Here is a 57671-nt window from a genome sequence, read left to right as displayed (position 1 = left end):
GGGTGAGACCGGGGTCGACGGTGGGGGCGGGGGTCGCGGCCGAGTTGGTCGTGGTGTTCGTGATTTCCGCGCTGTCCGACGTGGTCGGGCCCGGCGTGGCGGTCTCGTCCACCGTGGCGCTGTTCATGCCGACCGGGCCCGGCGCAGGAACACCCGTCGTGCCGGTCGTACCCGGCCTGACGCCCTCGTCGACCGCGGCATCGTTCCCGCCAGTCGTACCCGGCGTAGTGATCCCGTCCGCCGTAGCACTGTCCGCGCCGACCGGGCCCGGCGCAGGAACACCCGTCGTGCCGGTCGTACCCGGCGTGACGCCCTCGTCGACCGTGGCATCGTTCCCGCCAGTCGTACCCGGCGTGGTGATCCCGTCCGCCGTGGCGATGTTCGCGCCGACCGGGCCCGGCGCAGGAACACCCGTCGTGATGCCGGAGGCGGCCGCGCGGGTGGTGAGTTCCGCGAGGTGGCGGCGGGACTCCTTGGTGCGGGCGCTGAGGTCTATCTCCCGGCGCTCGCCTTCGGAGATCGCGTCGGTGAGCGGGCCGAGCGTGCGGCGGGACTCCGAGATGTCGGCGATCAGGGTGTTGACGCGGTCGGTGAGGGCGCGGAGGTTTTCGTCGGCCTGGTCCGCCTCGGTCTCGGCGGTGGTGGCGGCCGTGTCGGTGCGTTCGGCCTCGGCTGCCGCGTCCGTCAGGGCGATCGCCGCCCGGTCCAGGGCGTCCTGGGCGTCGGGCCGTAGGTCCCGCAGCCCGTGTTCGTCGATGAGTGCCCCGGTGTGGTCGGCCTCGGCGCGGTCGAACTCGGCGGCGGTGGTCTCGAAGTCCGCCCAGGCCTGGTCCAGGGTCGGATCGCCGGTGCTGCCGTCCGGGTCCGGGGGCGAGGTGAGCGTGCCGTCCGGGTCGAACGACCAGACCCGCAGCCCCTCCGGGCCCCGCGTGACCAGTTCCACCGGGTGCCCCTGTGCGCGGGCGGTCCGCGAGGCGCCGTAGAGGGCGAGGGAGAGGCGGGAGCCGTCCGGGTCGGGGCCGGTGGCCACCCAGAACTGGTGTCCGTCGTCGTCGGGGTCGACGCCCGCGGTGAGGGCTGCCGGTACGTCCCGCAGCGGTGTCGTCGCCCAGTCCCTCGGGGCGGCGCCGGTCTGGGAGGCGAGCAGTGCCGGGAGGTCGTAGACGCGGGGCACGGGGTGGGGGTCGGTGATGCCGTGGCCGAGCGCGTCGCGCTCCTCGATGCGGACCGTGGCGGTGCCGGTGACATGGCGGACGCCCTCGGGGCCGGAGACCGTGATGTGCACATCGGTCCGGACCTCGTAACTGCGGGTGCCGCGGCCCTCGGCGGGCAGGCTGGTGCTGCCGGTCTTGAGCCAGTCGCGGCGCCCGCCGGAGACACCGCTGCCGAAGTTGCTCGCGTCCACCGGCCGTTGGAGCACCGGCGGGGTCAGGCCGAGCAGGTTGCGGTCGGGATCGTCGGCGCTCAGGACGAACGGCAGCGACAGTCCCGTGGTGGTGTCGCCGCCGGAGACCGTACTGCTGCTGTCGGTGGTGATCCGCAGCCGGTCGATGGCCACGTCGCCGCCGTCGGTGACCGCCCTGGGCCGGTACAACGACACGGTCAGGGTGGGCCGTTGGCCGGGTGCGCCCTGCATCGGGTACGCGCCCGGCATCGCCGGCAGCATGCCGCCGAACTGCCGGGGCGTGTCCAGGGACACCGTGCCGGCCTGGATGAGTTCGCCGAGCCGTACCGAGGCGTGCTCGTCGGAGGTCGAGGCCGGCTGCGAACGCCATCCGCTGCCGGTGGCCGGGGCGACCTGGTCGAGGGCCGTGTAGAGCTGGTCCCAGGCGTCGAAGCCGTAGACCGGGGCGTTGCCGGTCGGGTGGAACAGTTCCGTGTCGCGCAGCGCGGACTGTCCGTTGTACGGCAGCCGGGGGTCCGTCCGGGACAACGAGGGTGGGACCGGGGGCAGTTCGGCGGGGGGCGGGTCCGTCTCGCTGCCGGTGAAGCGCAGGCTGACGAGGGCGGGTACCCGTGCCTGGCCGCCGAGTTCACCGGCGAGGGTGCGGCTCAGCCAGGAGCGGGTGGGGGCGTCGGCGTCGTTCCAGGCGATGACCCCGCGCTGCACCATGGCGCCCACCACGTTCGGCGGCCAGTCCGCGACCGGGGTGGAGCGGACCGTGGCGACCAACTCGTAGTCCAGGCCGTCGAAGTCGGCGGCGCTGTCGGTGCGCAGCCAGAACCGGTCCTCGGCCGTGCGCCCCCGCCGGTCGGCCTTGCTGGACGCGGAGACGAGGTTGACGGAGGGGCCGGTGCGGTCGGTGCGGTCGTCGGTGTGGGGGCGGCTGAAGCGGGCCACCGGGTTGAGGGTGAGACGGTGCTGCCGGCCCGTCGCGTTGGTGGTCGAACTGCCCGCCGCCGTGTGTGAACCCCATTGCTCGATACCGGACTTGTCGCTCGGCACCGCGGTGCCCCGCACCGCGCCCCGGCTCGCAGGGGTGGTCGTGGGGCGGGCCGAGAACGTCACCTCGACCAGGGCCGCCCCGCCGAAGCGGTGGTGGCGGAAACTGAACCGGTTCTGTCCCCCGCCGCGCCCGATCAGCGCCCGCCTGCCGGCGACGCCCGTGTTGTCGGCGACGAGCGCGGCGACACCGGGCAGATAGGAGGCGTGGCCCGGGGTGGTGACACCGGGGGCGTACCGGTCCAGCAACTGCCGTACCTCGGCGTGGAATCGACCGCGGGTCTCGATCTGCTGCGTACCGGAGCCGGTGTCGGAGTGAGTGTCGGAACCGGTGGTGAGGCCCGTCCGGGAGCCGGTTCCGAGGCCGGTGAGTTCGGTGACCGAGTTGACCGCGGCCAGGCCGAGGGTGCCGTCCCGGACATACCGGCTGGGCAGCGGCGGGCTCTCCAGGCCGGTCGTCGACGGGTCGTCGGGCCGGTTGGTCACGGCACCCATCCACCGTCCCTCACGCCGGAGTTGACTCTCCGTCATCAGGAACTGGAGCCCGCGCGGTACGTCCACGGCGAGCGTGACGGTCTCGGCGGGACCGAGCCCGAGGGAGTTGGCGAGCACGTTGCGGCGGCCGGACCGTACGGTGATCAGGTAGGTGACGTCGGCCGTGATCCGGTGCTGGAGACCCGACTGGGTGGGCACCCGGTTGGTGGCGGTGATGGCGGTGAGGGTGTCGGACTTGTCGCTCTTGCGGTCGTGCTGGTAGCGCCCGGACGGGTTGAAGCGGGACGGCGTGGGTGCCGGGGTGGCGGCGGGCTCGTCCGGGGTCGTCGAAGCCGGGGGGTTGTTCTGGACCGCCGAGCCGCCCAGGCCGAACTGGTGTGTCTTGCCCAGGCCCTTGAGCTGTTGCGCCGAGTCGGCGACGGAGATGCCGGTCTCCAGGTACTGGTTCACGCTGTGGGTCAGTTCGGGCGAGTGGGCGACGGCCTGGATCTCGATCGCGAGGTGCTGGTCGGCGCCGAGGCCGGGCAGCGTCAGTCCCTCGATCACGTGGGTACCGCCGAAGATCTGGTGCCCGCGCCCGACCAGCGAACCGGGCGAGAGCGCGGTGGTACGGGCCTCGGCGCTCACGGTGGTGGTGTCGGCGGCCGGGCTGCCGACCAGCGAGCTGCTGAGGAACCCGGTTACTCCGCCCACCAGTTGAGAGATCCGCCCGGGAGGGGCGGTCGTGGCGTCGTCGGCGGTGTCGGTCGCGGTGTCGGCATCCGTGTCCGTGTCCGCTTCGGTGTTGGTGTCGGTGTTGGTGTCGGCCCCGACACCCGTGACGATCCGGCGGAAGGCGTCCTGGAGGGCGGCCGAACCGCGCACCACATCGATCAGGGCGTCGTCCGGGACACGGACTACGTCCGGGTGCGGCTCGCCGGTCGCCGGGTCCGTCATGGCCAGCCGTTCCGTGTCCAGCGGCGCGACCTGCCGCACGGTGTACGGCTCGCCGGCGGGCGCGGGCTCCTCGTCGGCCAGGGTCCGTTCGTGCGGAACGGCGAGCCGGACCGTGCCCGGCACACCCCTCGGGCCGATGTCCGGCGGACCGGCCTCCAGGTCGCCCTCGGCGCGGTGCACGGGCTCCGGCTCGCCGAACCGGACCCGCGGCTCCTGGCCCGCGCCCTCGTACAGGTCGAGGGTGAGGCGGACCGGCACCCCGAACTCCTCGGTGGACTGGCCGGTGCCGATGAAGAACTGGTCGTGGCCGATCGTGGTGGCGGTGGTGTTGCCGAGCGTGGCCTGGCCGACGTACTGGTAGTCACCGGTGCCGGTCAGGGTCCACGCGCCGTGCGTTACGGGCCCGTTGACCCCGCCGCCGAACCCGGCGCCCAGGCCGTAGGTGTTGCCGAGCCGACCGGTGCCGCCGCCCGCCGCCTGTGCCAGGCCCATGACCTGGATGTCGGGCAGCACCCTGAGGTGCTCGACCGGCCGGTCCGAGTCCCGTTGCGCACCAAGTTCCAGCCGCACCCGGCGCCGCCCGGTCACCGCGGGGACCTCCAGGAACAGCGAGTGACCGCCGTCCGCCATGGAGTCGGTCGCGGCCCGCAGCCCGAGCTGTGAGCGCAGCTCGTGCAGTCGCCGCAGATTGTTCAACTGGGCCTGCACCAGCGTCTCGTCGGGCAGCCGACCCCGGTGCGGGGCGTCCGCGGGTGGGGGCAGGAAGCCGTGGTCCCGCAGCCAGTTCTCGGCCTCCGTGAAGAGCGGGTCGGCGCCGTCCACCCCGAGCGGTGCGGTGGACTGGCCGATGGTCTCCAGCGTCGCCAACTCGTGGGGCAGCGCCCGGACTTCGTCCTCGGCCGGTGCGTGGCCGCGCGCGTCCCCGGCGCTGAGCACCCGCAGGTCGAGCCCGTGCTCCCAGGTCCCCGGGGCGTAGGTCTCGGTGCTGCCGTCGGGCCGGGTCAGGGTGAGGGTGTAGGTGACGTCCGCCTCGGTCAGCAGATGGCTGCGGTTGGTGCGGACCGCGTGCATGGTGCCCGCGGTGGAACTGGTGCCAAACACGTTCTGCGCCGCGAGGGACGCGCTCCCCCGGCCGGCGACCGTGCCACCGACGGTGTCGGAGGCGTCCGGGTGCCCCTGCCGCCAGTCGTGGGTGAGGACCGGCCCGGCACTGCCGGTGAGGGTCACCCCGCTGTTGAACGCGGTGTTCTGGTCGTTCTTCACCGAGTTGACGAGATGGCTCTCCAGATTGATCTTCTTGTCGATGCTCTTGGCCACCGGGGTGGTCGGGGTCACGGCTGCGTCCAACCGCATGATGCCGACCGCCCGGCCGTGCGCGTCGGTGAGCACCGGCGAGTACAGCCCGCCGTCCCGCTGCATCGGCAGCGTGCCGCGCAGCACCGGCTCGGCGAGGAAGTCGGCGAGTTGGGCCGACGCGGTGGCGTCCAGATCGGCGTGGAAGTGCCGCGCGGCACCCTCGTAGAGCCGGCGCGGGTTCAGCACCGAGTCCACCCCGTAGACCGGCAGGTCGTCGAGATCGGCGGGGTCGGGCAGTCCCTGGCCGGGCTCGGCGTCGGCGTCCACGAGATGCTGCGGGAACCAGACGGTGACCGGCCCGTGCTGCTGAGTGGGCTGCCAGTCGTGCGCCGGATCTGGGGTGGCGGTGACAACTGCCGTGTCGCCTACGTCCGTTGGCTCGACGACGTCTACGTCCGTGCCGGCGGCCGGTGTGACCGCCCGGTCCGGGTCCGGTGCGTCCAGGCGTATCTGCCAGTCGCCGGTGAAGTCGTAGGCGCGGGAGGGCTCGTTGCTGCGCTGGGCGCTCGTGGTCTGCACGACCTGGGTGACGGTGGTCGAGCCGTCCGCCTGGTTGTGGACGAGGGTCGCGCCCAGCGCGAAGTCCACCCCGCGGAACGGGCCCGCCGCCGCGATCGGCATCGAAAACGTCCACGGCACCGGAAGCGTCGAGAACGTGCCGGACGGCTGCGCGGAGACGATCTCCCGGGTGCCCTGCCCGCGCCGCTCCACATGCTTGTCGGGGTCGCTCGTGTCGAGCCCGCCCTGCCGTGCGGAGGGCCTTGCGTGGTCGAGCGTCAGTCGTACGTCCACCTGCCGGTCGGCGCCGTCGACGTGCAGGGTGATCCGGTGACCGCCGCGGCTGCGCAGATACGGCAGATTCAGCGCCATCTGCTCCGCGGAGAGCACGTCCCGCAGTTGCGCGTGCACCGGGTCGCCCGGGCGCGGGGCGGGGCGGCCCAGCGCGGCGAGCACCTGCCGGTGGACGCCCTCGACCACGTCCGCCGGGAACGGCTCGACGTGCACCAGACCGACCTGGCCGTCGTGCCGCCGCCCGTAGCCGCCGAGGTAGGAGGTACGGGGTCCGCCGTCGTGCTCCGACTCGGGCGGCGGAGAGGTGTGGCCCTCCAGGGAGGCCGGGTCGGTGTGTGGAAGGGGCGTGGGCGGGGCGGGCGGGTCCGCGCCGGGTCCCGCCGGGCCGGCACCCCGGTGGGCGACCGCCGGAGTGTCGGCGATGGCACCGATCAGGTCGAGATGATGGGGCCTCAGACCGCCGGGGACGTACGGCGGGTCGGTCGACTCCGTCGGGGGCGCGGACCGCGTGGGGTCGCCCATCAGACTGGCGGTGCCGCTCCGGTGCGGGGCGGCCGGGTCGAGGCCGCTCTCGTCCCGCAGACCGAGTTGGTGGCCGACCTCGTGGGCCAGGTCGGAGTCGGAGATGTCGGTCGGCCATGAGTGATGGGTGGTGCGGATTCCGTCCGCCGGGTCAGTGAGGGTGACGTCGAGGTGGGGCGTCTCGCCGGGGGCGGCGGGCACGACGGTGACGTGCAGCAGGCTTCCGTCCCGCAGCCGGTGCCCCGGGGTGTTGAAGACCCGCCGCACACCGTCGGCCAGACGCTGGTGCACTCCGTCGGCCTGCGGTCCGAGGTGCGGGCTGCCGGTGAGCCGGTAGGTGACGGTGAGATCGGTGACCGGCACCCCGTCATGCGTGAACCGCCGCACGGCGAACCCGGCCCGCACGACGTACTGCGTAGGCCTGCCGTCCACCCCGACCGGCCGGGACACCGGGTCCACCCAGGTCGTACTGCGCTCCGAGGGCGCGGCCCCATCCCGTGCGTCCTGGTAACTGCCGGGTTCTGGGGTGGGGTTGGGGGTGAGGGAGGGGGTGAGTACGACGGGTTCCGGTGCAGGAGTGGGGATGCCGGCGTTCGTGTCCGGTGCCGAACTGGTCGTAGGAGGCGCGCTGTTGCTGGTGGTGGTGAGCGGGGTCGGGAGATCGGTGTCCGTACTGCCGGAGCTGTCCGGCGTGGCCACGCGGGCGGGCTCGGGGTGGGAGGTGGCGTTGCGCTCCGTGCCCGTGGTGTCGGTGTCACTGTTGTCGGACGCCGTGTCCTCCGGGCGCCCGTGTGTCGTCGTGGTGGTACGCGGGTTCCCGCTGGTGGTCGACGGTGTGCCAGATGCCGGATTGCCCGAGGTCGTCCCGTTCGGGGTGGGGGTGCCGGAGACGGTGGTGTCGGGGCCGCTCGTCACCGGAACGTTCGGCGCAGGCGCCGGAGCGGCTGCCTCCGGCGTGCTGTTCGACTGGTCACTCCCCTGCGGCGATTCCTCCGTGCCCTGCGGGCTGTCAGCCTCGGAATTGTGCGACTGCTGCTGAACCGTACGGACCGGCGCCGGCGTGCTGTTCTGGCTCCCACCGGCATTCGAAGGCGAGCCGGAACCCGGCGCCGAGTTCACCGTGGTCGTCCCGCTCGGAGTCGGAGTACCGGAGACCGTGGTACCAGGCCCGCTCGACACCGGAACGTTCGGCGAAGGCGCCGGAGCCGCAGCGTCCGGCGTGCTGTTCGACTGTTCGCTCCCCTGCGCCGATTCCTCCGTGTCCTGCGGGCCGCCGGAATCGGCGCTGTGCGACTGCTGCTGAACCGTACGGACCGGCGCCGACGTGCTGTTCGGGCTCCCACCGGCATTCGAGGGCGAGCTAGAACCCGGCGCCGGGCTCCCCGTCGTCGTCCCGCTCGGAGTGGGGGTACCGGAGACCGTAGTGTCCGGCCCGCTCGACACCGGAACATTCGGCGAAGGCGCCGGAGCCGCCGCGTCCGGGGTGTCGCTCCACTGGTCGCTCCCCTGTCCCGACTCCTCCTGGCCGGTACGGGTCGTGTCCGAGGGCGTGCCGGAACCCCGCGTCGGGCTGCCCGTCGTAGTCCCGGTACCGGTGTTGCTCTGGAGGTCTCCCCCGTCGATCTTCACCGGGTCGACGTGGGTGTCGGTGAGGTCCGTGTCGAGGTCGGTCGACTGGGTCGGTGGTGTGTTGGTGTTCGTGGACGTGCGGTTGGGGGTGGGCGTTGTTGAGGAACTGCCGTTGTTCGGAGCCGTGTTGACGGATTGAGGACCCGAAGAGGGCGTATCCGACGGGTCGTTCGCCCCGGACCCGTGCTCCTCCGGGATGTCCGACGTGCCCAGGGTGTTCACCGGCGGCGGGGTGTTGAAGTTGAACTTGTTGCCCAACGCGCCCGCGCCCTGGCCCAGATGACGTTCGCTCACCGAGCTGAGGCCGCTGCCGAGGAAGGTGTTCAGGGGGTCGATGGGGAAGCCGAAGATGGACGCCGTGGCGATTTCGCCGAGGGTCTCCGCGCCGCCCTCGGTAATGAAGTGCTCGAAGTCCTCGCCGAGTTCGTGCTTCACCTTGTCGCCCAGGCTCGTCGTCTTCGGCGTGGGCGTGGGCGTCGGAGTGGGGGTGGTCTTCGGCGTCGGCGTTGGGGTCGGCTTCGGGTTCGGCTTGTTGTGGAGGTCCGGGGTGTCGAACTTGTTGTTGAACTTCGTGCTGTTGCCGCTGATGTCCTTGAACGGGTTGTGCGTGTCGAAGATGTTCTTGAACTTGTTCTTCAGGCCCTTGCCGAGGTCGGACAGCAGACCGTGGAACAGGCCGGTGAACGCGCCGAAGACACCGTCCTGGACGATCTGCGACCAGTCGAACCCGTTCGGACGGCGGCCCTTGGGCGCGCCCAGCATCATGGCCAGCCGTACCGCGAAGGTGGTGAACGCCTCCTCGATCGCCTCGGTGAGGCTGGGCATCAGGTGCGTCTTCTTCATCAGCCATTCGAGCAGCGTGAGAATGGCGACCCGGCTGCGGGCCTTCGCCACCGCGGCCTGGCTGGAGGCGGAACCCCCGGTGAAGGCGGACAGCACCGCGATGATCATCAGCTCGATGAGCAGCCGGATCAGCTCGGCGATGATCTGCCACTTGGACTCCATGATGTCCATGGAGGACTTGGTGCGGGACTGTCCGATGCTGTCGAGCTGGTCGGCGAAGTCCTTCAGGTAGTTGACCCCGCCGCTGTCGAGGAACATGTGCATCGCCCGCACATAGTTGTTCCCGACCTGCGGCGGCAGCGCACGCCCCACCCCACCGGCGGTCTGCTCGATCAGGTCCGAGAGATCGCGGACACGCCGACCGAGCCGCTCGTACGGCTTGCCGTTGGCGTAGGCCATGTCCTCGTCGGCCTGGAGCAGTTTCTCGCCGATGAGCACGAACAACAGGTTGTTCAGCTGGGGCGACGCTTGGATGGTCATCAGGGGTGGTCCGGTACGTCAGTGCTTTCCGCCGTGCGAACCACCGTCGGTGTCGCCCGTGTTGACGCTGGAGTCGTGGATGGCGTCGAGTACACCGCTCTGGGTGCCGAGCACGCTCTTGAGGTTGGCGAGCGTGCCGTCGCCGACACCGACGATCGCCTCGGAGAGGGATGTGCCGGTCTTCACCGAGCCCTCCCGCTGCTGCTTCTCCTGCGGCAGCATCTGTTTGGCGTAACTGTCGTCGTGCCCGGGCCACTTGGAGGTGGCCGACACATCGGTGATGAACTCGTTGATCATGTCCGTGGCCAGCCGGCTGATCTGGTCGATCTGCCGGGTGCCGGCGATGAGCGCCGGGGGGCTCGCGAAGTAGGCGTTCTCCGACATCGTGTCCTCAGTCCTCCGGGTCTTCGTTGATCTCGTCGCGGAGCCGGCCGGCTCCGCGCCGTCGGCCGCCCTTGGGGCCTTCCAGCACACCGGGCCCGAAGATCTTGTTCCAGTCCACGTCGAAGCCGGTGATCTCGGGTGCCTCGGGGTTCGCCCTGGTGAAGGGCTCGAAGGTCGCCATGACGTGCCGGGCCATCCGGGCCCGTGCCTCCTGTACCGCCTCCAGCACGCTCGCGGAGAGCTGACCCGCGGGCATCGTGCGGTACTTGTCGTCCAGGAAGGTCAGCGCGGTCAGGTCGCCCTGCGCGGTCACGGTCACCTCGACCGCGCGGTCCGCCGAGCGTACGGTGCTCTCCGCGTGGGCGAGTTCGCTCTCCGCGCGGGCCACCGCGGCCTCGGTGGCCTCCAGTTCGGCCATCGCCTTGGCGAGCCGCTGCTCGATCGACTCGCTGCTCATCGGCCGATCACCGCCGGCGAACCGCCCTCGTCCGTGCCCCAGACGTCCTCGTCCTCGGTGAGCCATGCGTCCCGGGCCCGGTCGCCGCTCTCCGTGGAACGGCCGTTCTGGCCTGCGCCGTTGCCGTTGCCGGGCCCGCCCACCGGGTACGGGGCGCTGGACGTGGTGGGCCGGGTGTAGACGACGTCCTCGTCCTCGTCCACGGACGACGTCCGGCCCGTACGGCCGCGCCGCGTGGCGCCGTTAGCCGGATCGGTGAGTACGGCGCGGGTGCGCTCGCTGTTGCCGCCCTGTCCGCCGCCGGCGCCGCCCATTCCGCCGCCCATGCCTCCCATGCCGCCCATCCCCATGGGGTTGAGCGGGGTGCCGCTGGACGCGCTCTGGGTGTCGGCGGAGGCGGCGAGGGTGCTTCCGTCGAGGGCGTCGGAGCGCAGCGCACCGCCGGTGTAGGGGGTGCTGTCGTAGTCGTCGTAGCCGCTGTCGAGGCCGGAGTCCAGGCCGCCCGAGGTGTTCAGTCCACCGGTGCCGCTCAGCCCGTCGCTGTTGAGCCCGCTCGTGTTCAGGCCACTCGTGTCAACGCCGTTGCCGTTGAGTCCACTTGTGTCGATGCCGCTCGTGTCGATGCCGTTGCCGTTGAGGCCGCTGGTGTCGATCGAGGACGAGGGCAGGTCGGTGCCGTTGATGTCGGTGGTGGTCGTGTGGCCCGACGGGTCGGTGGTGCTGAGCTGTCCCGTGTCCGGGTTGAGGTTCTGCGTGGAACCGTCCGGGAAGTGCGTGGTGAGGGTGCCGTCGCTGTTGAGCGTGGTGGTCGAGCCGTCCGGGTTGGTGAAGGTGTCACCCGGGTTGAGGTGTGAGGTGGTGACGTTGCCGGAAGGGTCGGTGACCGAGATCTGACCGGTGTCCGGGTTGAGGGTCTCGGTGGAGCCGTCCGCGAAGTGGGTGGTCACCGAGCCGTCGGGGTTGATCTGGCCGGTCGAGCCGTCCGGGGTGGTGAAGGAGCCGTCAGTCGGGTTGAGCGTCGACGTGCTCACCGTGCCGTCCGGGTTGACGGTGCTGACCTGCCCGGTGGTGGGGTCGAGGGTCTGGCTCGTGCCGTCGGGGAACTTCGTGGTGAGGGTGCCGTCGTCGTTGAGGGTGGTGGTCGAGCCGTCCGGGTTGGTGATGGTGCTGCCCGGGTTGAGCTGGGAGACCGAGGTGGTGCCGTCCGGGTTGGTGGTGGTGACCAGGCCGGTCGACGGGTCGATGGTCTGCTGGGAGCCGTCCGGGAAGGTCGTGGTGAGGCTGCCGTCGCCGTTGAGCTGAGTGCTGCTCCCGGTCGGGGAGTTGAGCGAGGTCGAGCTGTTCTCGTCGGTGTTGTTGGGGTTCAGGAGCGACGGGGTGAGGGCGCCGTTCAGCGCGGAGTTGACGAGGCTGCTGGGGTCGTTGGACGAGCCGTCGCCGTTCAACAGGCTGTCGCTGTTGAGGTTGTTGAGGTCGTCGAGCCCGCTGCCGACGTTGTTCAGGCTGTTGCCGAGGTCGTCGTTGAGGTTGTTGAGGCTCGAATTCAGGTCGTTGCCGATGTTGTCGAGGTTGTTCCCGAGGCCGTCGTTCAGGTTGTTCAGGCTGTCGTTGAGACCGTCGTTCAGGTTGTTGAAGTTGTTGCCCAGGTTGTTGAGGTTGTCGTTCAGGTTGTTGCCGAGGTTATTGAGGTTGTCGTTCAGGTTGTCGTTGAGATTGTTGAAGTTGTTGCCGAGGTCGTTCAGGTTGTTGTTGAGGTTGTTCAGGTCGTTGTTGAGGTTCTCGTTGTTCTTGTTCGCCTCGTCCTCGGCGATCTCGGCGTCCTCCTTCTGGAGGACCTCGGCGAGCGTCTCGGAGTTCTTGTTCTTGACCTCGTCGTCGAAGGCGTCCTGCACGTCCGCCCAGGCGTTCTTCACCGCGCTGAGCGCGTCGATGGACGGCTGCTTGAGCTTGCTGTCCGCGTGGTCCGACCAGCTCTTGACGGCGGCGTCGGCGACCTTCTGCCAGGTGGTGTGCTGGGTGAGGTCGCCGTAGTCGGGGACGTTCTGCTTGAAGTTGGCGTCCGTGGAGTAGGAGGTGTAGGTGCCACCGCCGTACTCGCTGTAGGTGGACTGCGTCGACGACAGCACGTGGTTGATGTTGTTGTTGATGACCCACTGACTGATGTCGTCGAGGATCTTCTTCACGTGGTAGTGCGGGTCGTGCTGGCCGTCCGAGGCCCAGTCGGTCCACGCGGTCTGGAGGGCGGTGACCGCGTCCTTCAGGGCCAGTTGGGCCGCGGCCAGCGCGTCGCTCAGCTTCGACTTCGGGACGTAGCCGCCCAGCGTGCTGTTGGTCGCCGTGTAGTCGCTGCCGCCCAACTGGGAGACGTATCCGTTGTAGTTGGTCTTCAGCTCGTCCAGCAGATGCCAGAACAGGCTGGCCGCCTTGCCCTTCCAGGCCGCCTGGTCCTCGCCGAGCGAGGTCATCCACTGGTTCACGATGTCCGAGTGGTCCTTGAAGAACTGCACCACCCGGTCGAAGGACTGCCCGGTGTTCTCGAAGGAGAGCATGTCGACGGCGTTGTCGTCGATGACCGACAGCCCGCTGTAGGAGAAGCCCTGTGTGGAGTAGGGCGACGACAGCAGGTGGTCGAGGACCAGCTTGCTGCCCGAGATGTACTGCGCCATCGGCCCCGAGTCCCACTGGACGTGCGAGTACGAGCCCTCGAACGCGCCGCCGCCCGTGACCTCCCCGCCGCTCCACAGCGTGGCCCGGCCGTTCCCGTCGACGGTGACGCCGATCATCACGATCCGGGCCTTCTTCATGCTCACGCTGTCGTGCGCGCCGTCCCCGCCGGCGTCGTAGAAGGCCAGGTCGTAGTCCTCGCCCTTGTTGACCTGCCAGCCGCCGATCGCCGAGTAGTCGGCCGCGGTCACCGACCGCATGTCGATGCCCTGGATGTCCATCCGGAACAGCTTGAGGTCGGAGAAGTCGTCGCTGTTCGAGCTGCTGAGCTTGTCGAACAGGGTGGACCGGGGCGGGATCGTGTAGCCGGTGAAGTCGGTGACGGCCTGGGCGAAGTAGTCGTCCGGGTCGTAGCTGGGGGTTCCGGAGGTGCTGGTGCTGTCGGCCATGGGGCGGAACTCCGCTGCGGAGGAGGAGGGGGCGGGGGCTCGGCAGGGGCCGGCGGGAGCGGATGGGCCGCGCGCCGGGCCGGCCTCAGGAGCCTTGGGAGTCGGAGCCGCTCATGTCGCCGTCGACGGTGTCGAAGATGTCCATCAGCTTCTCGCCGTCGATCGACGCGAGACTGTCGCCCTGGGTCTTGAGCAGGGTGGTGATGGTCTCGTCCAGGGCATCGTCGATGTCGTCGAAGAGGGTCTTCTGACCGGTGAGGATCTTGTCCAGCGCGCTCGCCTGGGTCTTGAGCGCCTCCACGAGCGTCGAGCCGCCGACCGGGTCCTTGCTGTCGCCGCCGTTCATCAGACCGATCCGCAGGATCTTGGCAAGGCCCGCGGCCGAGCCGTCGCCGGTCTCCGCGACCAGGTTCTTCAGGGAGCGGACGCCCGCGTTGTCCTTGCGGATGGCCAGCAGATCGCTGATGAAGTCGGCGACGTCGGTGTTCTTGAAGTTCTTCAGCGCGGTCGAGTCGAGATGGGTCAGGTCTGCCATGGGTGCCTCCGCGGGCGGGACGCGCCGGCTCCGGCGTACGGCGCGGCGACGGAACGGGAAGGTGCCTCGACCGCACCGACCTCGACAAGGGCGGTCGGTGCGGTGGGGCCGGCCGGGTCAGCGGCCGATGGTGACCTCGGACCACATCTGGCTGAGGGAGTTCTCGCTGTACTTGTAGCTGTTGGAGATCTCGTTCAGGAGCTGGGAGTGCGAGGTGAGCAGCAGCTCCATGTTCTGCACCGCGCCGTCCCAGGCCGCCTGCTTCTGGCGGTAGGTGTCGGCGTCGTTTCCGTACCAGGTCTTGGACAGCTCGCCGAGTTCCTGCTCAAGGCTGGAGAGCGTCTGCGCGATCGCCTTGGTCTGCGCGACCATGTCGTCCGCGGCGTTCGACATGTGGTTGTAGCTGACGTAGATGACACCGTCGGACAGGTTGTCTGCCACAGCTTGCCTCTCTTACGCGATGGGGGGATCGAGCGGGACCGCGAGGTCAGCCGGCGAGCTGGTCGAAGGCCGACTGCGCCGCGTTGTACGCCTGGTTGATGGAGTCGTTCGAGGAACCCTGGGTCTTGTTGTGTTCCACGAGGCTCTGGTTCAGCCGGTCGATGACGTCTTCGAGGTTCTTGAGGATGACGTTGCACTGGCCGTCCCACTGCGCGAGGAGCTGGCCGTACTGGCCGCCGTCGCTGCCCTGGTAGCCGCTGCCCAGGGTGGAACGGGTGCTGTCGACATCCTGACGGATCTTCACAATGCCGCTGAAAGCGCTCTCCAGGGCCTGGATTCCGTTCCGGGTCGAACCTTCGCTTGACTGCTGGCCATCTCCAGCCATCGTCCCACCTTTCGTAAGTCGATCTGTCGTACGGATACAACTGAGCCTAGATTGAGGGAAGTTGCGCTGGCAACGAACTGAGGAAGATATGAGGTTGCCATCAGGTTCCGATCAACGCCTTTTACTGGTAAGCAACTTGACCGGAACACGAGCCTCCGTGGATTCCGGTTCTGGACCTGTTGCTGATTGGCGTGAACACGATCTCCAACGGCGTGAATCAGTCAGTTCCCCCCGGCTGACACCGAGTTCGAGACCGACCCCGCCCCCGCGGCCGACGCGCCCGCCGGAACCTGTCCGGCGATGGCGGGCAGGCCCGCGCCGGGCCCTCCGCCCGTGCCACCGGCGCTCGTGCCGCCGCACTGTGTCGACGTGCCCGGGGTGCCCCCGGCTGTCGAGTCGGAGGCCGCGGCCTGGGGGCTCAGGGTCGGGCCGGTGGGGAGCATGGAGAGGAGGGTGGAGGGGACGCGTACCGGTGTCGTGTCGTCGTAGCCGAGGGCGGCGAGGGCGTTCGCGTCCGGGATGCGGTACTTCACTCCGTCGTCGCCGACCAGGAACGTGGTGTCGCCGACTGTGCCCCCGGCCGCGCCCAAGGCACGGACCAGTGTGCCGTGGCCAGGTCGTGTCACCACCCGGTCCACCGCCACGCACGCGGCGGTCAGCGCGGTCGTGTCGGGCTGTGCGGCCGGGGACAGCTCGGAGTCCGCCACCCGTACCGAGGTCACCCGCACCTGCCCGTCGGCCGGGTCGACCTGGGCGCACACCGACTCGCCCGACCCGGGAGCGAACGCGCTCGGCGGGCTGTCCGGCAGCCCGGCCACCGACGGGTCCGTCCCGGCCGTGCCCGGCGCCTGGTGGGCCCGCAGGTCGGAGACGTCGATCGTGAGGACCGACGGAGATCCCCCGTCGTAGGCCTCCTTGCGGGTGTCCGGGTCGCCGAGGAGCAGCGCCGACTGAGTGTCCGTCACGGGGTGCAGGCCATCCTTCTGGAGGACGTACTCCTGGTTCCCGGAGCCCGCCACCACGCGGAACACCTGCCCGATCCGGGTGGCCCTGCCGCCCAGTTCCGGACCCGCCGTCCCCCGCCCCTCGACCTTCGGGGTGGCCAGCTCGGGGCCGGTCACCAGGGCGTCCAGGAAGGCCGCCGACACCGGGCGGGGCGTCACCGGCGCGTAGCCGAGGGACTCCGCCGCGCCCGAGACCTTGTCCAGTTCCAGCCGGCTGCCCTGCCACACCAGATACGTGCGCTTGTCGGGGCCCCGCACCACCAGCGCCGACTTCACGCCGACCGCGTCCGTCGCCACCGGTGCGCCCGGCACCAGGGTCGTCTCCCGGCCGGAGCCGGTCGAGCACACCTGCCACGGCGAGGTCTCCAACTCACCCGGCGCCGGTACGGAGTCGGGGGCCCCGGTGATCCCGACCGGCTTGCCGACCGGGGTACCGGCCAGGGACTTCGAGCCGACCGAGGTGGTCGTCAGGTCGGAGCCGCCGATCAGCACGGCCGAGGCGTAGTTGCGCACCGGGCGCAGCCGGCCCTCGCTGTACAGATAGCGGGCGCCGGTGTCCTTGTTGACGATCAGGGTGTCGCCGCTGCGCCATGCGTCGTTGCCGCCCGGTCTGATCAGCCCGTACACCAGCGCCCCGGCGCAGATCAGCACCCCGAAGATCACGCCGACCAGCGCGCCACGGCTGGTACGGCCCAGCGGGCTCTCCGGTGCGTCCGGGTCGGCCAGCAGCATGCCCGAGGTCAGGCGGCCCATCATGAACGTGTGCGCTTGCACCTGGTCGCGCTTCGACCGCACGCTTTCCTCCCGGCTGGGTCGTTCTGGTTGGTGTTCGGGGCCCTCGCGGGCGGGTCAGCCCGTGATGCCGCGAAGGGTGCCGAAGACACCCAGGAGCCAGAGCGTCAGCGGGAGCAGGGCGATCGCCAACAGGGAGTGCAGCAGTTCCGCGGCCCGGCCCCAGTACGGCACCATGCGCCGTCCCGGTACGGTCCACACCGCCACCGTGAGGACCGCCGCCACCGCCAGCAGGCCCGCCACCAGGAGCGCCCGCTCGGAACCGGAGAGCCGTAGCCCCCAGCCGAATGCGAGCAGCAGCAGACCCCACGCACCCGGCAGCACCAGGACCAGCCGCTGGGCCGTGTTCACCAGACCCCGGCCGTGCAGGAGCAGCAGCAGGGACAGGACCAGGGCGCACAGCACCGCGGGGAGGCTCGGGCGGCGGGCCAGGGCCACCAGGCAGGCCGAGGCGAGCACGCCCGTCGCGCCGTAGAGCGCGGTCATCCACTCGCCGGCGAGTTCGGTGCGCACGGCGACGTCGTTGCCCCGGTAGGGCTCGATGCCCTCCTGCAACTGCTGTGCGTTGGTGGGCAACGCGGGCATCCGCATCCCGGCGAACTTGAACGACAGCGCGGGCACCAGCCCGCCCAGCAGCACCGTCAGCGCCGCGACGACACCGGCCGCGGCCGCCACGCGTACGTCGAACACCGTCATCAGCACACCACCCACCGCCGTGGCGAGCGCCACCAGCGCCGACGCGAGGAACAGTGGCGTACGCGCCGCGGAGGCCGCCAGCGCCAGCACCGCGCCGCCCGCCCAGGCCGCCGCCGCCCCCAACAGCCGTGCCCCCAGCACCTGGTGGGCCTGCGGACCGCTCAGCTCACCGCCCGGCACCAGCCAGCCCGCGAGCGCGAGGGCGGGGGAGGCGAGCAGGCCCAGGACCGTGCCGGTGACGGGGTCGTCCACGGCCCGGCTCGCCGAGGCCGCACCGGCCAGGAGCAGCAGCCCGGCGCCTACGGCGGTGGCCGCGCGCAGTGACGCCGGGGCGCCCGGCAGGGCCAGCAGGACCAGTCCGGCCAGCACCGCCACCGCGAGCAGACCGCGCAGCAGCCGTCGCGCCGCCTCCGGGCTCCAGCCGTGCAGCCGGTCCCGGGTCACCGCGGCGATACCGTCCACCAGGTCGTCGAGCCGCACCTCGGGCAACGCCTCGGTGCGCGGGCGCAGATGGAGCGCCTCGCCGTCGGTCAGTCCGAGCGAGGCGAGGGTCGCCTCCTCGTCGAGGGGCCGTCCGCCGAGGCGCTGGAGCACCCAGCCGTCGTGTTCGAGACCGTTCTCCTCGGCCTCCTCCCCCGCGTACCGCAGCACCGTGGGCAGCAGATCGGCGACCGGTACGTCGGAGGGCACGGCGAGGTCGATGGTGCGGGCCGGGGCCCGGACGGTCAGATGGCACAGTCCGGTCACGGAAGTGTCGGTCATACCGGGGCTCACGTCTCCTGGACATCGAAACGGGGGCACGCGGCTCGGCGTGCGTGGGGGGCGCGAGGGGCGCGGGTGAAGCAGGGGGGTGACATGGACGTACGGAGTTGACGGGGTGCACACTACTGACACTCCCTACGACTCGTGTCAACGGGAGCCCCCACGAACGGTGTTGACAGCGTGATCCGCGTGCGAGTGCCGAGGTTGTTTCCGGGTGCACACCCCCACGTACTGCCGCGGTGCGCGAAGTCCGTTAGGAGCCCCAAGCGTTGAGCGTGGTCCTGTTCCGTCGCCCCGCCCGCCGTCGCGGACCCGACATGCCCGCCGGCGAGTTGGTCCTCCAGGAGCCGCCGACTCTCATGGAGACCGTCCCCGATACGTCCGCCGTGTGGACGTATCTGCCGATGGGGATGATGTCGGTCTCGATGATGATGATGTTCCTGCGGTCGGGGGGACAGTCCAGCGGCGTCTTCATGTACATCGCGCTCGGCGTGATGGTGATGGCCGTCGGCGCGATGATGGTCGGTCAGGTCATGCGCAAGGCCGGTGACCGCAAGCAGCGGCTGCGCGGCGAACGCCGGGACTATCTGCGGTACTTGGCGCAAAGTCGTCGTACGGTGCAGCGGGCCGTGGTCGAGCAGCAGCTCGCGCTCGCCTGGCGCCACCCCGAACCCCGGCTGCTGCGCGGCATGGTCCGCACCACACGGCTGTGGGAGCGCCGGGTCAAGGACGAGGACTTCGGCGAGGTCCGGATCGCCGTGGGCGACCAGCAGCTCGCGATGCGGCTGACTCCCGTCTCCAGCAAGCCTGTTGAGGACCTTGAACCGCTGTGCGCGCACGCCCTGCGCCGCTTCATCCGCGCCTACAGCACCGTCCCGGGTCAGCCCATCGCGCTGTATCTGCGGTCCTGGTCAAGGGTGTTGGTCCGCGGCGACCGCGACGCCACCCGGGGCATGCTGCGCGCCGCGCTGTCCCAACTGGCCCTGTTCCACCCGCCGGAGGAGCTGTGGATCGCGGTGTGCGCCGGTGACGAGGTGCGCGCGGAGTGGGAGTGGGTGAAGTGGCTCCCGCACAACCAGCATCCTCAAGAGACCGACGGCGCCGGTCCGTTGCGCATGGTGGCGTCCGCGTTCACCGATCTGGAGGACCAGCTCGGCAGCGAGTTCTCCGAGCGGCCCGCGTTCGACCCGGACGCGGTGCCCGGCCGTGACGAGCCGCTGGTGGTGGTCGTGGTGGACGGCGCGGGCATCCCGGCCGGCCACCGCTTCGACGGGCCGGGTTTCCGCAACGCCATCGTGCTGGACCTGTCCGATTCCCTCACCTGGCGGCCCGGCCGCACCACGCTGCGCCTCGACGTGAGTCCCGACGCGGTGGCGCTGGTGCGCACCGACCGCAGCCGCAAGGAGCAGACCACCGTCCTGGGCCGCCCCGACCGGGTGGGTCCGGTGGCCGCCGAGTCGCTGGCCCGGCTGATCGCGCCGTACCGGATGAGCCTGACCTCCGACGCGGTCGAACCGCTGTCCAACGACACCGAGTTGACCGCTCTGCTCGGCATCGCCGACCTGCACCGGCTGGACCCCGACACGCTGTGGCGGCAGCACACCGGCTCCGGCCGGCTGCGGGTCCCGGTCGCGGTGGGCGCGGACGGGCGGCCCGTGGAGCTGGACATCAAGGAGTCCGCGCAGGGCGGCATGGGTCCGCACGGCATGCTGATCGGCGCCACCGGTTCCGGCAAGTCGGAGCTGCTGCGCACCCTGGTCCTGGGCCTCGCGCTCACCAACTCCTCCGAAACCCTCAACTTCGTCCTGGTGGACTTCAAGGGCGGCGCGACCTTCCTCGGTCTGGACGAACTCCCGCACACCTCCGCCGTGATCACCAACCTGGCCGACGAGGCCGCCCTGGTGGAGCGCATGCAGGACGCGCTGCACGGTGAACTCATCCGCCGCCAGGAGCTGTTGAGGTCGGCCGGCAACTACACCTCGGCCCTGGAGTACGAGAAGGCGCGGGCCGGCGGCGCCGATCTCGCCCCGCTGCCCAGCCTGTTCGTCGTCGTCGACGAGTTCAGCGAACTCCTCGCCTCGCACCGGGAGTTCATGGAGCTGTTCGTGATGATCGGCCGCCTGGGCCGGTCCCTCGGCGTGCATCTGCTGCTCGCCTCGCAGCGTCTCGACGAGGGCCGTATGCACCAGTTGGAGTCGCACCTGTCGTACCGGATCGGTCTGCGCACCTTCTCCGCGATGGAGTCCCGGGGTGTCCTCGGTGTGCCCGACGCGTACGAACTGCCCTCGCAGCCCGGCAGCGGCTATCTGAAGAGCGGGGTCGAGGCCCTCACCCGCTTCCGTGCCGCCTATGTGTCCGGCCCCTACCGCAGGCGCGGCGGGGCCGTCGCGCAGGCCCGGGTCGCCACCCAGGTGGTGCCCTGGTCGACCGGCTACATCGTGCCGCGCGCCCCGGCACCGGCCGCGATCGTGCCGGAGCCGGAGGCGGAGGAGAGCGTCGAGAGCCTGCTGTCGGTGGCGCTGGACCGGCTGCGCGACTCCGGGCCGCCCGCGCACCGGGTGTGGCTGCCGCCGCTGGACACCGCGTCCCCGCTGGACACCCTGCTCGGCGGTCTCGCCGAGGACCCGGACCGCGGTCTCACCGCGTCCCGCTGGACCGGCGCCGGACGCCTGCGGGTGCCGGTCGGCCTCGTCGACAAGCCCTTCGACCAGCGCCGTGACCCGCTCGTGGTGGACCTCGCCGGGGCCGGTGGCCATGTCGCCGTCGCGGGTGGTTCGCAGAGCGGCAAGTCGACGGTGCTGCGCTCCCTCATCATGGCCCTCGCGCTCACCCACACTCCTCGCGAAGTGCAGTTCTACTGCCTCGACTTCGGTGGCGGCACGCTCTCCCAGCTCACCGGGCTGCCGCATGTCGGCGGGGTCGCGGCCCGCCTCGACACCGAGCGGATCAGCCGTACGGTCGCCGAGGTGACCGCGGTGCTCACCCAGCGCGAGCAGTTCTTCCTGGACAACGGCATCGACTCGATGTCCACCTACCGGCGGCGCCGCGCGGCCGGGGAGTTCCCCGACGAACCGCACGGCGACATCTTCCTGGTGATCGACGGCTGGTCGGCGGTGCGGCAGAACTTCGACCAGTTCATCCCCACGTTCAACCAGATCGCCACCAGCGGCCTCAACTACGGCATCCACCTGATCGTCGCCACCGCCCGCTGGCTGGAACTCACCGCCCCGGTCCGCGACCAGTCCGCGACCCGGCTCGAACTCCGGCTCGGCGACACGATGGACTCCGTGGTGGACATCCGCAAGGCGAGCGCGGTGCCCCAGATCCCGGGCCGGGGTCTCACCGTCGAGACCAAGCTGCACTTCCTGTCCGCGCTGCCCCGGGGTGACGGTTCCACGGACCCGGAGACGCTCAGCGAGGGCGTCGCGGACCTGGTGGACCGGATCGCGGCAGCCTGGCACGGCCCGCGCGCCCCACAGGTCCGGATGCTTCCGCACCGGCTGCCCGCGGCCGAACTGCCCGAGCCGGAGCGGGGCGACGGCCTCAGCCTCAAGCTGGCGCTCGGCCAGGACGAGGAGACCCTCGGCACCGTCTGGCACGACTTCTCGCGCAACCCGCACCTGGTGGCCGTGGGCGACACGGAGAGCGGCAAGACCAACCTGCTGCGGCTGGTCGCGGACGCGGTCGTCGCCCGCTACTCCCCCGCCGAGGCCCGCATCCTGGTCGTGGACTACCGGCGCGGCCTGGTCGACGCCGTCCCCGAGGAGTACCGCCTCGGCCACGCGGTGGCCCTGGAGGCCCTCAAGCAACTGGTCGGCGGCTCCGCGAAGGCGCTGCGCACCCGCGTGCCCGGCCAGGAGATCACCCCGGCCCGGATGCGGCAGGCCGACTGGTGGTCGGGCCCCCGTCTGTTCGTCCTGGTCGACGACTACGACATGGTCGGCGGCGGCACGGTCATGGACCACCCCTTCGCCCCGCTCTTCGAACACCTCGCGCTGGGCCACGAGTTGGGCCTGCACGTGGTCGTAGCCCGCTCCGCCACGGGCGCGGGCCGCGGCCTCAACGACCAGCTCCTACGCCGCCTCGACGAGGTCAACACCCCCGGCGTCCTGATGTCCTGCTCCCCGTCGGAGGGCTACGTCTTCGGCAATGTAAAGCCCCGAGTACTCCCCCCGGGCCGAGCCCTCCACATAGTCCGCCGCAAGCCGTCCCTCATCCAGACGGCGCTGGCGGCGGGGGCGGAGGAGTAGGAGGCGGAGGAATGAGCGGCCACCACTGAACGGCGCGGCCCCGGGGGACTGTTGGTCGCCCGGGGCCGCACCGTTTCACGATCGATCCGCCCGTCAGCTCTCCGTCGCCCCCTGGACACCCGCGCCCACCGGGACACCGCTCGCGGCGCCCTCCGTACCCTGCGTACTCTCCGGCCGCGACGGGCGCCAGCCCAGGCGCCGTCCCCGGGGCAGGACAAGGCCGAGCCAGATCACCGCGATGATCACCGCCAGGCCCGCCGACGCGGGCCACAGGGCGCGGCGGAGGGGGCCGGCCGCCTTGTCGGCCGGCAACCGCACCGGGGAACCGGCGTCGTCGCGGATCGGTGCGGAGTCCGCGCCCAGCACCGAGGTGACGGCCGCGTACGGATCGAGGCGGGGTACGTCGGCCGGGTAGGCGGAAGTGCGCAGCAGGGTCGCGGTCTGTGCGGCCGTCAGGTCCGGGTGGACGGAGCGCACCAGCGCCGCCGTTCCCGCCACGAACCCGGCGGCCAGTGACGCCCCGGAACCTATGTAGTGGCCGTCCTTCGCGGGGCCGATGCCGACCACCCCGTCGCCGGGCGCGGAGATCGAGGCGCTGTCGGTGGTGTACGCGCCGGTCGGCCGCTTGCCGTCGACGTCCACGTCGAGGACGGAGAGGACGCCGTCGTCGGCGGCGGGGTAGTAGTCGCGGGCGGGTGGAGAGTCCGTCGCCGAGGTCGCCGTCGCGGGGGTGTCCGGTACGGCGGCGGCAACCACCAGGACGTCCTTCTTCGCGGCCAGCGCCACCGCCGACCGCAGCGCGGCGGTGTCCCCGCCGAGCGCCGCCGACACGGTGACCACCTCCGCACCGCCGTCCACAGCGGCCCGGATGCCGTCCGCGACCTGGTCGGCGGTGACCTTGCCCCGGGCGTCGCTGCCGCGCACGGCGAGGATGCGCGCCTGCTGCGCCACGCCCGCGAACCGCACCCCTTCTTCTACGGCGGCCCCGACCAGCCCGGCCACGAAGGTGCCGTGTCCCACGCAGTCCGTCCCGGCGTCGCCGACCGCCGTCACCCGCCCCTTCAGCGCGGGGGCGGAGTCCGAGACACCGGTGTCGACGACGCCTACGGTGACCCCGGAGCCGGACGCGAACTTCCAGGCCCGGCTGAGCTGGAGCGAGACCTGCTCCCAGGGCACGTCGGTGGCCCGCTGGTCCGAGCCCGCCGTACAGGCCGCGTCGGCGTCCAACTGCGAAGCGAGTACCGGGAGTTGGACCGTGCTGCCACCGGCCGCCGCCGCGGATTCCGCGCCGAGCGCGCTCGCGGAGGCCATCAGCAGCAGTGCCAGAGCGGCGGCGGAGACCCTGCCAGGTGTCGTCGTCATGCCCGGGCCGCCCCGCTGGGGGTGGAGGAGGCACCGGCCGGGTCGGCGAGGTCCTCCGGGAGCAGCAGCCGCAGGTCGTCGAGGCTGGGTACGGCCAGTCTGCTGAGGCGGCCCGCCTGCCGGGTCATCATCCGCTCCAGGATCTGGCGGGCGGTACGCGCGTTGCCGAAGGACCGGTCGCGGGGCAGCCCGTCGAAGTGCTGCCGCAGTACCGGTCCGAGCCCGGCCGCGCACTCGTATCCGAGTTGTACGGCGTGCTCGCGGACGATGGTGACCAGTTCGTCGGAGGAGTAGTCGGCGAACTCCACGCGGCGCGAGAACCGGGAGGACAGCCCCGGGTTGGAGGCGAGGAAGGTCTCCATCTCCTGGGTGTAGCCCGCGACGATGACGACCACCTTGTCGCGGTGGTCCTCCATCAACTTCAACAGGGTGTCCACGGCCTCCCGGCCGAAGTCGGACCCGGACGCCTCACGCGGGGTGAGGGTGTACGCCTCGTCGACGAACAGGACGCCGCCCAGGGCGCGTTCGAAGACCTCGCGGGTCAACTGCGCGGTGTGGCCCACGTATCGGCCGACGAGGTCGGCGCGGGACACCTCGACCAGCTGGCCGCGCGGCAACACGCCCAGGGAGGCGAGGAGTTCGCCGTAGAGGCGGGCCACGGTGGTCTTGCCGGTGCCGGGCGGGCCGGTGAAGACGAGGTGGTGGCTGAGGCGGGGCACCGGGAGTCCGGCGGCCTCGCGCTGCTTGGCCGTCGACACCAGGTTGACGAGGTCGGTGACGTCCCGCTTCACCGCGTGGAGTCCGACCAGCGCGTCCAGCCTGCTGAGCGCGTCGTCGCCGGGGTCGGTGGCGTTCGGCCCATCGGCGGCGGTGCGGGCCGCCTCCTCGCTGATGTCCTGCGGCAGCAGCAGCGAGAGGTCCTGCTCGGTGACGTCGGTGAGCGCGGCCAGCCGTACCGCCTGCCGGTCCACCATCTCCTCGAACACCTGCCGTGCGGCACGGCCGTTGCCGAACCCGGCGTCCTTCGGTATGCGCTCGAAGTGCACGGCGAGCGCGAGGCGGGTCTCGTCGGCGAGCGCGTACTGATGGCGTACGCACATGCTCTCCATGATCTCCACCAGCTCCGGCACCGAGTAGTTCTCGAACTCGACGGTCCGTGAGAAACGGGACGCCAGACCGGGGTTGGAGCCGAGGAAGCTGCGCATCTCGTCGGAGTAGCCCGCGGCCACGACCACCACGTCCTCGCGGTGGTCCTCCATCAGCTTCAGAAGAGTGTCTACGGCTTCCCGCCCGAAGTCGGCTCCGGAACCACGGGAGTCGGAGGTGAGGGTGTACGCCTCGTCGACGAACAGGACGCCGCCCAGGGCCCGTTCGAAGGCCTCGGTGGTCTTGATGGCGGTACCGCCGATGACCTGGGCGACCAGGTCGGCGCGGGAGACCTCGACCAGGTGTCCGGAGCGCAGGGCCCCCAACTCGGCGAGGATCGTGCCGTAGAGGCGGGCCACGGTGGTCTTGCCGGTGCCGGGCGGGCCCGCGAAGACCAGGTGGCGGCTCATCGGCGGTGCGGACATGCCGAGTTGGGCGCGGCGCCGGGCGAGCTGGGTGAGGTTGACGAGGGTGCGGACCTGTTCCTTCACGTTGTCCAGGCCGATGAGGCTCTCCAGCGCGGCCATCGGTCCGTCGGGACGGCCGGGCCCCTCCGACTCCGGTACGGTGCCGGCCGGGTCGGTGCCCTCGGCTTCGCCGAAGCCCCAGGCGTCGCGGGACTCGTTGCCGGTGCTGGTGAGGTTCTCCACGGCCAGTCGGCCGCCGGCCTTGGCCTGGACGAGGCCGCCGCCCTTGTTGTCACGGACCGTGCAGCCCACCACCGAGACCGGTGCCTCCGACTCGACGCGGATGCCGTCGCGCTCGTTGCCCGCCGCCTCGCAGCCGTTCAGCGAGGCCCGGCCGCCGTCGCGGACCAGGAAACCGTGCTCGGCGGCAGCGGCGGTCCGCACCCGGTTGGCCGTCAACTCGCCGCCGGTGTCCACGAGTACACCGCAGCCGCCGGCCGAGACCAGCTCGCCGTCGCGGATCGCCGCCGTGCCCTCGCCGCCGATCTCCAGAGCGGAGCCGCCGGGGTTGTTGACGCGGAATCCGGCGAGGTAGACGTTGCCGCCCGCCGCGATCTCCGCGCCCGCGCCGCCCGGTGTCTCGACCGTGCAGTCCTCGACCCGGCCGCGCCCGCCGTCGCGCACCGACACACCGCAGCCGCCCGCGCCGGTGATCCGGGCACGGCGCAGCAGCGGGTTGGCATTGCCCCGGATCACCACACCGGCGCCCTTGACGTCGACGATCTCCACGCGCTCCAGCTCGGCAGCCGAGTCCTCCTCAAGCAGCACCCCGTCGCTCTCGCCGTCCCGGACGGTCAGCGAGGTCAGCGTGGGCGAGGAGGCGCCGGCCACCCGCAGCGCCGCCATCTGGGCGCCGGTCAGCCAGCAGTCCTCGTAGGTGCCGCGCGAACGGTCCGTCACCAGCAGGCCGTTGCCCGTGGTGCGGGCGGTGCGGCAGCGGCGCAGTACCGGGTCGCTGCCGTGCGAGACGATGATGCCGGGGCCGCTGCTGCCGGTGACCCGCACCTCCTCCAGCTCGCAGCGGGCCGCGCTGGTCACATGCACACCGATCGAGGTGTCGCGGATCACGGTCCTCAACACCCGTACCGCGCTGCGTTCTTCGAGGGCCAGCGACGGCTTGTCGGTGGAGGCCAGGTCGCAGTCCTCCACGGAACCCTGGGCGTCGCCGTTGGCGAGCACGCCGTTGCCTCGCGCGTCCCGCACCGTGCAGCCGCGCAGGGTGGCCCGGCCGCGTTCGCCGATCACCACACCGCTGGTGCCGAGGTGTTCGAGGGTGCAGGACTCCAGGGAGCTCTCGGTCGGCGAGGTGACCACGACACCGGCGCCGGTGCGGTTGGATATCCGGCACTCGCGCATCGCCAACGAGCCGGAGTTGCGGGCCAGTACGGTCGTCCACGAGGCGCCGGACAGATCGCAGCCCTGCATCGCGACCTGCCCGTGCGAGGCGTCCACGGCGGGCTGTTCCTCGTCGTGGCCCTGCACCACCAGGTCGGTCAGCATCACCGCGTCCACGCGCAGCGAGATCACGATGCCCTTGCGCGGCGCCAACCGGACGGTGCCGCGCGCCTGTTCCGCGACGATGGTCACCCGCGTGGTCACGACGAGGTTCTCCTCGTACGTCCCCGGGCGCACGCTCAGCACCGCGCCGCCGCGCGCCCTGGCCAGGGCCTCTCCGATCGTCCGGGCATCCCCGGTGCCCTCCGGACAGACCGTCAGTACCTGGCGCACTCAGCAGACCTCCTCGTGTCGGCACCCGTCGGTTGCGGCCAACCCCATCATGCCGTACGGCAAATTATGTGCCGTCGCGCAACAGCCGTACCAGCGCCGGGGCTTGCGCGTGACGATTGTTAACTCGTGGGAAAGGAACCGTTGTTGGGCCATGCGCGTGGAGAAGCGTGAATAGGATTGTCCACACAGGCGTACGACGGACTGCTGGGCGAATGGGCGGACAGCGCGGATGACAGACCGGACCGAACCGACAACGTCAGAACCCTCGGCCACCGCGCCCACGGCGAGGTCGGCACCTGCGGCGAGCGAGACACCCAAGTCCAGCTCGGCCGAGGCCGGTTCCGCCGGGTCATCTCGGGCCGTATCGGCCGCGTCCGTCGCGGAGGAACTCTCCGGGGAAGGCAGTACTGCGGGCGAGGCGGCCAAGTCCCCTACGGGCATGCCCGGTTCCCCTGCGTCTTCCGGAGCCGCAGGGGCCGCCCCGTCGGCGGCGAGCCTCACGCCGAAGCCCACCGGGGACGACATGGCGGGCGAGGCATCCCCGTCCCGCCCAGGCACGCCCCGTTCCCCCCAGTCCCCCGAGGCGATCTCGGCCGCCTCCGTCGCAGCGGAACTCTCCGCGGAGACCGCCACCGCGCCGCAGTCGGCCGGTCCTGCGTCGGGCCGCGGGGAGAACCCCAAGTCCCGCTCAGGCGAGCCCAGTTCCTCCCGCTCCCCCGGATCCGTATCCGCCGCATCCCTCGCGGAGGAACCCTCCGCCGAGACCGTCGCAGCGGAATTGACCCCGCCCCCCACCAGCACGGCGGAAACCGCAGCGGAACCCACGCAGCCGGAAGCCGCCCCGGCCGAGGCCCCCGCCGCACTGGCCGCGAGTGTTCCCGAGGGGGACGGGCCCGCCCCGGAAGGCGCCGCCGCGTCCGTCGGGCGGCCCGGGCGGCCGTTGCTGGCCGGTGCCGCGGTGCTCGGGGCGTTGTTGATCGCCGTGCCGGGGCTGTTGATGAGCCGGGACCGGACGCCGGAGAACCACGATCGTGTCGTCGCCGACCAGGCGGGCACCGTGCTCGGGGGCGGCGCGACGCAGGGCGCCGGGGCCTACGCCTCGTCCAGCCCCTCCGCCACCCCGTCCGCCACGCCGAAGGCCGTTCCGCACCACACCACTCCGGCCAAGACGTCCGTCGCGCAACCGGTGAGCGAGCCGACCACGGTCAAGACCAGGAAGCCGACCGCCTCACCGACGCCGAAGAAGGCCACGTCGACCGCAAAGTCCGGGACGAGTTCGACCACCACGTCCCAGTCGAGCCTGCCGTCGGACATCCTTGTCACGGCCACCCGCGTGCTGAACTCCGGCCAGTCCCTCAACGCGAAGAAGGCCCGGCTGCGCATGCAGACCGACGGCAACCTGGTCCTGTACGACGAGAACAACAAGGCCCGTTGGGCCACCATGACCTTCGGTTCGAACTACCAGGCGGTCTTCCAGGCGGACGGCAACCTCGTCGTCTACACCTCCGACAACCGTGCCGTCTGGGCCAGCCAGACCCCGGGCCACAACGGTGCCACCCTCAGGCTCCAGGGCGACGGCAACATGGTGATCTACGCCGGTTCGACGCCGATCTGGGCCAGCAACACCCAGCACTGATGCCGGACGCGCGGACGCACTTCGGCTATCGGACGGACGGCCTGTGGGCCGTGGCCGGCATCGCGTTCTGTGTGCTGGTGCTCGGCTCCGGGCTCGCCCTGTTCGGCATGCTCGGGTTCGGCGAGGAGTGCATGCAGGGGCTCACGAAGGGACCGGGCCGGCTGCTGCATGTGCGGAACCAGGCGTTTCCGCCCGCCACCGTCTGCGAGTTCCGGAACGGGGACGTCACCTCGATCGGCGGCGGATGGGCGCTGGGGCTGCTGCTCTGGGCCGCCCTGGTGACGATGGCCGGCTGCCTGCTGGTGGCCATGATCGCCGAGTTTCTCGACCCACGCGTCGACAGCGCCCGGGTCGTGCCGATGTCCCCGGTCACGAAACTCCGCCGCACCGGGGCGGCGTTCCTCGTGAGCGGCTCCGTATTTCTCACGCTGTACCTGCTGACCGGATGGAAACTGCTCGCGGGACCGTCGTCGGCCTGCTCGACGGGCGCGGACTGGGGAAGCCAGGTGCCGACGACCCTGGACCCCGGCTTCTTCCCGCCGCAGGCGACGTGCCGGTACACCAGCGGTCTGACCCGGCAACTGAACCCCGACTGGGTGGGCTCGCTCACGATGGCGACGGCCCTGCCCGCGCTGCTGGCCGGTCTCGGCTTCGCGCTCGCCCTGCGCCGCTGGCACGCGGCCCAGCGTGGGCGGGTAACTCCCCCATCGCCGGGCCGCGTTGACGCCACCACGGGCTGACCCGCAGCTCAGCTCTTGGTGAGGGTGATGTCCTGCCGCTGGGTCGCGTGGAAGACCGGCAGGGGCAGGCCGCCCTGCGGGGAGAGCTCCAGCACGGTGGCCTCGACCTGGGCCGCGCCGGGGGTGAGCGCGTCGGGCGAGGTCTTGCCCGAGTTCTCCCAGGCGTGCTCGACACCGTCGCAGACCGCCTGGCTGCCGCCGATGCCGTGATGGACCGAGGAGTTGTCCTGCCAGACGGACGAACTGACGAACACCGGGCCCGAGTTGCCGACACAGCGGTAGGTGCCGGAGAGGGTGACGGTGCCGTCCGCGGCGATACGGCCCGTGGGGTCGACGGTCACCGTCTCGGACGGGTCGGCGGACGCGGTCGCGGCCGGGGCGGCGGCCACCAGGAGCAGCGCGGCACCGGCCGCCGAACCGAGGGCGGAACGCATGGACATGGGAATACCTCCTGAAGTCGAAGCAGAGGGCTCCACAGGTACCGGTCAGCCGCCCCGACTCCCGTGATCCTCACTCCTTCGGTGGCGAGTCCGCACCGAGCGTCGTGGAACCGTCCGAGTGTTGTCCGCGTGTTGTCACGCTTCACAGCGGGCGGTTCCGATGAGTTCGCGACGGGAGGATGGTCTGTATATGCGATGCAGGGCGGCGACGGAGCCGCCGGCACGGATCGCATCCGACGTGGAGGTACGCCATGTGTTCCCACCAGCCCTCGTGCCCCGTGACCGACACCGACACCCCGCACATCGTCTCCGCCCACCCCGAACAGGGCTGGACGCTGCTGTGTGACGGCGCGATCGTCTTCGACGACACCGGCGCCCTGCTGCCCGACGGCCGGATCGTGGCCCCGCACCGGATCCCGGCGGACCAACTCGCCGTCGCCGCCTGACCGTTCCGCCCGACCGACGCCCGTGATCGTCTTCCCGGGACGCGCTGCCCACGGTGACCGACGAACCGTAGAGGATCAGCTTGCGCACCCGAGGTGACCAGCAGCGATGCTGACGACCTAAGATGATCAACGTGTCCGACCAGCCTGCTCCACGGTCTCTCATCGTCACGCTCTACGGCGCCTACGGCCGTTTCGTGCCCGGCCCTGTCCCGGTCGCGGAACTGATCCGGCTCCTGGCCGCGGCCGGCGTCGACGCGCCCTCGGTGCGCTCCTCGGTGTCCCGGCTCAAACGGCGCGGGCTGCTGCTGCCCGCCCGCACCGCCCAGGGTGCCGCCGGGTACGAACTCTCGCCCGAGGCACGGCAGTTGCTCGACGACGGCGACCGGCGCATCTACGCCACCACCCCCTCGGACGACGAGGGCTGGGTCCTCGCGGTGTTCTCCGTCCCCGAGTCCGAACGCCAGAAACGGCACATCCTGCGCTCCCGGCTGTCCGCCCTCGGCTTCGGCACCGCCACCCCCGGCGTCTGGATCGCGCCCGCCCGCCTGTACGAGGAGACCCGGCACATCCTCCAGCGGCTGCGGCTCGACCCGTACGTGGACTTCTTCCGCGGCGAGCACCTCGGCTTCGCGGCGACCGCCGAGGCCGTCGCCCGCTGGTGGGACCTCACCGCGATCGCCCGGCAGCACGAGGCGTTCCTCGACCGCCACGCACCCGTGCTGGACGACTGGGAGGGCCGCGCGGACACCCCGCCCGAGGACGCGTACCGCGACTACCTCCTCGCCCTGGACTCCTGGCGCCATCTGCCCTACGTCGACCCGGGACTGCCCGCGAGCCTCCTCCCGCGCGACTGGCCGGGCACCCGCTCGGGCGAGGTGTTCCGGGCGCTGCACGAGCGGCTGCGGGACGCCGGGGCGGTGTTCGCGGGCGTGTGGCCGCAGTCGCCGTAGCGGCCGTGGCCGCCGATTATGAACAGTTCATGTCGAGGGCTCGTGACCTCTTGCGCACCACGAGTCACTCAGCTAAACCTCAGGTTCCTTAGCAGGTCCTCTCAGAGTTCTTACCTAGCCTTCGACGACGTCGCTCGTCGGGTAAGAAAGAGGACTGTTGCGCATGACCACCACGGCAAGGGCTCAGGGAGCCACCGTCTGGCTCACCGGACTGCCGAGTGCGGGTAAGACGACGATCGCGAGACATCTGGGTGACCGTCTGAAGGCCGAGGGGCATCGCGTGGAGGTCCTCGACGGCGACGAGGTGCGTCGCTTCCTCTCCGCCGGTCTCGGCTTCTCCCGCGAGGACCGCAACACCAATGTGCAGCGCATCGGCCTCGTTTCCGAGGTGCTCGCGCGCAACGGCGTGCTCTGTGTCGTCCCGGTCATCGCGCCCTACGCCGACAGCCGCGAGGCCGTCCGCAAGCGGCACGAGGCGAGCGGGACGCCGTACATCGAAGTGCATGTCGCGACCCCGGTCGAGGTGTGCAGCGAGCGCGACGTCAAGGGTCTCTACGCCCGCCAGGCCGCGGGTCATCTGACCGGTCTGACCGGCGTCGACGACCCGTACGAGCCGCCCACCGACCCGGCGCTCACCCTGCCGACGCAGACGCAGAGCCCGCAGGAGTCGGCGGACGCGGTGTACGCGGTGCTGTCCGAGCGGGGGCTGGTGTGAGTTTCGCCCTCTCTCACCTCGATGCGCTTGAGTCCGAGGCGGTGCACATCTTCCGTGAGGTGGCGGGTGAGTTCGAGCGGCCGGTGATTCTCTTCTCCGGCGGCAAGGACTCGATCGTCATGCTGCACCTGGCGCTGAAGGCGTTCGCGCCGGCGGCGGTGCCGTTCTCGCTGCTGCATGTGGACACCGGACACAACTTCCCCGAGGTCCTCGAATACCGCGACCGTGTGGTGGCCGCCCATGGGCTGCGTCTCCATGTGGCCTCCGTACAGGACTACATCGACCGCGGTGTGCTGCGCGAACGTCCCGACGGCACCCGCAACCCGCTCCAGACCCTGCCGCTCACGGAGAAGATCCAGGCCGAGCGCTTCGACGCCGTCTTCGGCGGCGGCCGCCGGGACGAGGAGAAGGCCCGCGCCAAGGAGCGGGTGTTCAGCCTCCGGGACGAGTTCTCGCAGTGGGATCCGCGTCGGCAGCGGCCCGAGCTGTGGAACCTCTACAACGGGCGGCACGCGGCCGGCGAGCACGTCCGCGTCTTCCCGCTGTCCAACTGGACCGAGCTGGACGTCTGGCAGTACATAGCCCGCGAGCACATAGCGCTGCCCGACATCTACTTCGCGCACTACCGCGAGGTCTTCAACCGCGGCGGTATGTGGTTGACCCCGGGTGAGTGGGGCGGGCCGAAGGCCGGCGAGACCGTCGAGAAGCGGCAGGTGCGCTACCGGACCGTCGGCGACATGTCCTGCACGGGCGCCGTCGACTCCGAGGCCGCCACCCTCGACGACGTGATCGCCGAGATCGCCGCCTCCCGGCTGACCGAGCGGGGCGCCACGCGGGCCGACGACAAGATGTCCGAGGCCGCGATGGAAGACCGCAAGCGCGAGGGGTACTTCTAGACATGAGCACCACCACCATCGACACGCTGCGGTTCGCGACGGCGGGTTCCGTCGACGACGGCAAGTCCACGCTCGTAGGACGGCTGTTGCACGACTCCAAGTCGGTCCTGACCGACCAACTCGAAGCCGTGCAGCGGGTGTCGGCCGACCGCGGCCAGGACGCCCCCGACCTCGCGCTCCTCACCGACGGCCTGCGCGCCGAACGCGAACAGGGCATCACCATCGACGTGGCCTACCGCTACTTCGCCACCCCGCGCAGGCGGTTCATCCTCGCCGACACCCCGGGCCATGTGCAGTACACCCGCAACATGGTCACCGGCGCCTCCACCGCCGAGCTGGCGATCATCCTGGTCGACGCCCGCAACGGGGTCGTCGAGCAGACCCTGCGGCACGCCGCCGTGGCCGCGCTGCTGCGGGTGCCCCACGTGGTGCTGGCGGTCAACAAGATGGACCTGGTCGGGTACGAGCAGGAGGTGTTCGAGCGGATCGTCGAGGAATTCGCGGGCCACGCGGCCGAGTTGGGGCTGCCGTCCTTCACGCCGATCCCGGTGTCGGCGATCGTCGGCGACAACGTGGTGGACCGTTCGGCGCACATGGACTGGTACGAGGGGTCGGCCCTGCTGGAGTTCCTGGAGAAAGTGCCGGTCGGTGCCGACCCGTCCGACGCCCCGGCCCGTTTTCCGGTCCAGTACGTCATCCGTGACGGCGAAGTCCGTTGGTACGCGGGCCAGTTGGTGTCCGGGTCACTGCGGGTCGGTGACCGGGTGACGGTGCAGCCCTCCGGCGAGACCTCCGAGATCACCGGGATCTCCGTGCTCGGCACGGAGGCCGACGCGGCGTACGCGGCGCAGTCGGTCAGTCTGCGTCTCGCCGACCAGCGGGACGTGTCGCGCGGCGACATGATCACCGCCGGGGCCGACTCGCCCGCGCTCACCCAGGACGTCCGGGCCGCAGTCTGTCATCTCGCCGACCGTCCGCTGCGGGTCGGCGACCGGGTGCTGCTGCGCCACACCTCCCGCACGGTCAAGGCGATCGTCAGGGACCTCGGCGGCGCGGCCGAGCTGACCGCGAACGACCTGGGCCGGATCACCCTGCGCACCGCCGAGCCGCTCGCGCTCGACGACTACGCGGTCTCCCGCCGCACCGGCGCGTTCATCGTGATCGACCCGGCGGACGGCGCGACGCTCACGGCGGGTATGGCCGACCTGTCGTAGACACCGCTTTCCCCGCCTTTTCCCACGCCCTCAAGCCCCCGAACCGGACGGGGCTTGGGGGCGTTCGTCACGAGTCGTCTATAGCGCGGTAACAACGGGAGCAGTCATGCGGGAGGGACCGTTGAACGGGGTATGCCGCTCGGTACCGGGACGAAGGTCCCCCGCGGTGCCCGCCGAGAGACTCTGACAAAGGGCGCCGTACCATTCATATAGTTGAAAGCAGGACAGCCTGCTCCATGAACGGACCCGCCTTGCAAGAACGCCCCTCCGCCTCCGCCTCCTGGCGCATCGCACTGCCGCACACCGCCGCGGCCGTGCCGGTGGCCCGTGCCCTGGTCCGTACGGCTCTGTCCGAGGTGAAGCACACGGCCGACAGCGACACCGCGGAGCTGCTGACGGCGGAGCTGGTCGCGAACGCGGTGGAGCACACCGCCGGTGACGCCCCCATAGAGCTGGTGGTCGAGCTGCTGCCCGGCGGCTGCCAGGTCGAGGTGCACGACCCCGACCCAGAGCCGCCGGGGAGTCTGACCAGGCCCGTCGTCGAGGCGCCCGACCCCTGGCAGGAGCACGGGCGCGGCCTGCTGCTGATCCGCGCCCTCAGCTCGTCCTGCGGCCACCGCCCCGTCGGGTCGGGCAAGGCGGTCTGGTTCAGGCTGCCCGTCGTACCGCCGCAGCGGCGTCCCGCGTAGCCGGGGCCTCAGGCCAGCGTGGCCACCAGCACGGCCTTGATCGTGTGCAGCCGGTTCTCCGCCTGGTCGAAGACGACCGAGTGGGGCGACTCGAAGACCTCGTCGGTGACCTCCAGGGAGTCGAGGCCGTGGCTCTCGTATATCTCGCGGCCGACCTTGGTGCCGAGGTCGTGGAAGGCCGGCAGACAGTGCAGGAACCTGACGTCCGGGTTGCCGGTGGCCCGTAGGACGTCCATGGTCACGGCGTACGGCGCGAGGGCCGCGATCCGCTCGTCCCAGACCTGCTTGGGCTCCCCCATCGACACCCACACGTCGGTGACGACGAAATCGGCGCCCGCCACACCGTCCTCGATCCCCTCGGTGAGCGTGATGCGGGCACCGCTCCGCTCGGCGAGCGCGCGGGCCGCGGTGACGATCTCCTCGGCGGGCCAGTACGACTTCGGGGCGACGATCCGGACGTCCATGCCCAGCAGCGCGCCGGTGACCAGGTAGGAGTTGCCCATGTTGAACCGGGCGTCGCCGAGGTAGGCGAAGGCGATCTCCTTGAGGGGCTTGTCGCTGTGCTCGGTCATGGTGAGCACGTCGGCGAGCATCTGGGTGGGGTGCCAGTCGTCGGTGAGCCCGTTGTAGACGGGGACGCCCGCGTACGCGCCCAGCTCCTCCACGGCGGCCTGGCTGTCCCCCCGGTACTCGATGGCGTCAAACATCCGGCCGAGCACCCGCGCGGTGTCCTTCACGGACTCCTTGTGCCCGATCTGCGAGCCCGAGGGGTCGAGATAGGTCGTCGAGGCCCCCTGGTCGGCCGCCGCGACCTCGAACGCGCAGCGCGTGCGTGTCGAGGTCTTCTCGAAGATCAGCGCGATGTTCTTGCCCCGCAGGTACCGCGTCTCGCCCCCGGACTTCTTGGCGGCCTTCAGCTCGGCGGCCAGCTCGATCAGGCCGCGGAACTCCTCCTCGGAGAAGTCCAGCTCCTTGAGGAAGTGGCGGCCGGCGAGGGCGGTCGGGACTGTCGCCATGGGGGCGCTCCAGAGATGCGGGTACAAGGACTTTTGGAATTCTATACGACTCTTAGCATTTCTATACAGCAGCCCGCCCCCCGCCTCGCTATACGGCGTCCCGTTCGACCGGGCAGCTCATACAGCGCGGTCCGCCCCGGCCCCGGCCCAGTTCGCTGCCGGGGATCTCGATCACCTCGATGCCCCGCTTGCGCAGATGCGTGTTGGTGGTGACGTTGCGCTCATAGGCGACGACGACGCCGGGCTCGACGGCGAGGACGTTGCAACCGTCGTCCCACTGCTCGCGCGCGGCGGCGTGCACGTCCTGGGTGGCGGTCAGGACGCGGATCTCGTTCAGCCCGAGGGCGGCGGCGATCGCGCGGTGCATGTGCTCCGGCGGGTGGTCGGTGACCTTCAACTCCTTGTCGCCGACGCCCGGTTCGATGGTGTACGACCGCAGCATGCCGAGCCCGGCGTACTGGGTGAAGGTGTCGCCGTCGACCATCGTCATCACCGTGTCGAGGTGCATGAAGGCGCGCCGCTTGGGCATGTCGAGCGCCACGATCGTCCGCGCGGACCCCTCGGCGAACAGCTTGTGGGCGAGCATCTCGACGGCCTGCGGGGTGGTGCGCTCGCTCATGCCGATGAGCACCGCCCCGTTCCCGATGACGAGCACGTCCCCGCCCTCGATGGTGGACGGGTAGTCGGCCTGCCCCTCGGACCAGACATGGAACTTCTCCGCGCGGAAGAGCGGGTGGTGCTGGTAGATCGCCTCGAAGTGGACGGTCTCGCGCTGCCGGGCCGGCCAGCGCATCGCGTTGACGGCGACGCCGTCGTATATCCAGGCGGAGGTGTCGCGGGTGAAGAGGTGGTTGGGGAGGGGGGCGAGGAGGAAGTCGTCGAGTTCCATGACGTGGAAGCGGACGGAGGTCGGCTCCGCGTGGGCGTCCAGGAACTCCCGCTTGGTCATGCCGCCGACGAGCGCCTCGGCCAGCTCGGGCGCGGGCAGCGTCTCGAAGGCGGCGCGGAGGTGGTCGGTGGCGAGGGGGCCGTACTCCTTCTCGTCGAAGACGCGGTCCAGGACGAGTGCTCGGGCCGCCGGGATCGCCAGGGACTCGGCGAGCAGATCGCCGAAGAGGTGGACGGCGACGCCCCGGTCGCGCAGTACGTCCGCGAAGCCGTCGTGCTCGGCGCGCGCCCGGCGCACCCAGAGCACGTCGTCGAAGAGGAGGGCGTCCTTGTTCTCGGGGGTGAGCCTTTTGAGCTCAAGATCCGGCCGGTGCAGGATGACGCGACGCAGCCGCCCGGTCTCGGAGTCGACATGGAGTGCCATGTCTCCATCCTGACCATCCGGGGCGGAGTTCACCCCCTTACTTCTCATACTGCCCCTTCTTTTCGTCCCCTTGACGACAAGTGGGCCACGCGATTATCGTCGCACTGACGAGATCGATGCGGGATCTGAGGGGATCTGAGGGACTGATGGCCGACATCACCCGGCGCCTGGGCTGGCGCCATCTGCGCGGGGCACCGACGGCGCACATCCGGCACCACCGCTCGGGCAAGCTGCTGCACGACGGGCCCGGACTCAGCTTCTGGTTCCGCGCGTTGACCGCCGCACTCTCCGAAGTACCGGTCGACGACCGGGAGTTGGCCATGACCTTCCATGCCCGTACGTCCGACTTCCAGGACGTGGCGGTCCAGGCGACCGTCACCTACCGGATCAGCGACCCGGCCCTGGCGTGTGCCCGGCTCGACTTCTCCGTCGACCCGGACACGGGCGTATGGAGAGGCGCGCCCCTTGAACAACTCGGCACCCTGCTCACGGAGACGGCCCAGCAGCACGCCCTGGCCGTCCTCGCCCGTACGCCCCTCTCGGCCGCGCTGGTCGACGGGGTGACGGCGGTGCGGGAACGCGTCGCGGCGGGGCTGAACGCCGAACCCCGGCTGCCGGCCACCGGTATCGAGGTGGTCGCCGTCCGCGTGATGGCGCTGCGGCCCGAGCCCGAGGTGGAGCGGGCGCTGCGCACCCCGGCGCGCGAGCAGATCCAGCAGGAGGCGGACAAGGCCACCTACGAACGGCGGGCGGTGGCCGTCGAGCGGGAGCGCGCGATCGCCGAGAACGAACTGGACAGCCAGATCGAACTCGCCCGCCGCGAGGAGCAGTTGGTCGACCAACGCGGCACCAACACCCGCCGCGAGGCCGAGGAGCACGCGGCGGCGGACGGCGTACGGGCGGAGGCGGAGGCCACCCGCACGGTACGGCTCGCCGACGCCGAGGCGGCGCGTTCGGTACGGCTCGCCCGTGCCGAGGCCGAAGGCGCGCGCGAGGTGGGTGAGGCCCGGGCGCAGGCCCAGGCGGCGTGGCTCAGGGTGCACGCCGATGTCGATGTCACGACGCTGAACGCGCTCACCGGGACGCGGCTCGCGGAGAACCTGCCGAACATCGACAGCGTCACCATCTCGCCGGACGTGCTGACCGGCCTGCTCGCCCGGCTCGGTGCCGGAGAGCGGGCGTGAGCCTCGCACCACGGGTCGTCCTCGTCCATCGGACCACGGAGTACGAGGAGTTGGTGGCCCGGCACGGGACGCACGGCCAGGCCGCGTTCTTCCTGCGGTCGCGGGGCCGGGACATCGAGGAGGTCGCCGAGCGGCACCGCCGGACGAGGAGGGCGCTGACCGAGGTCTCGTCGGCCGTTCCCCTGACCTGGCGTCAGACACAGGTGGAGCGGGCCGACTTGGACCGTTTCCTGTTCGCCCCGGAGGACGTGGTGGCCGTCGTCGGCCAGGACGGCCTGGTCGCGAACGTCGCCAAGTACCTCGCCGGACAACCGGTGTTGGGCTTCGACACGGACCCCGGACGCAACCCGGGCGTCCTGGTACGGCACCGCCCGTCGGCCGCCACCGCCTTGCTGCCCTCGGCCCAGGCCACCGGCACCGGCGTGGACGAACTGACCATGGTCGAGGCGGTCGCCGACGACACCCAGCGGCTGGTCGCGCTCAACGAGATCTATCTGGGAGCCGTCGGACATCAGACGGCCCGATACCGCCTGGGCCTGGAGGGCGACGGGGGTGTCGTCGAGGCCCAGGCGTCCTCCGGGGTGCTCGTGGGAACGGGCACCGGGGCCACGGGATGGCTCCGGTCGGTGTGGCAGGAGCGGGGCAGCACCCTGCCCCTGCCACACCCCTCGGAGGACAGGCTGGTGTGGTTCGTACGGGAGGCGTGGCCGTCGCCCGCCACCGGGACGTCCCTGGTGGCGGGCGGGCTGGCTGGTCAGGCGTTGCTTCAACTCACCGTTGAATCCGAGCAGTTGATTGTGTTCGGGGACGGGATGGAGGGGGATGCGGTGGAGTTGACGTGGGGGCAGGTGGTGCGGGTCGGGGTGTGCGGGCAGCGACTGCGGTTGGTCGGCTGAGCGCCCAGGATCCCCCGGGCGCTCAGCCTCCCTCACAGCCGAGGGTCCACCGGCTCCGACTCCAGCGCCAGCACCCTGAACACCGCCTCGTGCACCCGCCACAGCGGCTCCCCCTCGGCCAGCCGGTCGAGGGCTTCGAGACCGAGCGCGTACTCGCGGATCGCGAGGGACCGCTTGTGGTTCAGGAAGCGGCCGCGCAGGCGGGTCAGGTTGTCGGGGCGGGTGTACTCCGGGCCGTAGATGATCCGCAGGTACTCACGTCCCCGGCACTTGATGCCGGGCTGGACCAGCCTGCCCTGCTCGCTGCGCACCACCGCGCCGACCGGCTTGACGACCATGCCCTCGCCGCCCCGGCCGGTCATCTCCAGCCACCAGTCGACGCCGGCCCGCACCGACTCCGGGTCGGCGGTGTCGACGTACAGGCGCCGGGTGGTCTGGAGGAGGCCGGTGCTGTCGTGTTCCACCAGCCGGTCCAGCAGGGCGAGTTGTTCGTCGTGCGGGAGACCGGCGAGGCTGCGGCCCTGGACCGCGAGGATCTGGAACGGGGCCAGGCGGACACCGTCGAGGCCGTCCGTGGTCCAGCAGTAGCGGCGGTACGCGTCGGTGAACGCCGAGGCGTCGGCGGCCCGTTCGCGCTGCCGGGAGAGGAGGTCGGTGACGTCGACACCCCGCGCTGCGGCACCCTCCAGCGCCGCCAGCGCACCCGGGAACACCGCACCCGCCGCCGCGCCGACCGCCGCGTACTGACCGCGCAGCAGCCCGGACGCCTTCAGCGACCACGGCATCAGCTCCGCGTCCAGCAGCAGCCAGTCCGTCTCCAACTCGGCCCAGAGGCCCGCCTCTTCGACTGCCGTGCGCAGGCGGCCGAGGATCTCCTCGGTGACCGCCGGGTCGTCGAAGAAGGGGCGGCCGGTGCGGGTGTAGAGGGAGCCCGTCGGGCCGTTCTCCACACCGAAGCGCTTGGCCGCGGTCTCCGCGTCCCGGCACACCAGCGCCACCGCCCGCGAGCCCATGTGCTTCTCCTCGCACACAACCCGCGCGACACCGTCGTCCTTGTACTGCGCGAAGGCCTCGGCCGGGTGCTCCAAATAGCCCTCGACGTGCGAGGTCGCCGTCGGGGCCATCGTCGGCGGGAGGTACGGCAGCAGGCGCGGGTCGACCGCGAAGCGGCTCATGACCTCCAGGGCCGCCGCCGCGTTCTCCTCGCGGACCGACACCCGGCCGGCGTGCCGGGTCTCCACCACCCGGCGGCCGTGCACGTCCGCCAGGTCCAGCGGGCGGCCGTCCTGGCCGCCGGGGGCCTCCGTGCGCAGCGGGCGGGTCGGCTCGTACCAGACCTGCTCGGCCGGTACGTCGACCAACTCCCGCTCCGGCCAGCGCAGCGCGGTCAGCTTGCCGCCGAAGACCGCACCGGTGTCCAGGCAGATGGTGTTGTTGAGCCAGGTGGCCTCGGGGACCGGGGTGTGGCCGTAGACGACGGCCGCGCGGCCCCGGTAGTCCTCGGCCCACGGGTAGCGCACCGGCAGGCCGAACTCGTCGGTCTCGCCGGTCGTGTCGCCGTACAGCGCGTGCGAGCGGACCCGGCCGGAGGTGCGGCCGTGGTACTTCTCGGGCAGGCCGGCGTGGCAGACCACCAGCCTGCCGCCGTCGAGGACGTAGTGGCTGACGAGTCCGTCGATGAACTCCCGTACCTGCGAACGGAATTCCTCGGTCTCCCCGTCCATCTGCTCGATGGTCTCCGCCAGGCCGTGGGTGTGCTGGACCTTGCGGCCCTTGAGGTGGCGGCCGTACTTGTTCTCGTGGTTGCCCGGTACGCACAGCGCGTTGCCCGAGCCGACCATGGACATCACGCGGCGCAGCACGCCGGGCGAGTCGGGGCCGCGGTCGACGAGGTCGCCGACGAAGACGGCCGTACGGCCCGCCGGGTGGACACCGTCGTCGTAGCCCAACTTGCCGAGCAGGGTCTCCAGTTCGGCGGCGCAGCCGTGGATGTCGCCGATGATGTCGAAGGGGCCGGTGAGGTGGGTCAGGTCGTTGAAGCGCTTCTCGGTGACGACCGTGGCGTTCTCGATGTCCTCGACACCGCGCAGTATGTGCACCTTGCGGAAACCCTCGCGCTCCAAACCCCGCAGGGAACGCCGGAGTTCGCGGGTGTGGCGGGTGATGACCCGGCGCGGCATGTCGGCCCGGTCGGAGCGGCTGGCGTTGCGCTCGGCACACACCTCCTCCGGCACGTCCAGCACGATGGCGATGGGCAGCACGTCGTACTGCCGTGCCAGGTCGATCAGTTGGCGTCGGCTCTCCTGCTGCACGCTGGTCGCGTCGACGACCGTGCGGCGGCCGGCGGCGAGCCGCTTGCCGGCGATGTAGTGCAGGACGTCGAAGGCGTCCCCGCTGGCGCTCTGGTCGTTCTCATCGTCCGCGACCAGGCCCCGGCAGAAGTCGGAGGAGATGATCTCGGTCGGCTTGAAGTGGCGGTGCGCGAAGGTGGACTTGCCCGAGCCGGAGGCGCCGATCAGCACCACGAGGGAGAGGTCGGTGACCGGCAGGGTGCGCGCCTTCGCGGGGGTCTCGGTCTCGTTCGTCATGCGGCCTTCGCCTCCTTCACAGTGGTCATCCTGAACACGGCCATCTGGGTGGGCGGTCCCACCTCGGGGTCGTCGGGCCCGACCGGCACGAACTCGACGTCGTAGCCGTGCCGTTGGGCCACCTTTCCGGCCCACTCCCCGAACTCGGCGCGCGTCCACTCGAAGCGGTGGTCGCCGTGCCGGACGTGTCCGGCCGGGAGGGTCTCCCAGCGGACGTTGTACTCGACGTTCGGGGTGGTGACCAGGACCGTCCTCGGGCGGGCGGCGCCGAACACCGCGTACTCGAGGGCCGGCAGCCGGGGCAGGTCGAGGTGCTCGATCACCTCGCTGAGCACGGCGGCGTCGTACTCCTTGAGGCGGTTGTCGGTGTAGGCGAGCGAGCTCTGGAAGAGCTGGACGCGCGCGGCCTGCCGCTCCCCCATGCGGTCGAGCTTGAGGCGGCGGCCGGCGATGGTGAGCGCGCGCATCGACACATCGGTGCCGACGACCTCGGTGAACCGGGTGTCCTTGAGCAGCTCCTGCACCAACTGGCCCTGCCCGCAGCCCAGATCGAGCACGCGGGCGGCACCGGACGCCTTGAGCGCCTCGACGATGGCGTCCCGTCGCTGGACGGCGAGCGGCGTCGGCTTCTCCTCGGCCTCCGTCTCCGGCTCGACGGCGTTGTCGATCTCCTCGACCTCGCTGTCGTCGGCCTCGGCGAGCCGTACGAGTTCCAGTCGCTCCATCGCGTCCCGGGTCAGGGACCAACGGCGGGACAGATAGCGGCTGGTGATCAGCTTCTGCTCGGGGTGCGCGGGCAGCCAGCCCTCACCGGCGCGCAGCAGTTTGTCGACCTCGTCGGGCGCCACCCAGTAGTGCTTGGCATCGTCGAGGACCGGGAGCAGGACGTAGAGGTGGCGCAGCGCCTCGGCGAGGGTCAGCGTCTCCGACTCCAGTACGAGGCTCACGTAGCGCGAGTCGCCCCACTCGGGGAACTCGGCGTCCAGCGCGACCGGTTCGGCGGTGACGGTCCAGCCGAGCGGCGCGAAGAGCTTCCGTACGAGGTCGCCACCGCCCCTCGCGGGCAGTGCGGGCACCTCGATACGCAGCGGCAGCGGCTGTGCGGCGCGCTCGGGGCGGGCGTTGCACACGCCCCGCATGGCGCTGGAGAAGACCGCGCTGAGCGCGACGGCGAGCAGTGAAGAGGCCGCGTACGGGCGGTCGTTGACGTACTGCGCGAGCGCCGCGTCGGGCGCGCCGCCGCGCCCCTTGCCCTTGCCGCGCCGGACCAGTGCCACCGCGTCGACCTCCAGCAAGAGCGCCGCCGTGCAGCGCTGGGCATCCGCCTCGGGGTAGAGGACGTGGGCCCTGCCGTAGGACGTGGAGAACTCCTGCGATTTCTCGGGATGCTTGTGCAGCAGGAAACCGAGATCGGTGGCGGGGAGTTCGGGAGTGCCGGTGGTAGTGATGGTCAGGAACATGCGGAGGACCTCTCCGACGGGTGGATGAGTGCGGTGCCGTACGTGCGAAAGCCCCCAGGGTCGGTGATCCCGGGGGCTGGGCAGGACGACCGTCTCACTTTCGCACAAGGCGGCCGAACTGCGCCTTCCCTTATTGCGCGGGGGTCCGGGCCAGCCGTTCCACCGTCGTGACCGTCTGGTCGAGGATCGTGTCGTGGAGGCGGGCGTGGGCGGCGGGGAGGCCGGCGAGGAGGGGGCGCAGGGGGTCCGTCGCCGGGTCGGGGGTGTCGTCGAGCAGGGCCGTCATCTCCTCGTCGGGTCTGCGGTGGCCCTCGTAGACGGCGTGGCCGAGCATCGTCGAGGAGATCAGGGCGACGGCGAGGGCGAGGTCCTCGTCGGAGAGGCCGGCCGGGGCGAGGATCTCGCACAGCCGGGTCAACCCGGGGATCCAGGCGGGGTGCCGGGTCGTCGTCATGTACGGCATGAGCTGCGGGTAGGGGCGGAGGTTGGCCTGTCCGGCCCGCATCCGGGCGCGGAGCCGGTCGGGCCGGGGGCCGTCGGGGACGGGGTCGCGCCGCATGGCCTCCAGGACGTGGTCGGCGGCCGCCTGGAGGAGGGCGTCGCGGTCCGGGAAGTAGCGGTAGAGGGCCATGGGTGCGGCACCCACGGCGGGCGGGAGTGCCCGCGGCGGCCGTGGCGCGGGCGGGGTCGTAACGCAGGCTTCGATGCCCCCGCCCGCGCGGCGCTACGACAACTGCGACTGCACCTGGGACGAGAGCAACTCCAGGTGGTCCAGGTCGTCGAGATCGAGGATCTGGAGGTAGACGCGCTGGGAGCCGACCTCGGCGTAGCGGCCGATCTTGTCGACGACCTCGGACGGGGAGCCCGCGAGGCCGTTGGCCTTGAGTTCGTCGACCTCGCGGCCGATCACGGCGGCGCGGCGGGCGACCTCCTGGTCGTCCTTGCCGATGCAGACCACGAGGGCGTTGGAGTAGGTGAGGTCGTCGCCCTTGCGACCGACCGCCTCGGCGGCGGCGCGGACCCGGCCGAACTGCCGCTCGCTGTCCTCGATCGAGGCGAACGGCATGTTGAACTCGTCCGCGTACTTCGCGGCCAGCTTCGGGGTACGGCTCGCGCCGTGGCCGCCGATCAGCACGGGGATCTTCGCCTGCGTGGGCTTGGGCAGCGCGGGCGAGTCGGTCAGGTCGTAGTGGGTGCCGTGGAAGTCGAAGGTGTCTCCGGGCTTGGTCTCCCACAGCCCGGTGACGATGGCCAGTTGCTCCTCCAGGCGGGCGAACTTCTCCTTCGGGAACGGGATGCCGTACGCCTTGTGCTCCTCCTCGAACCAGCCCGTGCCCAGGCCGAGTTCGACCCTTCCCCCGGACATCTGGTCGACCTGCGCGACCTGGATGGCGAGGACGCCGGGGAGACGGAAGGTACCGGCCGTCATCAGCGTGCCGAGCCGGATGCGGCTGGTCTCACGGGCGAGTCCGGCGAGGGTGAGCCAGGCGTCCGTGGGGCCGGGGAGCCCGTCGCCGGAACCCATGCTCAGATAGTGATCGGACCGGAAAAAGGCGTCGAAGCCAAGATCCTCGGTGGCCTTGGCCACGGCGAGCAAGGTGTCATAGGTAGCCCCCTGCTGGGGCTCGGTGAAAATGCGAAGATCCATGCCCCCATCCTGCACGCCCGAGTGACGGTCAACCCCACCGGTCCCTCCGGCCCGTCCCGTCCCCGGTCGGGTGAAATCGCGTCAACCGTGCGCGCGGGAGCCGCCCGCGCCAGTGACCGGCCCCGTTGATGATCGTTGGCTCGGGCGGAGCCGGACCGCCCGGATTCCCGCACCGGCCAGGCGATGTCGGGGCGACACCCGCATCGGTCTCCTCCGGAGGCCACGGGCCGAGGAGGCCGTCATGTCCGAAGAAGCCGTGCCGCAGCAGGGCGGGCCTGCACAACCGAAGGGGTTGTTGCAGCAGATGGAGGAGCTGATGGCGTCATTGAACGCGGACCTGTCAGCCCTGGACGCGGATCTGCAGTCCGCCGGGAGCACGGGGTCGGGGTCGGGGTCCGGCGAGGAGGGCGGCGCGACCGCCTGACGGCCTGACCGGCACAGGGCTGCGGCCCGTTTCACAGGCGGGCCGCGCCCGAGGCGCCCGACGCGTGTGGCGGCCGGGGTCGTCGCCGCCCCGCAAGTCACCTGGTAGGGCGGCCAGTTGGGCCCGGCGGTCACTCCCGCACCTCCGCCGGAGGCAACCGTCAGCCTGCCTCTCGCTCGGGTATCGCCGACTGTTCGCGGTCCGCGAGTCTTCGCAGCATCTCCAGGACCCGGTCGCGGGACTCGTCCGCCGCGTCGATGGCCTCCATGCACTGCCAGTACGTGCCCTCGTCGTCCGCCGCGCAGGCGATGCCGACGAGGGCGATGCCGACCTCGCCGAGCAGGATGCCGAGGCACAGCAGGGCGAGGCGGGCATCGCCCAACTCCGTGAGCTGGGCCGCCCGTAAGTCCTCCACGGCGAGCACGGGGGTGTCGAGCACTCCGCAGCCCCGGCCCGCCAGTTCGGTCAACCCCAGTGCCTCGCCCCGCAGTTCCGGTGGGCCGAAGACCGCGAGGCGGCTGCCTATCGCCTGGGCGAGGGCCTGCGCCTGCCACACCTCGGTCATGGTCTCCGGCACGTCGCCGCTTCCGGCCAGGGCGCGCCTGCTCGTCACGATGAGCCGCATCGCGTCCATGCGCTGCCCCCGTCATATCCCGGCGTGCTGTTCGCACGCCCGCCCGAACTCCCTAGTCCATTACCCAGAGTGAGGGTGCCTGAGACGAAAAGCCAGTGGAAGGCGGAAATCTGTGGACAACAAATCGGTTGCGGGCAGATGAATGACTCCGGAGAGTGAAAATGGACGCGCCGGCTCCCCTGAGTGATCGGCTACGGCGCCGGGAACCTGTGTTCGTTCCGGTCGATCTTCGCGTCGAGCGCGGCGAGCGGGTCGATGCCGAGCACCTCGCACAGTTGCAGCAAGTACGCGAGCACATCGGCGACTTCGTCCGTCACCCGGTGCGCGGTGTCCGGGTCGTCCATGACCCGCGTCGACTCCTCCGGGGTCAACCACTGGAAGATCTCGACCAGTTCGGAGGCCTCCACGCTGAGCGCGGCGACGAGGTTCTTGGGGGTGTGGTACGGCTGCCAGTTCCGCGCGGCCGCGAACTCGGCCAGTCTGCGCTGCAGTTTCGCCACGTCGAGATGTTCTGTCACGGCTCCAGGTGTACCACTGTGACACCGTCGACTTCGGCGGCCCAGGACGCGTCGCTCACCGCGCCGACCAGCCGGATGTGCCCGCGCTCGCACATCCGCGCCGCGAGCCGCAGCAGTTCGGCCCGTTGCCGTACGTCGACTCCCCGGTCGAGGCCGTCGGCGAGGACGGTGAGGGTCTGCATCGCGGCCGGGACCTCGCCGGGCGGGTCGACCTCCAGCACGCCGGGGCCGGTGAGGAGCACCAACGCGAGGGCCGCGTACCGGAGTTCACCGTCACCGAGCCGCTCGAAGGCGGTGCGGGGGCCGTCGCCCCGGTCGAGGACCGCGCGGAGCATCCCGTCCCGCAGAGGTTCCGCGAGCACATCCACCACGGGTCCGGCGCACCCGGTCCGCACCGCCGTGACGAGCTGCGCGTGCCGTTGCCCGCACTCGCTCCGGGTGCGCCACAGCACGTCGGCGAGGTTGGAGCAGTCCCGCAGCAGCCGGCCGTCGCCGATCGGCACGGCCGCGCGCATCCGCTCGGGGGCCGGGTCGCAGGCGAAGACGGAGCGCAGGGCGACCACCATCTGTTCGGCGGCGGCGAGGACTTGGCGCTGTCCGTCCGTCTTGCCGGCGACCCGCAACGGCAGCAGCGCGGTACCGAGCCGGTCGTCCGGCAGCGGGGCGCGGGTGACCGGGGACGAACCCCCGGTATGCCAGGCGGCCTGCACCGAGCGGCGCGAGGGGTCCCGCAGGGCGGTCTCCAGGAGGACCAGCCCGTTCGCCGTCAACCGCTCCCCCACGATGCGCAGTTCGGGCTCGGCCTGCACGGCGACATCGAGCCGAACCGGCCCCTCGGGCCCGTCCGCCGTACACCCGATCCGGAACCCACGCCGCCGCTGGGCATCGGGCCGCGCCCGCTCCGGAACACACCCGCGGGGGTCCGGGAACACCTCCCCCACCTCACTTCCACCCCCGAGCCGCGCGAGAGCCTCGTAGGCCCGCAGCACACTCGTCTTCCCGGACCCGCTGGGCCCGGCGAAGAGAGTGAGCGGCCCGAGCGAGAATCCAGCCCCACGATGCGCGGCGAACGCGGACAGCCGCAACTCGGCGAGATGGGGCCGACCGGGCCGCGGGACGCTGACCGGCACGGGCGCCTCGGGCGCGGGCCGAGCCAGGCGGGCGACGGCTTTCGAAGACCGCCCCTGCGGCGGCACCCCCTCCGACCGCCCAGGTGACTCGGGCGGCCCGGAGCTCGGGGAGGACTCAGGCGGCTGCGGCGACGGGGACGACCCGGGCGGCTGCGGCGACTGTGCTGGCGCGGTCATATCCGGACCGTAGGCCTCCGCCGTCAGGCGAACCGTTCCGCCCGGGGGACCTTCCTACGATCGAGCGACCGGGCCCCGCCGCACACGGGTGGGCTCACACGCCCGGGACCCCCGCGCCCTCCATCAGCCCCCGCACTTCCGTCCCCGGCGGTGTGAGCAGAAACACATTCCGGTCGACACGGGTCATCCCGCTCGACAGGCCGAAGACGACGCCCGTGCTGAAGTCCAGCACCCGCTTGGCGACCTCCGTCTCCGCGCCGGTCAGGTCGAGGAGCACCGGTACGCCCGCCATCAGGGTCTCCGCGACCTCGCGGGCGTCCCCGAACACGTTCACGCGGAGGACGACGAAACGGCGGCGCGGCTCGGTCTCGGCCTCGGGTATGGAACGGTGGCTCACGGCCGAGGGCCAGGCGTCCCGGCCTCGCAGCGGCACTACCTGGGCGAGCCCTTCCCACTGTTCGTCGGTGACATCGTGGCTGTTCACCGGCATGCTCCGTCCTGGGTCGCGCTGGCAGTCTGCATCCGGCAATTGTTGCGCACTGTCACCCGTTCGGCCCAACAGCGACACACTCCGCGACAAGATCGGACCATATCTCGTCCGCATCTCACAGCGACCCCCAGCCCGTTGTGCAGCGGGCGTAACCCCTCATGATCGAGCCGCGTGACATCGGCGTAACGGGCAATTCGTACGGTCGACGCCATGACGACGAGCCCGGCGAGCCTCCAGACGCAGCAGGTACGGACGGTCTGCTCGTACTGCGGTGTGGGCTGCGGCATGCTGCTCGACGTCGGGGCGGGTCCGGACGGCAGGCGTACGGTCCTCAAGGCGTCCGGCGACAAGGCGCACCCGGCGAACGCGGGCCGGCTCTGCACCAAGGGCGCGACCACGGCCGAGATGCTCACCGCACCCGGCCGGCTGACCGGCGCCCTGGTGCGGGACGAGCGCGGCGAGGAGCCGGTGCCCACGCCCATGGCCGACGCGATCGCCGAGACCGCACGGCGGCTGCGGGAGATCGTCGACGAGCACGGGCCGGACGCCGTCGCTCTCTATGTCTCCGGGCAGATGAGCCTGGAGGCGCAGTACTTGGCGAACAAGCTGGCCAAGGGGTTCATACGGACGAACCAGATCGAGTCCAACTCCCGTCTGTGCATGGCGAGTGCGGGCGCCGGCTACAAGTCGTCGCTCGGCGCGGACGGGCCGCCGGGATCGTACGAGGACTTCGAGCGCGCGGATGTGTTCCTGGTCATCGGCTCGAACATGGCCGACTGCCATCCGATCCTCTTCCTGCGGATGATGGAACGGGTCAAGGCCGGCGCCAAGTTGATCGTCGTCGATCCGCGCAGGACCGCCACGGCGGCGAAGGCCGACCTGTTTCTGCAGATCGCGCCGGGCACCGATCTCGCCCTGCTCAACGGCCTGTTGCGGCTGCTGCACGAGAACGGCCACACCGACCCGGAGTTCATCGCCGCGCACACCGAGGGCTGGGAGGCGCTGCCCGAGTTCCTCGCGGACTACGCGCCGGACGCCGTCGCCGCCCTCACCGGTCTCGCCGAGGACGACATGCGTACGGCGGCCCGGCTCATCGGTGAGGCGGGCGAGTGGATGAGCTGCTGGACGATGGGGCTCAACCAGTCAACGCACGGCACCTGGAACACCAACGCCCTCATCAACCTGCATCTCGCGACGGGCGCGATCTGCCGTCCGGGCAGCGGGCCGTTCTCCCTCACCGGCCAGCCGAACGCGATGGGCGGCCGTGAAATGGGCTACATGGGACCGGGGTTGCCGGGCCAGCGGTCCGTACTCGTCGAAGCGGAGCGGGAGTTCACCGAGGAACTGTGGGGCCTGCCGCCGGACACGCTCCGCGCGGACGGCGTCGGCCGTGGCACCGTCGAGATGTTCCAGAAGATGGCCGACGGCGACATCAAGGCCTGCTGGATCATCTGCACCAACCCGGTCGCCTCGGTCGCCAACCGACGGACCGTCATCGAGGGCCTGGAAGCAGCCGAGTTCGTCGTCACCCAGGACGTCTTCACCGACACCGAGACCAACGCCTACGCCGACGTCGTCCTCCCCGGCGCGATGTGGACCGAGGCCGAGGGCGTCCTCATCAACAGCGAGCGCAATCTCACCCTCGCCCGCCCGGTCGTCGACCCGCCCGGCGAGGCGACGGCCGACTGGCGGATCATCGCGGCCGTCGCCTGCGCGATGGGGTACGAGAAGGGCTTCTCCTACGACAGCGCCGAGGAAGTCTTCGAGGAGATACGGCAGTTCTGGAACCCGGTGACCGGCTGGGATCTGCGCGGGGTGACCTACGAGCGGCTGCGGAGCACGCCCGTGCAGTGGCCGGCCGCCGAGGAGGGCGGGCCGGACCGCAATCCCATCCGGTATGTGGGCGGGGGCGAGTTGAAGTTCCCGACCGCCAGTGGGCGTGCCGTCTTTCATGCCCGGCCGCACATGCCGGCCGCCGAACTGCCGGACGACGACTACCCGTTCGTGCTGAACACCGGGCGCTTGCAGCACCAGTGGCACACGCTGACGAAGACGGGCAAGGTCGCCAAGCTGAACAAGCTGAACCCCGGGCCGTTCGTGGAGCTGCATCCCGAGGACGCGCGGGAGTTGGGGATCGCGGAGGGTGACTCGGTGGAGGTCGCGTCGCGGCGGGGTCGGGCGGTGCTGCCGGCCGTGGTGACCGACCGGGTGCGGCCGGGGGGCTGTTTCGCGCCGTTCCACTGGAACGACCTCTTCGGCGAGTATCGATGCGTCAACGCGGTGACGAGCGACGCGGTGGATCCGGTGTCGTTCCAGCCGGAGTTCAAGGTGTGCGCGGTGTCGCTGGCGAAGGTGGCGAGCGCGCCGGCACCGGCAAAGGCTCCGGCGGAGGTGGTGGTGCCGGCCGCGGTGATCCCGGGCGCCAATCCCTTCGGGCTCGATCCCGCTCCCCCGCCCGTCCTCACCGCGCAGGAACGCCTTTACCTGACCGGCTTCCTCGCGGGCATCGAGTCCGGCTCCCCCGGTGTGCCGACGCTTCCGCCGGACGCGCCCTTCAGCGCCGAACACGCCTTGTGGGTCAACGGTGTTCTCGCCGGGATGTATTCGCGGTCGGCGTCTGCTCCGGCGCAACGGCCGCAGTCCGGGCGGCAGATAGTCGTCCTGTGGGCCTCGCAGACCGGCAACGCCGAGGAGGTGGCGGCGGCCACCGCCGAGCGGCTCGGCTCGGCCGGGCACCGGGCGACTCTGGTCGGCATGGACCAGGCCGACGTCGGCGCGCTCCCGGCCGACGCCGATCTCCTCTTCATCACCAGCACGTTCGGCGACGGCGACGCGCCCGACAACGGCTCCGGCTTCTGGGACACGCTGGCCGGGGAGCAGGCGCCGCGCCTGGACGGGGTGCGGTTCGCGGTGCTTGCCCTGGGCGACTCGTCGTACGACGACTTCTGCGGGCACGGGCGTCGACTGGACGCGCGGCTGGACGAGTTGGGCGGGGTGCGGCTGACCGACCGTACCGACTGCGAGCCGGACTTCGAGCCCTCGGCGGACGCCTGGCTGGGTCAGGTGCTCACGGCGCTGGGCGCCGACGCCGAGACGACGGTGGGCGCCGACACCGAGGCCCCGAAGTCACCGCCCCGCGCCCCCAAACCCGCGCCCGCCGCCGCCCGGCTCGTCGGCAACCGGCTGCTCAGCCGGCCCGGCGCGGGCAAGGAGGTCCGGCGGTTCACCTTCGACACCAGTGGGATCGACCTGACGTACGAGGCCGGTGACGCGCTCGGTGTGCGGCCGGTCAACTCGCCCGCTCTGGTGGAGGAGTGGCTGACCGTCACCGGCGCCGATGCCTCGACGGTCGTAGAGGTAGCGGGTGTTGGCTCCTTCCCTTTCGCCGAAGCCTTGTACCGACAGTTGGACATCACCCGGATCACCCCGGACCTGCTGCGGTTCGTGGCCGAACGGGCGCGGGACGACCGGGAGTTGCGCAGGCTGCTGCGGCCCGACAACAAGGACGGGCTCGCGCAGTGGAGTTGGGGGCGGCAGGCGGTGGACGTGCTCGCCGAGTATCCGGTGAAGGCGTCCGCCGAGGACTGGGCCGGGGTGCTCAAGAAGCTTCAGCCGCGCCTGTATTCGATCTCCTCCAGCCCGCTCGTCGACCCGCACAGTGTCTCGCTGACGGTGTCGGTGGTGCGCTACGAGAATCTCGCCGGGCGGCCGCGCGGCGGGGTGTGCTCGCCGTTCCTCGCCGACACCGATCCGGCGGCGGGGACGGAGGTGCCGGTGTTCGTGCAGCGCTCGCCGCACTTCCGGCCGCCGACCGACGCGGCGACGCCGATGGTGATGGTGGGGCCGGGGACGGGGGTGGCGCCGTTCGTCGGGTTCCTCCAGGAGCGGCGGGCGCTCGGGCATCAGGGGCCCAACTGGCTGTTCTTCGGGGAGCAGCACCGGGCGACGGACTTCTACTACGAGGAGGAGCTGACGGAGTTGCTGGCCGAGGGCACGCTCGCCCGGCTCGACACGGCCTTCTCCCGTGACCAGCGCGCCAAGGTGTACGTACAGGACCGGATGCGGGAGCACGGGCCGGAGTTGTGGCACTGGTTGCAGGAGGGTGCCCACTTCTATGTGTGCGGGGACGCCTCGCGGATGGCGAAGGACGTGGACCGGGCGCTGCGGGACATCGCGGTCGCGCACGGCGGGCTGGACGAGACCGAGGCGGGCGCGTATGTGAAGCAACTGGCGGCGGCGAAGCGGTATGTGCGCGATGTTTACTGAATGAACTGATGGCCACCGCCGGTTGAACAAAGTCGTTCGACTTTGCCCCTTTTGGGCGACAACGAGGCCTTCTTACCGGTCTCATACCCGGCTCTTCACGATTGCCGCCACCTCGCTCACCGCGCCGGATTAGCGTTCTGTGCTGTGCACTTGGCAGAAACACCACAGGTGGCACCCGGTCGGCGGACACAGTCGGCGGTGTCCGCCCCGGAACCTCCCGCGCAGTGGCACCGGATCCTGACCCTGCTCGCCGACATCAGTCTGTTCATCGGTGTCCGCCCGGTGTGGACGCAGGCCGCCGGCCACCGCCTCGTCGTGGCGGCGGTCGTCTCGCTCTGCTACGCCTCGATCCTGGTGTGCGGTGTGCTGGCCCTGGTGGTCCGCCGGGCCCGGTCGCTGGCCCGGATCGATCTCGCCGTCCTGGTGACCGCGGTCCTGCTCGCCCTGTCCGCTTGGTCCGTGTTCCACGGCGGCGGCGACGAGGCGGTCCTCACCACCCAGGCCGCCAAGGAACTGGTCGCCGGGCACCCGATCTACGGCCAGGCCTGGCCGTGGCTCTTCCACTCCGGGGGTGTCGCGCTCACCCCGACGGTGACCGGCGGCTACGACTACACCTACGGCTACCCCCCGTTGGAGACGCTGCTGACGGCGCCCCTGCTGTGGATCGGGCACGGCGGCGCGCCCGCGACGGCCGTCGCCACCGGCGCGCTCGTCGCCGCCGCGGTCCTCATGTGGCGGCTGCTGCCCACACAGTGGCGGTCGGCGGCCACCCTGGCCTGCCTCGGCCTCGGCCTGCTTCCCACCTACGGCCGCCAGGGCTATCCCGCCGTCCTCGCGATGGCGTTGCTGGTGCCGGTGGTGATCCGCTGGCCCCGGATCGGCAGCGGCGGCCGGCTCGGCCGTGCCGGGATCGCCCAGGCGGCGTGTCTGGGGGCGGCCTGCGCGGCACAGCAACTCCCCTGGTTCCTGACGCCGTTCCTGCTCGCCGGGATCTATGCGATGCGGCGCGGTGAACTCGGCGCGCGGCAGGCCGCGTTGGTGGTGCTGCGCATCGTCGGGACCGCCGTCACCGTATGGCTGCTGATCAACACGTACTTCATCGTGAGCGAGCCGGGCACCTGGCTGACGGGCATCGCGCTGCCGCTGACACAGGGCGCGGTGGTGCACGGTCAGGGCCTGGTGGACATCTCGCTGTACTTCACCAATGGCAGCGACCGGCTCGACTGGTACTCCCACGCGAGCATGCTGCTGGCGGCGGGCCTGCTCGTCGTGTTCGTGCTGTTCGTACGGCGGTTGGGGCCGGCGGCGACCGTGCTGCCCTGGTGCGCCTTCTATCTGGCGACGCGTTCGCAGGACGGCTACTACCTGCTGATGACCCCGCTGTGGCTGGCCTCGGCGGTCACCGCGCCGCTCTCGGAGTTCCGTACGGCGTGGCAGCCGCGCCCCCGGCTGCTGTCGGGCCCGCACCGCCGCCGGGCCAGGGTCGCGGCGGCCGTGCTCCTTCTCACGCCCGCACTGGCGAGCGCCGCGGTGGCGGCGACGGGGACACCACCGATGACCATGAGACTCACCGGGGTCCGGCGCGCCCTGCCCACCGTCGTGACCAGGCTGACCGTCCGGGTGACCAACGCCTCCGGCACGGCCCTCACCCCGCACTACACCCTGACCACCGGCCAGGGCATGAGCAGGTTCTGGTCCCAGGTGGGCGGTCCGGCGACCCTGCCCGCGCACAGTACGCGGACCATCGAACTCCGGCCGCCCAGTGGGACGTTCACGCTTCCCCACAAGAAGGTCCGCATCCGGGTGCGCGCCTTCACCGCGGTCCCGCAGACGCTGTCCAGCTCGGACATCCGGCTGCGGCCCGGGAGTTGACGGCCGGTCAGGCAGCCCTGCGCAGGAAGCGGAGCGTGGTGGTGACGGTGGTCAGCCCGCGCAGCATGCCGATCTGGTTCCAGCCCAGGCCGAACTGGTCGCGGTCCACGGTGAATTCGGCGTCCAGGGTGAGCGCCTCTCCGGTCGCGTCCTTGAGGCGGGCGGTGAAGGTCTGGGGACGGCTGATGCCGTGGACGGTCAGCTGACCGACGATGTGCACGGTGTCGCCGTCACGCAGTTCGGCGCTGCGCACCGCGAAGGTGATCTCCGGGAACTTCTCCACGTCGAACAGGTCGGCGGAGCGGAGGTGCTTGTCCCGCTTGGCGTTCTTGGTGTCCAGGGAGGCGGCGGCCAGGGTCAGCGTGCCGATCGCGGACCCGTCGGGCCGGACCTCGCCCTGACCGGTGACGGTACCGAAGGTGCCCTTCACATTGACCAGGCCCCACATCGTCTTGTGGCTGATGCCCACGGTGGAGGCGGCCTGGTCGAGCTGCCACACCCCGGTTTCGACGGCGACGGTCATGATCTCTCCCACTGGTTCCGATAGTCCAAATTTGAATGAGCCTCACGCTAGCCCATTATCCAAATATGGACAACCACTCCTCCAAAATTGGACAACAGGTAGACTCGGAACCATGGCCGACCCCGTTGAGCGCCCCGCCGACCAGCCCGAATGCCCCTCCATGCAGGGCGCCGGCCTGCTCCCTCCCGAGCTGCGTGCCTGGATGCTGCTACTGGCGGCGACGGGAGCGGTGGAGCAGGAGCTGCGCTCGGTCGTGAAGGGGAACCTCGATGTCTCGCACGACGAGTTCCTGGTGCTCTGCCTGCTCGCCGAGGAGCCCGAGGGGCTGCGCATGACCCGGATCGCCGACCTGCTCGGCCGCCCGAAGACCCGGCTGACCTACCAGATCGCCTGCCTCCAGCACGCGGGCCTGGTCACCCGCAAGTCGGTCTGCGGAGACAAGCGCGGAGTCGAGGTCGCCCTCACCGAGAAGGCCCGCCGACTGCTGGCGGAGTCGTCCGGAGCACTGCAGGAGACGGTGCGGCGAGCACTCGTACAGTTCGTCGGCCCGGCCCAACGCGAGGCCCTGTCCGCCCTGTTGCCGGACCTCACCGGCAACTGATCGGAACGACCGGCCCTAGCTCGACTCCCGCACCACCAGCCGGCACGGCACCGTGTGCAGCCCCGGTGCCGGGTCCGCGTCGATCGCCTCCAGGAGTCGCAGGGCCGCGATCCGGCCGATCTCGGCGAGGCTCATGTCGATCGTGGTGAGGGGTGGGCGGCTGGCCAGGGCCATGGTGTCCCAGTTGTCGTAGCCGACCACGGCGATGTCGGCGGGGACGCTCGCCCCGCGCTCGCGCAGCGCGTCCGTCACACCGCGCGCGATCTGGTCGTTGCCGCAGAAGAAGGCGTCGGTTTCGGGCGCCGTGCGCAGCACCGCGTCGGCCGCGCGGCGGCCCCAGGCCTCGCTCCACTCGCCGAAGTGGACGCGCCCGGTGGCGAGTTCGAGCCCGGCACTCTTCAAGTGATCCCCCGCGAACCGGGCCCGGTCGCGGGCGGCGGCGTGGTGGGCCGGGCCGGTGATGTGCGCGATCCGGGTGCGGCCGGTGGCCAGCAGATGCTCCACGGCCAGGCGGGCGCCGCCTTCGTCGTCCGAGACGACGGAGGTGTCGTCGGGGTCGGTGGACGGGGACAGCGCGTAGACCACCGGGACCTCGTCGACGCCGGTCAGCGGCGGGCGCGGGTCGGTGCGGCGGCCGGTGACGATGATGCCGTCGACACGGCGGTCCATGAGGTTGCGCAGATGGTGCTGTTCGCGGATGGCGTCGCCGCGGGTGTCGCACAGCAGCACGGAGATCTTGCCGGCCCCGAGCGCGTCCTCGGCCCCCAGCAGCACGGGTGTGCTGAACCGCCCGATGCCGTCCGTGGTCATCAGGCCGACCGTCCAACTCCGGCCGGTGTGCAGGCTCTGCGCGTACTGGTTGGGCCGGAACCCGAGCGTCTCCACCGCGTCCAGCACCCGCTGCCGGGTCTCCGGCCGCATCCGTCCGCCGCCGTTCAACGCCTTCGACGCGGTGCCCACACTGACGCCCGCGAGCGCGGCCACATCGGCGAGTCTGGCCCGCCCCGCGGAGGGTGAACGAGGAGCAGAGGTCACAGGCAATCCTTTTCCTTCACGGCGGCGGTGACGTCCTCATCGGCGACAGTAGCAGTCCTTTGACAAGGCGAAAAAGCTCCGTCGCGCTACTTGACCCGGATCCGTCTCCTCCCCTCTACTCTCCGCTAGGAAAACGATTGCGCGACATGAACCGGAGAGCCATGCCCCCCATGCCCCGCACTCCTTCCGCCCCGTCCCCCGCCGGCCCGATCCGGCTCGGCCCGGGCGCCCGCGCGGCGCTGCGTCCCGCCGCCGCCCACATCACCGCGGGCTTCTGGCACACCCGCCGCGAGGTCAACGCCAGGGTGTCCCTCCCCCAGGGCCCCGGCCTGCTGGAGTCGGCGGGCAATCTGCACAACCTGCGGCTGGCCGCCGGGACCACCGAGGGCGAGTACCGGGGCGCGTACACGTTCGTCGACACGGACGTCTACAAGTGGCTGGAGGCCGCCTCCTGGCAACTCGCCGGCCACGCCGACGAGGAGCTGACTGCCGAGGTCGACCGGATCAACGCCCTGGTCGCCGAGGCCCAGCAGCCCGACGGCTACCTCAACACCTGGTTCCAGGTCCATCAGGACGGCGCCCCCTTCCAGAACCTGCGCTGGAGCCACGAGTTGTACTGCGCCGGCCATCTCATCCAGGCGGCCGTGGCCCATCACCGGGCCACCGGCCGACCCGAACTCCTCGACGTGGCACGGAAGTTCGCCGACCACCTCGGTCAGCTCTTCGGCCCGCCCGGCAGCGGCCGTCCGATCGACGGCATCGACGGCCACCCGGAGGTCGAGACCGCCCTGGTCGAGCTGTACCGGGAGACAGGACAGCGCGAATACCTCGATCTGGCGGGCTACTTCGTCGACCGGCACGGCCACGGCCTGCTCGACGGCGCGGCCTACTGGCAGGACCGCGTCCCGGTGCGCGAGGCCACGAGCGTCGAGGGCCACGCCGTACGGCAGTTGTATCTGCTGGCCGCCGTCGCCGACCTGGCCGCAGAGACGGACGATCCCGAACTGCGGTCCACCGCCGAGCGGTTGTGGCATGCGATGACCACGACCAAGACCCATCTCACGGGCGGACTGGGCGCGCACCACGACGAGGAGGACTTCGGCGACCCGTACGAACTCCCCAACGAGCGCGCCTACTGCGAGACCTGCGCGGC

General features: G+C 71.1%; 40 protein-coding genes (1 of these 40 running past the window's edge). 16 read left to right on the top strand and 24 right to left on the bottom strand.

Annotated elements, in window-relative coordinates; translation table 11 throughout:
- The 9 genes from ABZT04_RS35675 to eccD all read right to left on the bottom strand — a co-directional run.
- Window positions 1-9496, bottom strand: partial view of a hypothetical protein gene (locus tag ABZT04_RS35675; RefSeq protein WP_356061821.1) — the 5' end (the start) only. 18305 nt of this gene lie to the left of the window's left edge; the window shows 9496 of its 27801 coding nt (coding positions 1-9496); it begins with the start codon at window positions 9494-9496; its stop codon lies off the left edge, out of view.
- A gap of 18 nt (window positions 9497-9514) precedes the next feature.
- A complete protein-coding gene (locus ABZT04_RS35670) occupies window positions 9515-9880 on the bottom strand; it encodes a hypothetical protein (protein WP_356061818.1) in 366 nt (121 codons plus the stop codon).
- A gap of 7 nt (window positions 9881-9887) precedes the next feature.
- Window positions 9888-10337 (bottom strand): YbaB/EbfC family nucleoid-associated protein, encoded by a 450-nt coding sequence (locus ABZT04_RS35665; RefSeq protein WP_356061815.1) that lies wholly within the window; start codon window positions 10335-10337, stop codon window positions 9888-9890.
- Window positions 10334-13450: an AAWKG family protein gene (locus ABZT04_RS35660; protein ID WP_356061812.1), complete on the bottom strand. Its 3117-nt coding sequence runs from the start codon at window positions 13448-13450 to the stop codon at window positions 10334-10336. The genes ABZT04_RS35665 and ABZT04_RS35660 overlap by 4 nt, the downstream gene beginning before the upstream one ends.
- 85 nt (window positions 13451-13535) lie before the next feature.
- Window positions 13536-13985 (bottom strand): type VII secretion system-associated protein, encoded by a 450-nt coding sequence (locus ABZT04_RS35655; RefSeq protein WP_356061810.1) that lies wholly within the window; start codon window positions 13983-13985, stop codon window positions 13536-13538.
- Window positions 13986-14102: 117 nt separating this feature from the next.
- On the bottom strand, window positions 14103-14426 hold the full coding sequence (locus ABZT04_RS35650; protein ID WP_355902004.1) for a WXG100 family type VII secretion target: 324 nt from the start codon (window positions 14424-14426) through the stop codon (window positions 14103-14105).
- Between the two features lie 46 nt (window positions 14427-14472).
- Window positions 14473-14811 (bottom strand): hypothetical protein, encoded by a 339-nt coding sequence (locus tag ABZT04_RS35645; RefSeq protein WP_033285066.1) that lies wholly within the window; start codon window positions 14809-14811, stop codon window positions 14473-14475.
- 221 nt (window positions 14812-15032) lie between these two features.
- Complete coding sequence (gene eccB / locus ABZT04_RS35640) at window positions 15033-16610, bottom strand: type VII secretion protein EccB (protein WP_356061807.1); 1578 nt, start codon at window positions 16608-16610, stop codon at window positions 15033-15035.
- Window positions 16611-16664: 54 nt separating this feature from the next.
- Window positions 16665-18065 (bottom strand): type VII secretion integral membrane protein EccD, encoded by a 1401-nt coding sequence (gene eccD, locus ABZT04_RS35635; protein WP_356061804.1) that lies wholly within the window; start codon window positions 18063-18065, stop codon window positions 16665-16667.
- A 317-nt stretch (window positions 18066-18382) separates the two neighbouring features.
- On the opposite strand from eccD, the gene eccCa reads away from it, so the two are divergent.
- Window positions 18383-22315 (top strand): type VII secretion protein EccCa, encoded by a 3933-nt coding sequence (gene eccCa, locus ABZT04_RS35630; RefSeq protein ID WP_356061830.1) that lies wholly within the window; start codon window positions 18383-18385, stop codon window positions 22313-22315.
- A gap of 93 nt (window positions 22316-22408) precedes the next feature.
- Here eccCa and ABZT04_RS35625 read toward each other — a convergent pair whose 3' ends face one another.
- Together ABZT04_RS35625 and ABZT04_RS35620 are read right to left on the bottom strand one after the other, a co-directional pair.
- The gene (locus ABZT04_RS35625) at window positions 22409-23677 is read right to left on the bottom strand and encodes a S8 family serine peptidase (protein ID WP_356061801.1); all 1269 of its coding nucleotides are present in this window, start codon (window positions 23675-23677) and stop codon (window positions 22409-22411) included.
- On the bottom strand, window positions 23674-27018 hold the full coding sequence (locus ABZT04_RS35620; protein ID WP_356061798.1) for a right-handed parallel beta-helix repeat-containing protein: 3345 nt from the start codon (window positions 27016-27018) through the stop codon (window positions 23674-23676). The genes ABZT04_RS35625 and ABZT04_RS35620 overlap by 4 nt, the downstream gene beginning before the upstream one ends.
- Before the next feature lie 439 nt (window positions 27019-27457).
- Here ABZT04_RS35620 and ABZT04_RS35615 point away from each other — a divergent pair, with 439 nt between their 5' ends.
- Both ABZT04_RS35615 and ABZT04_RS35610 read left to right on the top strand, forming a co-directional pair.
- Complete coding sequence (locus tag ABZT04_RS35615; RefSeq protein ID WP_356061795.1) at window positions 27458-28654, top strand: hypothetical protein; 1197 nt, start codon at window positions 27458-27460, stop codon at window positions 28652-28654.
- Complete coding sequence (locus ABZT04_RS35610; protein ID WP_356061792.1) at window positions 28654-29394, top strand: hypothetical protein; 741 nt, start codon at window positions 28654-28656, stop codon at window positions 29392-29394. Before ABZT04_RS35615 ends, ABZT04_RS35610 begins: the two co-directional genes overlap by 1 nt.
- Before the next feature lie 8 nt (window positions 29395-29402).
- On the opposite strand, the gene ABZT04_RS35605 is transcribed toward ABZT04_RS35610, so the two are convergent.
- Window positions 29403-29834 carry a DUF6299 family protein gene (locus ABZT04_RS35605; RefSeq protein WP_356061789.1) on the bottom strand — a complete coding sequence of 144 codons (432 nt, stop codon included), beginning with the start codon at window positions 29832-29834 and terminating at the stop codon, window positions 29403-29405.
- Window positions 29835-30085: 251 nt separating this feature from the next.
- Here ABZT04_RS35605 and ABZT04_RS35600 point away from each other — a divergent pair, with 251 nt between their 5' ends.
- From ABZT04_RS35600 to ABZT04_RS35575, 6 genes are all read left to right on the top strand, one after another.
- The gene (locus ABZT04_RS35600; RefSeq protein WP_356061786.1) at window positions 30086-30280 is read left to right on the top strand and encodes a DUF5999 family protein; all 195 of its coding nucleotides are present in this window, start codon (window positions 30086-30088) and stop codon (window positions 30278-30280) included.
- A 122-nt stretch (window positions 30281-30402) separates the two neighbouring features.
- Window positions 30403-31230 (top strand): PaaX family transcriptional regulator C-terminal domain-containing protein, encoded by an 828-nt coding sequence (locus ABZT04_RS35595; protein ID WP_356061783.1) that lies wholly within the window; start codon window positions 30403-30405, stop codon window positions 31228-31230.
- Window positions 31231-31393: 163 nt separating this feature from the next.
- A complete protein-coding gene (gene cysC / locus ABZT04_RS35590; protein WP_356061780.1) occupies window positions 31394-31945 on the top strand; it encodes an adenylyl-sulfate kinase in 552 nt (183 codons plus the stop codon).
- Window positions 31942-32841, top strand: coding sequence for a sulfate adenylyltransferase subunit CysD (gene cysD, locus ABZT04_RS35585; RefSeq protein ID WP_356061777.1), 900 nt, complete (start codon window positions 31942-31944; stop codon window positions 32839-32841). The genes cysC and cysD overlap by 4 nt, the downstream gene beginning before the upstream one ends.
- Before the next feature lie 2 nt (window positions 32842-32843).
- Window positions 32844-34055, top strand: a complete 1212-nt coding sequence (locus tag ABZT04_RS35580) for a GTP-binding protein (RefSeq protein ID WP_356061774.1) — start codon at window positions 32844-32846, stop codon at window positions 34053-34055.
- 236 nt (window positions 34056-34291) lie between these two features.
- On the top strand, window positions 34292-34744 hold the full coding sequence (locus ABZT04_RS35575; protein WP_356061772.1) for an ATP-binding protein: 453 nt from the start codon (window positions 34292-34294) through the stop codon (window positions 34742-34744).
- Between the two features lie 8 nt (window positions 34745-34752).
- Here ABZT04_RS35575 and argF read toward each other — a convergent pair whose 3' ends face one another.
- Both argF and ABZT04_RS35565 read right to left on the bottom strand, forming a co-directional pair.
- Window positions 34753-35760, bottom strand: coding sequence for an ornithine carbamoyltransferase (gene argF, locus ABZT04_RS35570; RefSeq protein WP_356061769.1), 1008 nt, complete (start codon window positions 35758-35760; stop codon window positions 34753-34755).
- A gap of 88 nt (window positions 35761-35848) precedes the next feature.
- Complete coding sequence (locus tag ABZT04_RS35565) at window positions 35849-37072, bottom strand: arginine deiminase (RefSeq protein ID WP_356061766.1); 1224 nt, start codon at window positions 37070-37072, stop codon at window positions 35849-35851.
- A 146-nt stretch (window positions 37073-37218) separates the two neighbouring features.
- Here ABZT04_RS35565 and ABZT04_RS35560 point away from each other — a divergent pair, with 146 nt between their 5' ends.
- Entirely contained in the window at window positions 37219-38256 is a 1038-nt protein-coding gene (locus ABZT04_RS35560) for an SPFH domain-containing protein (protein ID WP_356061764.1), read from the top strand.
- Window positions 38253-39152: a hypothetical protein gene (locus tag ABZT04_RS35555; RefSeq protein ID WP_356061761.1), complete on the top strand. Its 900-nt coding sequence runs from the start codon at window positions 38253-38255 to the stop codon at window positions 39150-39152. The genes ABZT04_RS35560 and ABZT04_RS35555 overlap by 4 nt, the downstream gene beginning before the upstream one ends.
- Window positions 39153-39184: 32 nt before the next feature.
- On the opposite strand, the gene ABZT04_RS35550 is transcribed toward ABZT04_RS35555, so the two are convergent.
- The 4 genes from ABZT04_RS35550 to ABZT04_RS35535 form a co-directional block, all read right to left on the bottom strand.
- Window positions 39185-41740 carry a polynucleotide kinase-phosphatase gene (locus ABZT04_RS35550; RefSeq protein WP_356061758.1) on the bottom strand — a complete coding sequence of 852 codons (2556 nt, stop codon included), beginning with the start codon at window positions 41738-41740 and terminating at the stop codon, window positions 39185-39187.
- Complete coding sequence (locus ABZT04_RS35545; protein ID WP_356061756.1) at window positions 41737-43200, bottom strand: 3' terminal RNA ribose 2'-O-methyltransferase Hen1; 1464 nt, start codon at window positions 43198-43200, stop codon at window positions 41737-41739. The genes ABZT04_RS35550 and ABZT04_RS35545 overlap by 4 nt, the downstream gene beginning before the upstream one ends.
- Before the next feature lie 130 nt (window positions 43201-43330).
- Complete coding sequence (locus ABZT04_RS35540) at window positions 43331-43846, bottom strand: TetR/AcrR family transcriptional regulator (RefSeq protein ID WP_356061753.1); 516 nt, start codon at window positions 43844-43846, stop codon at window positions 43331-43333.
- 78 nt (window positions 43847-43924) lie between these two features.
- On the bottom strand, window positions 43925-44848 hold the full coding sequence (locus ABZT04_RS35535; RefSeq protein ID WP_356061750.1) for an LLM class F420-dependent oxidoreductase: 924 nt from the start codon (window positions 44846-44848) through the stop codon (window positions 43925-43927).
- 241 nt (window positions 44849-45089) lie between these two features.
- On the opposite strand from ABZT04_RS35535, the gene ABZT04_RS35530 reads away from it, so the two are divergent.
- Window positions 45090-45272, top strand: a complete 183-nt coding sequence (locus tag ABZT04_RS35530) for a hypothetical protein (RefSeq protein WP_356061747.1) — start codon at window positions 45090-45092, stop codon at window positions 45270-45272.
- A gap of 160 nt (window positions 45273-45432) precedes the next feature.
- On the opposite strand, the gene ABZT04_RS35525 is transcribed toward ABZT04_RS35530, so the two are convergent.
- From ABZT04_RS35525 to ABZT04_RS35510, 4 genes are all read right to left on the bottom strand, one after another.
- Window positions 45433-45906, bottom strand: coding sequence for a DUF6099 family protein (locus ABZT04_RS35525; protein WP_356061745.1), 474 nt, complete (start codon window positions 45904-45906; stop codon window positions 45433-45435).
- Window positions 45907-46097: 191 nt separating this feature from the next.
- Window positions 46098-46424: a nucleotide pyrophosphohydrolase gene (locus ABZT04_RS35520; protein ID WP_356061743.1), complete on the bottom strand. Its 327-nt coding sequence runs from the start codon at window positions 46422-46424 to the stop codon at window positions 46098-46100.
- Window positions 46421-47731 (bottom strand): ATP-binding protein, encoded by a 1311-nt coding sequence (locus tag ABZT04_RS35515; protein ID WP_356061740.1) that lies wholly within the window; start codon window positions 47729-47731, stop codon window positions 46421-46423. The genes ABZT04_RS35520 and ABZT04_RS35515 overlap by 4 nt, the downstream gene beginning before the upstream one ends.
- Window positions 47732-47825: 94 nt before the next feature.
- A complete protein-coding gene (locus ABZT04_RS35510) occupies window positions 47826-48221 on the bottom strand; it encodes a cell division protein SepF (protein ID WP_355902068.1) in 396 nt (131 codons plus the stop codon).
- Window positions 48222-48431: 210 nt separating this feature from the next.
- Here ABZT04_RS35510 and ABZT04_RS35505 point away from each other — a divergent pair, with 210 nt between their 5' ends.
- Both ABZT04_RS35505 and ABZT04_RS35500 read left to right on the top strand, forming a co-directional pair.
- The gene (locus ABZT04_RS35505) at window positions 48432-52487 is read left to right on the top strand and encodes a bifunctional nitrate reductase/sulfite reductase flavoprotein subunit alpha (RefSeq protein ID WP_356061737.1); all 4056 of its coding nucleotides are present in this window, start codon (window positions 48432-48434) and stop codon (window positions 52485-52487) included.
- Between the two features lie 198 nt (window positions 52488-52685).
- Window positions 52686-54359, top strand: coding sequence for a hypothetical protein (locus tag ABZT04_RS35500; RefSeq protein ID WP_356061734.1), 1674 nt, complete (start codon window positions 52686-52688; stop codon window positions 54357-54359).
- A 7-nt stretch (window positions 54360-54366) separates the two neighbouring features.
- Here the strand turns inward: ABZT04_RS35500 and ABZT04_RS35495 are convergent, their stop codons facing one another.
- Window positions 54367-54882, bottom strand: coding sequence for a YceI family protein (locus ABZT04_RS35495; protein ID WP_356061731.1), 516 nt, complete (start codon window positions 54880-54882; stop codon window positions 54367-54369).
- 112 nt (window positions 54883-54994) lie between these two features.
- Between ABZT04_RS35495 and ABZT04_RS35490 the strand changes: the two genes are divergently transcribed.
- The gene (locus ABZT04_RS35490; protein ID WP_356061728.1) at window positions 54995-55483 is read left to right on the top strand and encodes a MarR family transcriptional regulator; all 489 of its coding nucleotides are present in this window, start codon (window positions 54995-54997) and stop codon (window positions 55481-55483) included.
- A gap of 15 nt (window positions 55484-55498) precedes the next feature.
- Here ABZT04_RS35490 and ABZT04_RS35485 read toward each other — a convergent pair whose 3' ends face one another.
- Entirely contained in the window at window positions 55499-56518 is a 1020-nt protein-coding gene (locus ABZT04_RS35485) for a LacI family DNA-binding transcriptional regulator (protein ID WP_356061725.1), read from the bottom strand.
- Between the two features lie 170 nt (window positions 56519-56688).
- Here ABZT04_RS35485 and ABZT04_RS35480 point away from each other — a divergent pair.
- Window positions 56689-57671 (top strand): beta-L-arabinofuranosidase domain-containing protein (locus tag ABZT04_RS35480; RefSeq protein WP_356061722.1); only part of this gene is annotated, 983 nt, incomplete at its 3' end.

The sequence above is a fragment of the Streptomyces sp. NPDC005492 genome (genome assembly GCF_040605995.1).
Classification (GTDB): Bacteria; Actinomycetota; Actinomycetes; order Streptomycetales; family Streptomycetaceae; genus Streptomyces.
The sequence above is the reverse complement of the archived record's forward strand: the minus strand, read 5'-3'. Positions and strand labels throughout refer to the sequence as shown.

Coding starts and splice junctions, on each gene's coding strand:
- eccD (WP_356061804.1), bottom strand. CDS start 18,065: ATGACCGACACTTCCGTGACCGGACTGTGCCATCTGACCGTCCGGGCC.
- ABZT04_RS35560 (WP_356061764.1), top strand. CDS start 37,219: ATGGCCGACATCACCCGGCGCCTGGGCTGGCGCCATCTGCGCGGGGCA.
- ABZT04_RS35515 (WP_356061740.1), bottom strand. CDS start 47,731: ATGACCGCGCCAGCACAGTCGCCGCAGCCGCCCGGGTCGTCCCCGTCG.
- ABZT04_RS35550 (WP_356061758.1), bottom strand. CDS start 41,740: ATGACGAACGAGACCGAGACCCCCGCGAAGGCGCGCACCCTGCCGGTC.
- ABZT04_RS35605 (WP_356061789.1), bottom strand. CDS start 29,834: ATGTCCATGCGTTCCGCCCTCGGTTCGGCGGCCGGTGCCGCGCTGCTC.
- ABZT04_RS35595 (WP_356061783.1), top strand. CDS start 30,403: ATGATCAACGTGTCCGACCAGCCTGCTCCACGGTCTCTCATCGTCACG.
- ABZT04_RS35575 (WP_356061772.1), top strand. CDS start 34,292: ATGAACGGACCCGCCTTGCAAGAACGCCCCTCCGCCTCCGCCTCCTGG.
- ABZT04_RS35535 (WP_356061750.1), bottom strand. CDS start 44,848: ATGGATCTTCGCATTTTCACCGAGCCCCAGCAGGGGGCTACCTATGAC.
- ABZT04_RS35600 (WP_356061786.1), top strand. CDS start 30,086: ATGTGTTCCCACCAGCCCTCGTGCCCCGTGACCGACACCGACACCCCG.
- ABZT04_RS35495 (WP_356061731.1), bottom strand. CDS start 54,882: ATGACCGTCGCCGTCGAAACCGGGGTGTGGCAGCTCGACCAGGCCGCC.
- ABZT04_RS35645 (WP_033285066.1), bottom strand. CDS start 14,811: ATGGCTGGAGATGGCCAGCAGTCAAGCGAAGGTTCGACCCGGAACGGA.
- ABZT04_RS35490 (WP_356061728.1), top strand. CDS start 54,995: ATGGCCGACCCCGTTGAGCGCCCCGCCGACCAGCCCGAATGCCCCTCC.
- ABZT04_RS35565 (WP_356061766.1), bottom strand. CDS start 37,072: ATGGCACTCCATGTCGACTCCGAGACCGGGCGGCTGCGTCGCGTCATC.
- ABZT04_RS35665 (WP_356061815.1), bottom strand. CDS start 10,337: ATGAGCAGCGAGTCGATCGAGCAGCGGCTCGCCAAGGCGATGGCCGAA.
- ABZT04_RS35510 (WP_355902068.1), bottom strand. CDS start 48,221: ATGCCGGTGAACAGCCACGATGTCACCGACGAACAGTGGGAAGGGCTC.
- ABZT04_RS35580 (WP_356061774.1), top strand. CDS start 32,844: ATGAGCACCACCACCATCGACACGCTGCGGTTCGCGACGGCGGGTTCC.
- eccCa (WP_356061830.1), top strand. CDS start 18,383: ATGCCCGCCGGCGAGTTGGTCCTCCAGGAGCCGCCGACTCTCATGGAG.
- ABZT04_RS35615 (WP_356061795.1), top strand. CDS start 27,458: ATGCCCGGTTCCCCTGCGTCTTCCGGAGCCGCAGGGGCCGCCCCGTCG.
- ABZT04_RS35655 (WP_356061810.1), bottom strand. CDS start 13,985: ATGGCAGACCTGACCCATCTCGACTCGACCGCGCTGAAGAACTTCAAG.
- ABZT04_RS35530 (WP_356061747.1), top strand. CDS start 45,090: ATGTCCGAAGAAGCCGTGCCGCAGCAGGGCGGGCCTGCACAACCGAAG.
- ABZT04_RS35660 (WP_356061812.1), bottom strand. CDS start 13,450: ATGGCCGACAGCACCAGCACCTCCGGAACCCCCAGCTACGACCCGGAC.
- ABZT04_RS35610 (WP_356061792.1), top strand. CDS start 28,654: ATGCCGGACGCGCGGACGCACTTCGGCTATCGGACGGACGGCCTGTGG.
- ABZT04_RS35505 (WP_356061737.1), top strand. CDS start 48,432: ATGACGACGAGCCCGGCGAGCCTCCAGACGCAGCAGGTACGGACGGTC.
- ABZT04_RS35525 (WP_356061745.1), bottom strand. CDS start 45,906: ATGGACGCGATGCGGCTCATCGTGACGAGCAGGCGCGCCCTGGCCGGA.
- ABZT04_RS35545 (WP_356061756.1), bottom strand. CDS start 43,200: ATGTTCCTGACCATCACTACCACCGGCACTCCCGAACTCCCCGCCACC.
- cysC (WP_356061780.1), top strand. CDS start 31,394: ATGACCACCACGGCAAGGGCTCAGGGAGCCACCGTCTGGCTCACCGGA.
- argF (WP_356061769.1), bottom strand. CDS start 35,760: ATGGCGACAGTCCCGACCGCCCTCGCCGGCCGCCACTTCCTCAAGGAG.
- ABZT04_RS35670 (WP_356061818.1), bottom strand. CDS start 9,880: ATGTCGGAGAACGCCTACTTCGCGAGCCCCCCGGCGCTCATCGCCGGC.
- ABZT04_RS35625 (WP_356061801.1), bottom strand. CDS start 23,677: ATGACGACGACACCTGGCAGGGTCTCCGCCGCCGCTCTGGCACTGCTG.